Annotated in this window: 54 protein-coding genes (1 of these 54 running past the window's edge); 24 read left to right on the top strand and 30 right to left on the bottom strand. The window is 38.0% G+C overall.

Annotation, left to right across the window (positions count from 1 at the left end; translation table 11 throughout):
* The coding region (locus ACWIW0_RS04365; RefSeq protein ID WP_454452355.1) for a YadA-like family protein at positions 1–1,083 on the top strand (1,083 nt) is incomplete at its 5' end.
* Between the two features lie 148 nt (positions 1,084–1,231).
* Here ACWIW0_RS04365 and ACWIW0_RS04370 read toward each other — a convergent pair.
* Positions 1,232–2,122, bottom strand: coding sequence for a LysR family transcriptional regulator (locus ACWIW0_RS04370; protein WP_454452356.1), 891 nt, complete (start codon positions 2,120–2,122; stop codon positions 1,232–1,234).
* A 145-nt stretch (positions 2,123–2,267) separates the two neighbouring features.
* On the opposite strand from ACWIW0_RS04370, the gene ACWIW0_RS04375 reads away from it, so the two are divergent.
* From ACWIW0_RS04375 to ACWIW0_RS04405, 7 genes are all read left to right on the top strand, one after another.
* Positions 2,268–2,678: a DoxX family protein gene (locus ACWIW0_RS04375; protein WP_454452357.1), complete on the top strand. Its 411-nt coding sequence runs from the start codon at positions 2,268–2,270 to the stop codon at positions 2,676–2,678.
* A 165-nt stretch (positions 2,679–2,843) separates the two neighbouring features.
* Entirely contained in the window at positions 2,844–3,881 is a 1,038-nt protein-coding gene (gene rsgA, locus ACWIW0_RS04380; RefSeq protein ID WP_454445973.1) for a small ribosomal subunit biogenesis GTPase RsgA, read from the top strand.
* A gap of 102 nt (positions 3,882–3,983) precedes the next feature.
* Entirely contained in the window at positions 3,984–4,862 is an 879-nt protein-coding gene (locus ACWIW0_RS04385) for a metal ABC transporter substrate-binding protein (RefSeq protein WP_454452358.1), read from the top strand.
* Between the two features lie 13 nt (positions 4,863–4,875).
* Complete coding sequence (locus tag ACWIW0_RS04390) at positions 4,876–5,652, top strand: ATP-binding cassette domain-containing protein (RefSeq protein ID WP_454452359.1); 777 nt, start codon at positions 4,876–4,878, stop codon at positions 5,650–5,652.
* Complete coding sequence (locus tag ACWIW0_RS04395) at positions 5,652–6,530, top strand: metal ABC transporter permease (protein ID WP_157395410.1); 879 nt, start codon at positions 5,652–5,654, stop codon at positions 6,528–6,530. Before ACWIW0_RS04390 ends, ACWIW0_RS04395 begins: the two co-directional genes overlap by 1 nt.
* Positions 6,523–7,344 carry a metal ABC transporter permease gene (locus ACWIW0_RS04400; protein ID WP_454452360.1) on the top strand — a complete coding sequence of 274 codons (822 nt, stop codon included), beginning with the start codon at positions 6,523–6,525 and terminating at the stop codon, positions 7,342–7,344. The genes ACWIW0_RS04395 and ACWIW0_RS04400 overlap by 8 nt, the downstream gene beginning before the upstream one ends.
* 436 nt (positions 7,345–7,780) lie before the next feature.
* A complete protein-coding gene (locus tag ACWIW0_RS04405; RefSeq protein ID WP_454452361.1) occupies positions 7,781–9,229 on the top strand; it encodes a catalase in 1,449 nt (482 codons plus the stop codon).
* Positions 9,230–9,366: 137 nt separating this feature from the next.
* Here the strand turns inward: ACWIW0_RS04405 and ACWIW0_RS04410 are convergent, their stop codons facing one another.
* From ACWIW0_RS04410 to cysT, 13 genes are all read right to left on the bottom strand, one after another.
* A complete protein-coding gene (locus ACWIW0_RS04410) occupies positions 9,367–10,092 on the bottom strand; it encodes a glutathione peroxidase (RefSeq protein WP_454452362.1) in 726 nt (241 codons plus the stop codon).
* A gap of 154 nt (positions 10,093–10,246) precedes the next feature.
* Positions 10,247–10,756, bottom strand: a complete 510-nt coding sequence (gene msrA, locus ACWIW0_RS04415) for a peptide-methionine (S)-S-oxide reductase MsrA (protein WP_157393974.1) — start codon at positions 10,754–10,756, stop codon at positions 10,247–10,249.
* A 25-nt stretch (positions 10,757–10,781) separates the two neighbouring features.
* The gene (gene yczE, locus ACWIW0_RS04420; protein ID WP_454452363.1) at positions 10,782–11,438 is read right to left on the bottom strand and encodes a membrane protein YczE; all 657 of its coding nucleotides are present in this window, start codon (positions 11,436–11,438) and stop codon (positions 10,782–10,784) included.
* The gene (locus tag ACWIW0_RS04425) at positions 11,431–12,612 is read right to left on the bottom strand and encodes a lipoprotein-releasing ABC transporter permease subunit (protein WP_454452410.1); all 1,182 of its coding nucleotides are present in this window, start codon (positions 12,610–12,612) and stop codon (positions 11,431–11,433) included. The genes yczE and ACWIW0_RS04425 overlap by 8 nt, the downstream gene beginning before the upstream one ends.
* 77 nt (positions 12,613–12,689) lie before the next feature.
* Positions 12,690–13,235: a superoxide dismutase [Cu-Zn] SodC gene (gene sodC / locus ACWIW0_RS04430; protein WP_454452364.1), complete on the bottom strand. Its 546-nt coding sequence runs from the start codon at positions 13,233–13,235 to the stop codon at positions 12,690–12,692.
* A 9-nt stretch (positions 13,236–13,244) separates the two neighbouring features.
* Complete coding sequence (locus ACWIW0_RS04435; protein WP_454452365.1) at positions 13,245–14,192, bottom strand: 2-hydroxyacid dehydrogenase; 948 nt, start codon at positions 14,190–14,192, stop codon at positions 13,245–13,247.
* A 153-nt stretch (positions 14,193–14,345) separates the two neighbouring features.
* A complete protein-coding gene (gene frdD, locus ACWIW0_RS04440) occupies positions 14,346–14,690 on the bottom strand; it encodes a fumarate reductase subunit FrdD (protein ID WP_157395304.1) in 345 nt (114 codons plus the stop codon).
* A gap of 10 nt (positions 14,691–14,700) precedes the next feature.
* Complete coding sequence (gene frdC / locus ACWIW0_RS04445) at positions 14,701–15,093, bottom strand: fumarate reductase subunit FrdC (RefSeq protein ID WP_157395305.1); 393 nt, start codon at positions 15,091–15,093, stop codon at positions 14,701–14,703.
* 10 nt (positions 15,094–15,103) lie between these two features.
* Positions 15,104–15,874, bottom strand: coding sequence for a succinate dehydrogenase/fumarate reductase iron-sulfur subunit (locus ACWIW0_RS04450; protein WP_157395306.1), 771 nt, complete (start codon positions 15,872–15,874; stop codon positions 15,104–15,106).
* 6 nt (positions 15,875–15,880) lie between these two features.
* Complete coding sequence (gene frdA, locus ACWIW0_RS04455; protein ID WP_157395307.1) at positions 15,881–17,668, bottom strand: fumarate reductase (quinol) flavoprotein subunit; 1,788 nt, start codon at positions 17,666–17,668, stop codon at positions 15,881–15,883.
* A gap of 244 nt (positions 17,669–17,912) precedes the next feature.
* On the bottom strand, positions 17,913–18,983 hold the full coding sequence (locus ACWIW0_RS04460; RefSeq protein ID WP_454452366.1) for a sulfate/molybdate ABC transporter ATP-binding protein: 1,071 nt from the start codon (positions 18,981–18,983) through the stop codon (positions 17,913–17,915).
* A 1-nt stretch (position 18,984) separates the two neighbouring features.
* Entirely contained in the window at positions 18,985–19,851 is an 867-nt protein-coding gene (gene cysW, locus ACWIW0_RS04465) for a sulfate ABC transporter permease subunit CysW (RefSeq protein ID WP_454452367.1), read from the bottom strand.
* An 18-nt stretch (positions 19,852–19,869) separates the two neighbouring features.
* Entirely contained in the window at positions 19,870–20,700 is an 831-nt protein-coding gene (gene cysT, locus ACWIW0_RS04470; RefSeq protein WP_454452368.1) for a sulfate ABC transporter permease subunit CysT, read from the bottom strand.
* 287 nt (positions 20,701–20,987) lie between these two features.
* On the opposite strand from cysT, the gene ACWIW0_RS04475 reads away from it, so the two are divergent.
* Both ACWIW0_RS04475 and cysG read left to right on the top strand, forming a co-directional pair.
* Entirely contained in the window at positions 20,988–21,980 is a 993-nt protein-coding gene (locus ACWIW0_RS04475) for a sulfate ABC transporter substrate-binding protein (RefSeq protein WP_454452369.1), read from the top strand.
* Entirely contained in the window at positions 21,977–23,440 is a 1,464-nt protein-coding gene (cysG, locus tag ACWIW0_RS04480) for a siroheme synthase CysG (protein WP_454452370.1), read from the top strand. Before ACWIW0_RS04475 ends, cysG begins: the two co-directional genes overlap by 4 nt.
* 238 nt (positions 23,441–23,678) lie before the next feature.
* Here cysG and glgP read toward each other — a convergent pair whose 3' ends face one another.
* The 4 genes from glgP to ccmE form a co-directional block, all read right to left on the bottom strand.
* Positions 23,679–26,081: a glycogen/starch/alpha-glucan family phosphorylase gene (gene glgP, locus ACWIW0_RS04485; RefSeq protein WP_454452371.1), complete on the bottom strand. Its 2,403-nt coding sequence runs from the start codon at positions 26,079–26,081 to the stop codon at positions 23,679–23,681.
* A 401-nt stretch (positions 26,082–26,482) separates the two neighbouring features.
* Complete coding sequence (locus ACWIW0_RS04490; protein ID WP_454452372.1) at positions 26,483–26,653, bottom strand: DUF5363 domain-containing protein; 171 nt, start codon at positions 26,651–26,653, stop codon at positions 26,483–26,485.
* Between the two features lie 9 nt (positions 26,654–26,662).
* The gene (locus tag ACWIW0_RS04495; protein ID WP_454452373.1) at positions 26,663–28,606 is read right to left on the bottom strand and encodes a heme lyase CcmF/NrfE family subunit; all 1,944 of its coding nucleotides are present in this window, start codon (positions 28,604–28,606) and stop codon (positions 26,663–26,665) included.
* Complete coding sequence (ccmE, locus tag ACWIW0_RS04500) at positions 28,603–29,121, bottom strand: cytochrome c maturation protein CcmE (RefSeq protein ID WP_454452374.1); 519 nt, start codon at positions 29,119–29,121, stop codon at positions 28,603–28,605. Before ccmE ends, ACWIW0_RS04495 begins: the two co-directional genes overlap by 4 nt.
* A 234-nt stretch (positions 29,122–29,355) precedes the next feature.
* Here ccmE and ACWIW0_RS04505 point away from each other — a divergent pair, with 234 nt between their 5' ends.
* On the top strand, positions 29,356–30,423 hold the full coding sequence (locus ACWIW0_RS04505) for a PhoH family protein (protein WP_454452375.1): 1,068 nt from the start codon (positions 29,356–29,358) through the stop codon (positions 30,421–30,423).
* Positions 30,424–30,523: 100 nt separating this feature from the next.
* Here ACWIW0_RS04505 and malT read toward each other — a convergent pair whose 3' ends face one another.
* Positions 30,524–33,238 carry an HTH-type transcriptional regulator MalT gene (malT, locus tag ACWIW0_RS04510; RefSeq protein ID WP_454452376.1) on the bottom strand — a complete coding sequence of 905 codons (2,715 nt, stop codon included), beginning with the start codon at positions 33,236–33,238 and terminating at the stop codon, positions 30,524–30,526.
* A 196-nt stretch (positions 33,239–33,434) separates the two neighbouring features.
* On the opposite strand from malT, the gene ACWIW0_RS04515 reads away from it, so the two are divergent.
* The gene (locus ACWIW0_RS04515; protein ID WP_454452377.1) at positions 33,435–34,541 is read left to right on the top strand and encodes an ABC transporter substrate-binding protein; all 1,107 of its coding nucleotides are present in this window, start codon (positions 33,435–33,437) and stop codon (positions 34,539–34,541) included.
* A gap of 27 nt (positions 34,542–34,568) precedes the next feature.
* Here the strand turns inward: ACWIW0_RS04515 and ACWIW0_RS04520 are convergent, their stop codons facing one another.
* The 6 genes from ACWIW0_RS04520 to malK all read right to left on the bottom strand — a co-directional run bounded on the left by ACWIW0_RS04520 (position 34,569) and on the right by malK (position 40,311).
* Positions 34,569–35,423: an ATP-grasp domain-containing protein gene (locus ACWIW0_RS04520; protein WP_454452378.1), complete on the bottom strand. Its 855-nt coding sequence runs from the start codon at positions 35,421–35,423 to the stop codon at positions 34,569–34,571.
* Positions 35,424–35,661: 238 nt separating this feature from the next.
* Positions 35,662–36,093 carry a pseudoazurin gene (locus ACWIW0_RS04525; protein ID WP_157395200.1) on the bottom strand — a complete coding sequence of 144 codons (432 nt, stop codon included), beginning with the start codon at positions 36,091–36,093 and terminating at the stop codon, positions 35,662–35,664.
* Positions 36,093–36,893, bottom strand: coding sequence for an ABC transporter ATP-binding protein (locus ACWIW0_RS04530; protein WP_454452379.1), 801 nt, complete (start codon positions 36,891–36,893; stop codon positions 36,093–36,095). The genes ACWIW0_RS04525 and ACWIW0_RS04530 overlap by 1 nt, the downstream gene beginning before the upstream one ends.
* Complete coding sequence (locus ACWIW0_RS04535) at positions 36,894–37,934, bottom strand: FecCD family ABC transporter permease (RefSeq protein WP_157395198.1); 1,041 nt, start codon at positions 37,932–37,934, stop codon at positions 36,894–36,896.
* Positions 37,934–39,049 carry an ABC transporter substrate-binding protein gene (locus ACWIW0_RS04540; RefSeq protein WP_454452380.1) on the bottom strand — a complete coding sequence of 372 codons (1,116 nt, stop codon included), beginning with the start codon at positions 39,047–39,049 and terminating at the stop codon, positions 37,934–37,936. The genes ACWIW0_RS04535 and ACWIW0_RS04540 overlap by 1 nt, the downstream gene beginning before the upstream one ends.
* Positions 39,050–39,171: 122 nt before the next feature.
* Positions 39,172–40,311, bottom strand: coding sequence for a maltose/maltodextrin ABC transporter ATP-binding protein MalK (malK, locus tag ACWIW0_RS04545; RefSeq protein ID WP_454452381.1), 1,140 nt, complete (start codon positions 40,309–40,311; stop codon positions 39,172–39,174).
* Between the two features lie 323 nt (positions 40,312–40,634).
* Here malK and malE point away from each other — a divergent pair, with 323 nt between their 5' ends.
* The 4 genes from malE (at position 40,635) to malQ (ending at position 46,665) form a co-directional block, all read left to right on the top strand.
* A complete protein-coding gene (gene malE / locus ACWIW0_RS04550; protein WP_454452382.1) occupies positions 40,635–41,819 on the top strand; it encodes a maltose/maltodextrin ABC transporter substrate-binding protein MalE in 1,185 nt (394 codons plus the stop codon).
* 209 nt (positions 41,820–42,028) lie between these two features.
* A complete protein-coding gene (gene malF / locus ACWIW0_RS04555; protein ID WP_454452383.1) occupies positions 42,029–43,579 on the top strand; it encodes a maltose ABC transporter permease MalF in 1,551 nt (516 codons plus the stop codon).
* Between the two features lie 16 nt (positions 43,580–43,595).
* Positions 43,596–44,486 carry a maltose ABC transporter permease MalG gene (malG, locus tag ACWIW0_RS04560; RefSeq protein ID WP_454452384.1) on the top strand — a complete coding sequence of 297 codons (891 nt, stop codon included), beginning with the start codon at positions 43,596–43,598 and terminating at the stop codon, positions 44,484–44,486.
* Between the two features lie 166 nt (positions 44,487–44,652).
* The gene (gene malQ, locus ACWIW0_RS04565) at positions 44,653–46,665 is read left to right on the top strand and encodes a 4-alpha-glucanotransferase (RefSeq protein WP_454452385.1); all 2,013 of its coding nucleotides are present in this window, start codon (positions 44,653–44,655) and stop codon (positions 46,663–46,665) included.
* A gap of 72 nt (positions 46,666–46,737) precedes the next feature.
* Here malQ and lolE read toward each other — a convergent pair whose 3' ends face one another.
* Complete coding sequence (gene lolE, locus ACWIW0_RS04570; protein ID WP_454452386.1) at positions 46,738–47,988, bottom strand: lipoprotein-releasing ABC transporter permease subunit LolE; 1,251 nt, start codon at positions 47,986–47,988, stop codon at positions 46,738–46,740.
* Positions 47,988–48,674: a lipoprotein-releasing ABC transporter ATP-binding protein LolD gene (lolD, locus tag ACWIW0_RS04575; RefSeq protein WP_454452387.1), complete on the bottom strand. Its 687-nt coding sequence runs from the start codon at positions 48,672–48,674 to the stop codon at positions 47,988–47,990. The genes lolE and lolD overlap by 1 nt, the downstream gene beginning before the upstream one ends.
* A gap of 201 nt (positions 48,675–48,875) precedes the next feature.
* On the opposite strand from lolD, the gene eno reads away from it, so the two are divergent.
* Positions 48,876–50,186: a phosphopyruvate hydratase gene (eno, locus tag ACWIW0_RS04580; RefSeq protein ID WP_157395190.1), complete on the top strand. Its 1,311-nt coding sequence runs from the start codon at positions 48,876–48,878 to the stop codon at positions 50,184–50,186.
* Positions 50,187–50,260: 74 nt separating this feature from the next.
* Here the strand turns inward: eno and ACWIW0_RS04585 are convergent, their stop codons facing one another.
* On the bottom strand, positions 50,261–51,115 hold the full coding sequence (locus ACWIW0_RS04585; RefSeq protein WP_454452388.1) for a thymidylate synthase: 855 nt from the start codon (positions 51,113–51,115) through the stop codon (positions 50,261–50,263).
* A 65-nt stretch (positions 51,116–51,180) separates the two neighbouring features.
* Here ACWIW0_RS04585 and ACWIW0_RS04590 point away from each other — a divergent pair, with 65 nt between their 5' ends.
* From ACWIW0_RS04590 to ccmD, 6 genes are all read left to right on the top strand, one after another.
* The gene (locus ACWIW0_RS04590) at positions 51,181–51,729 is read left to right on the top strand and encodes a hypothetical protein (protein WP_454452389.1); all 549 of its coding nucleotides are present in this window, start codon (positions 51,181–51,183) and stop codon (positions 51,727–51,729) included.
* Positions 51,730–51,878: 149 nt separating this feature from the next.
* Positions 51,879–52,589, top strand: coding sequence for a DnaA regulatory inactivator Hda (gene hda, locus ACWIW0_RS04595; protein ID WP_454452390.1), 711 nt, complete (start codon positions 51,879–51,881; stop codon positions 52,587–52,589).
* Positions 52,590–52,601: 12 nt separating this feature from the next.
* Complete coding sequence (ccmA, locus tag ACWIW0_RS04600) at positions 52,602–53,237, top strand: cytochrome c biogenesis heme-transporting ATPase CcmA (RefSeq protein WP_454446446.1); 636 nt, start codon at positions 52,602–52,604, stop codon at positions 53,235–53,237.
* Positions 53,238–53,240: 3 nt separating this feature from the next.
* On the top strand, positions 53,241–53,903 hold the full coding sequence (ccmB, locus tag ACWIW0_RS04605) for a heme exporter protein CcmB (protein WP_454452391.1): 663 nt from the start codon (positions 53,241–53,243) through the stop codon (positions 53,901–53,903).
* Positions 53,904–53,949: 46 nt separating this feature from the next.
* Positions 53,950–54,690 carry a heme ABC transporter permease gene (locus tag ACWIW0_RS04610; RefSeq protein WP_454446448.1) on the top strand — a complete coding sequence of 247 codons (741 nt, stop codon included), beginning with the start codon at positions 53,950–53,952 and terminating at the stop codon, positions 54,688–54,690.
* A gap of 9 nt (positions 54,691–54,699) precedes the next feature.
* Entirely contained in the window at positions 54,700–54,882 is a 183-nt protein-coding gene (gene ccmD / locus ACWIW0_RS04615; RefSeq protein ID WP_454452392.1) for a heme exporter protein CcmD, read from the top strand.
* Between the two features lie 213 nt (positions 54,883–55,095).
* On the opposite strand, the gene ACWIW0_RS04620 is transcribed toward ccmD, so the two are convergent.
* Both ACWIW0_RS04620 and yghU read right to left on the bottom strand, forming a co-directional pair.
* Complete coding sequence (locus tag ACWIW0_RS04620) at positions 55,096–56,025, bottom strand: LysR family transcriptional regulator (protein WP_157393964.1); 930 nt, start codon at positions 56,023–56,025, stop codon at positions 55,096–55,098.
* Between the two features lie 137 nt (positions 56,026–56,162).
* Positions 56,163–56,951: a glutathione-dependent disulfide-bond oxidoreductase gene (gene yghU, locus ACWIW0_RS04625; RefSeq protein ID WP_454452393.1), complete on the bottom strand. Its 789-nt coding sequence runs from the start codon at positions 56,949–56,951 to the stop codon at positions 56,163–56,165.
* A gap of 164 nt (positions 56,952–57,115) precedes the next feature.
* Between yghU and prlC the strand changes: the two genes are divergently transcribed.
* On the top strand, positions 57,116–57,671 hold the beginning of the coding sequence (prlC, locus tag ACWIW0_RS04630) for an oligopeptidase A (protein ID WP_454452394.1). It continues 1,475 nt past the right edge of the window; the window shows 556 of its 2,031 coding nt (coding positions 1–556); it begins with the start codon at positions 57,116–57,118; its stop codon lies off the right edge, out of view.

Below are 57,671 nucleotides of genomic sequence, written 5' to 3' on the forward strand. Positions count from 1 at the left end.
GGCGACAAAGGTCCTACAGGTGACCAAGGTCCTACTGGTGACCAAGGTCCTACAGGCGACAAAGGTCCTACAGGTGACCAAGGTCCTGTAGGCGACAAAGGTCCTACTGGTGACCAAGGTCCTACTGGTGACCAAGGTCCTGCAGGTGAGCAAGGTCCTACAGGCGATAAAGGTCCTACCGGTGAAGCAGGTCCACAGGGCGACAAAGGCCCTACAGGTGAAGCAGGTCCACAGGGCGACAAAGGCCCTACAGGTGAAGCAGGTCCACAGGGCGACAAAGGCCCTACAGGTGAAGCAGGTCCACAAGGTGACAAAGGCCCAGATGGCGACAAAGGCCCACAAGGTGACAAAGGTCCACAAGGTGACAAAGGTCCTCAAGGTGAACAAGGCCCACAAGGTGAAAGTGGCGAAAATGGTAAAAAAGCAACTGCAGCCATTACCGATAATGGCGATGGAACTCATACAATTACCATCACAAATCCAGATGACACCACAACTACCACTACTGTAAAAGATGGTAAGAAAGGGGATAAAGGCGATAAAGGCGATCCAGCAAAAGTAATAGCAGGCAAAAATATGCTTATTAAAGATGCTGGTACTAGCGAACCGAATGCGGTTATCGTTGAGTCTACTCCTCACGTAGAGTACGAAAGTGTAACGGTAGGTGATGTTAATATTAATAAAGATGGTATCAGAGTAGGTGATGTGAAAATTGCCACTGACGGTATTAATGCAGGTAGTAAAAAAGTTACTAACGTTGCTCGTGGAACAGCTCCAACAGATGCTGTAAATGTAGCACAACTTAATGAAAGTGTTGGTGCAGTGAATAGCCGTATTAATAAAACGGATAAAAATTTGCGTGCTGGTGTTGCGGGTGCAATGGCTTCAGCTGGGTTATATCACGCTACATTACCAGGTAAATCAATGGTAGCTGCTGGTATGGGTACTTATAAAGGTGAAAGTGCAGTAGCAATAGGTTACTCTCGTTTATCTGCCAACGGAAAAGTAGGCATTAAAGCCTCTGTGAATGCAAATACTCGTGGCGACTTCGGTGCTGCGGCAAGTGTTGGATATCAATGGTAATGCTATTGCTTACTTAAATAGAGAGTAACTAACATAAATCTGTACCCCAAAAGTGAATATTCACTGAGTAGGGTGCAGATTTTTTTAGATACAATTCTTTAGAGATTTCAGGTGTGTGTAACAATGAAAAATAGACCAAACTATCAGGTCAGAGCTTCAATTTTGCGAAGTAGTCTATAATTAACTCACAAGCAAGACGGACTTTTTCTGATTGAATTCGTTGTAGCGTAACTAAATAAAGTGGAACAGATGGTAATTGCCAATCGCTAAATAGTTGGATTAACTCACCGCTTGTAATATCAGCTTGAACGTCATCAATTGGCTGGATTGAAATGCCTAGCCCACGCATTGTTAAACGGCGACTTGCATAGAGCGTATTGCAACTGATGCGATAGATTGGAGTAATAGTTTGTTTTTCATTACCATTATTAAATGTCAGTGAAGTAAAGTTAGGGTTTGAAAAATCGATCCAGTCTAACTTGGCTAATTCTACTAAACTGGTTGGGATAGCTTTATCTTGAAAGTATTGACGATGAGCAACAATAGCCCATTTAAAATCATAAATATGGCGTGCAATCATATTATTAGTTAAAACCCCTGTTCCTGAACGCAAGGCGATATCAACACGTTGTTCTAATAAATCAATTACTTTATCTTCAAATAATAGGTTTAAACGAAATTCAGGGTGGTTATCTAAAACCGATTTGAATGCACTCGTAAGTAGGCTATCTGTAAGCCCTGTTACACAAGCAATAGTTAATTGACCTATTGGTTGAGAACGCAAAATTTCCACACTTTTCATTGCATCTTCGGCACTTTGTTGCATTTTGGCTGCGTGCTGATAGAAAACCTCACCAGCTTCAGTCAGTGATAATTTGCGAGTGGTACGATTTAATAATTTAATATTTAGTTGAGTTTCAAGTTTTTGAATGGCTTGCGTAATAGCAGATGGTGTTAATGAAAGCTGATTGGCGGCAGCTTGCATTGAACCTTGTTCAACTACTGTAGTAAAAATAGTGATAGATTTATAATCGTACATAACACACCTTTGGCGAACTTTATTAAGTTATGCTTAATAGTGTATTTATAAAATTGATAATGATCAAATTTCTTTAATCATTATAATGCCATTCAAGAGCCTGACTTTTGTCAGGCTTATCATTTTTTTATAGAAGGAAAGTAAAATGAATCAATTATTAGACAAATTCAGCCCAGTGGTTTTCTTATTCGTGCGTATTGTTACAGGCTATATGTTTTTATTACACGGTACGGCGAAATTTTTTGAATTTCCAGTATCAATGACAGGCGGGAACGGTAGCGTAGAGCTATTTTCTTTATTCGGTCTTGCTGCTATTTTAGAAGTAGTTGGCGGTATCTTTATTATTTTAGGTTTGTTCACACGTCCAACAGCTTTTTTACTCTCTGGTCAAATGGCGTATGCGTATTTCATCGTGCACGCAACAGCGGAAAATGTATTACAGCCAATGCTTAACAAAGGGGAACTAGCTGCATTATATTCAGTTGTCTTCTTATTGTTTGTGGTAACGGGGGCTGGTAAATTATCGCTTGATCAGAAGTTTTTTGGTAAAAACTAATTCGCTACTCTATTAAGTCAAAATCATTATGAAGTCCCCTAATTAAAGGGGATTTTTATTTTCTCTCTACTTTAATTTACAAATTTCTGTAAGAATCTCACCGCTTGTTGCTGTTTTATAGTATCCTTTCTGCTTTAGTCATTCCTTTGTAAGAGAGTATTTCCTTTGAGTAAACGCCGATTAACCCAAAATCAACAACGTCGTATTCAATCTAATCATCATAAAAAAATCAGTAAAAAAGAATTTGAGTGGCAAGATGAAATGCTTGGCGATATTCAGCAAGGTATTGTCGTTACTCGCCACGCCAAACACGCTGATGTGGAAACGGAAAGCGGTGAGATTTTTCGTTGTAATTTACGCCGTACACTAAAGAATGTTGTTGTGGGAGATGTGGTTTCTTGGCGGTTAGGAAATGAGCAATTACAAGGAATAAGTGGTGTCATTGAAGCGATTTATCCACGCAAAAATGAATTAAGTCGCCCTGATTATTATGATGGTATCAAAGTAATGGCGGCAAATATTGATCAAATTATTATTGTGTCTGCGGTATTACCCCAACTGTCGTTGAATATTATTGATCGTTACTTGGTCATTTGTGAAAATGCGAATATTCCTGCTTTGATTGTGTTAAATAAAATTGATCTGCTTGATGCTCAAGCTCGTCAAGAAGTCGAAAAACAGTTGGCAATTTATCAAAAAATTGGGTATCAAACGCTCTGTTTATCGGCAGATAGTGGTGAAAATATGGCAACATTAGATGCTTATTTAGCACAAGGTACTTCTATTTTTGTTGGGCAATCAGGTGTTGGAAAATCAAGCTTAATTAACCGCTTATTACCTGAAGTGAATGCTCAAACAGGGGCTGTTAGTGATACTTCAGGGCTAGGGCAACATACTACTACTGCCTCTCGTTTATATCATCTACAACAAGGGGGGAATTTAATTGATTCACCCGGGATTCGTGAATTTGGATTATGGCATTTAGAACCTGAACAGATTACTCAAGGCTATCGTGAGTTCCAATCTGTATTGGGGACTTGCAAATTCCGAGATTGTAAGCATAAAGATGATCCGGGTTGTGCAGTGCGAGAAGCGGTTGAATTGGGTAAGATTGATTCTGTTCGCTTTGAAAACTATCATCGTTTAATTGAAAGTCGTGAGGAAACAAAAAGCCAGCGACATTTTCGTAAAGAGGATTTGTAAAATTGTAAATCTAAAATTTGCAAATCATTTTCATTTGCTTAATTTCCGAGAAAGTATATAATAGAAAGTGCGTAAGACCATAACTTTTTTAAGGAGATTAAAATGAAAAAAATAGTCGCGCTCTTAGGTACAATTTTACTTGCTGCTACACCGTTGTCAGCAAAACAATTTAAAGTTGTCACAACCTTTACTGTTATTCAAGACATCGCTCAAAACGTAGCGGGTGATAAAGCAGTGGTAGAATCTATCACTAAACCGGGTGCTGAAATCCACGATTATCAACCGACCCCACAAGATGTTGTAAAAGCACAATCTGCCGATTTAGTGCTTTGGAATGGAATGAATTTAGAACGTTGGTTTGAGCGTTTCTTCACTCAAGTGAAAGATAAACCAGCGGTAGTAGTAACAGAAGGTATTACCCCAATTTCAATTTATGAAGGCCCATACAAAGATATGCCAAACCCACACGCTTGGATGTCTACCAAAAATGCCTTAATTTATATTGAAAACATTCGTCAAGCATTGGTGAAGTATGACCCAGAGAATGCAGAAGCCTATAATAACAATGCAAAAGCTTATGTAGCAAAAATCACTGCGTTAGATGAGCCACTTCGTGCAAGACTAAATAATGTGCCTGAAGCACAGCGTTGGTTGGTAACTAGCGAAGGTGCATTCAGCTATTTAGCACAAGATTATGGCTTTAAAGAACTCTACTTATGGCCGATCAATGCAGATGCTCAAGGCACTCCGCAACAAATCAAAAATGTTATCAAGAAAGTACGTGAGCATAAAATTCCTGTCGTATTTAGCGAAAGTACAATTTCTGATAAACCTGCAAAACAAGTCGCAAAAGAAACAAAAGCGAAATACGGTGGCGTGCTTTATGTAGATTCTCTATCTACTAAAGAAGGTGCTGTACCAACCTATATCGATCTATTAAATGTTACTGTAAGTACCATTGTAAAAGGTTTCGAAAAATAATAGGTTGTAATCAATGAGAGATCACGTAAGTTCGCTTTCTGTTAAAGATGTTACTGTACGTTATAACAATGGGCACACAGCCATTCACGATATTAGCTTTGACCTAAATGGTGGCACTATTTGTGCATTACTTGGGGTCAATGGTAGTGGAAAATCAACTTTATTTAAGAGCATTATGGGGCTAGTAAGCCCCCAAGGGCAAATTCATATCTGTGGTATGCCTGTTAATCAGGCATTAAAGCAAAATTTGGTTGCCTATGTGCCGCAAAGTGAAGAAGTGGATTGGCAATTTCCTGTTTCAGTTTATGACGTAGTAATGATGGGACGCTATGGTTATATGAACTTCTTACGCTTGCCAACAGCGTTAGACAAGCAGAAAGTGCTTGATGCAATGGAGCGAGTCAATATTGCTCACTTGCGTGATCGCCAAATTGGTGAGCTTTCTGGCGGGCAAAAAAAGCGAGTTTTTCTTGCCCGAGCCTTAGCACAAGAAAGCCAAATTATTTTGCTAGATGAACCTTTTACAGGGGTTGATGTAACCACTGAAAACGCAATTATGGATCTATTGAAACAATTGCGAAATGAGGGGCATCTTATTCTTGTTTCCACACATAATCTAAGTTCTGTTCCCAGTTTTTGTGACCAAGCAGTAATGATTAACCGAACCGTTCTTGCAACAGGTGCGATTGAGACGACTTTCACGCCTGAAAATCTAGAACGAGTGTTTGGCGGAGTATTGCGTTATCAACATTTTCTTGCGGAGCAACCAGATCAACGCAAGGAATTGTAATGATTGAATGGTTACTTGAACCTTTCTCTTATGATTATATGTTTAAAGCCATAGTGGCAAGCGGTGCGATAGGGGCAGTCTGTGCTTTTCTTTCAGCTTATTTAATGTTAAAAGGCTGGTCGTTAATTGGTGATGCACTTTCTCACGCTGTCGTTCCGGGTGTTGCTTTGGCATACGCATTTTCATTACCTTATGCGATAGGGGCATTTTTTTCAGGCTTTATTGCAACTATTGCTATTTTAGCGATCAAATCTGTTACCAAATTAAAAGAAGATGCCATTATTGGTTTTATTTTCAGTACTTTTTTTGCTTTTGGGTTACTGATTATTTCTATCAATCCAACATCAGTAAATGTGCAGTCTATTATTCTTGGTAATATTTTAGGTATTGCCGATGAGGATATGTTACAGGTTGCTATCATTCTTGGGGTTTCACTCTTTTTTCTGATTATTTATTGGAAAGATTTATTACTTGTCTTTTTTGATGAAGTGCAAGCAAAAGCTGTCGGTATTTCACCTATTCGACTTAAAATTCTATTTTTCTCTCTACTCAGTGCTTGTATTGTAACTGCTCTACAAAGTGTGGGTGCAATTTTAGTCATTGCGATGGTGGTTACTCCTGGGGCAACTGCTTACTTACTGACGGATAGATTTGGAAAATTACTGATTATCTCAATTATTCTTGGTGGCGTAACTGGTTCCGTTGGAGCTTATTTAAGTTATTTTGCAGATGGTGCAACGGGTGGATTTATTGTTTCATTACAAACGCTGATTTTCCTAATCGCCTTTTTCTTTGCACCTAAATATGGATTATTACCCCGTAAATTTGCAAAAAAATCACCGAAAGTAACCGCTTACGGAGAGAACAATAATGTTTGATACCGTTATAAATTGGTTTGCTGAACCACTTTCATATCCTTTTATGCAACAAGCGTTAATTGTCGCTTTGGTTGTCGGTGTCGTTTGTGCAACCTTATCGTGCTATTTAGTCTTGAAAGGTTGGTCATTGATGGGCGATGCGATCTCTCACGCTGTATTACCTGGTATTGTAATCGCATACTTACTTGCTATTCCATTAGCGATAGGGGCGTTTGTCTCTGGGATATTTTGTGCTGTTGCCGTAGGTTATCTTAAAGAGAATAGCCGAATAAAAGAAGATACAGTAATGGGAATTGTATTTTCAGGAATGTTTGCATTTGGATTAGTTTTGTTTGCTAAAGTGCAGACTGATCAACATCTAATGCATATCTTATTTGGTGATTTACTTGGTATTACAGAGGAAGAATTTCGCCAATCGTTATGGATTGCATTTACTGTATTGCTTGTTATTTTAATAAAACGTAAAGATCTATTGCTTTATTGCTTTGATCCTAGTCACGCAAGAACAGTTGGACTAAATAATAAAGTATTGCATTATGGTTTATTAGTGCTACTTGCATTAGTTATCATCAGTGCAATGCAAGTAGTCGGTGTTATTTTAGTTGTTGCGATGTTAATTACTCCGGGGATTACAGGATATACCCTAGCAAAACGTTTTGACCGAATGTTACTCATTGCGGTTGGGACATCGTTGTTGAGTGCCTTTTGGGGTGTCTTCCTTAGTTTCCACTTTAATGTGGCGACAGGACCTACCATTATCTTGCTACAAGCGGGCTGTTTCTTGATTAGTTTTGCGATAAGTAAATTACGTTAAATTATTCAACCTATCTTAAAGTAGCTTCTACATTCATATTACTAGCCTTTATTTGAGGCTCAGATTATTGACAAAGTCTTTTTTCATTCGGACGCCAGCGTGGCGTCCCTACAAGGAAAGTTATAACTAATTGAAAAATAACAGATTTTATTTTGTTGTGTAGGGACGCCACGCTGGCGTCCGTTTATTGAATACAACAAATTGGGGTTTGTCATCAGTCTGAGTCTCTATTTGAGGCTTTTCATCTTTTTAGTACTTTTTGTTGTAACTACTACATTCGCTTAAAATTTCAATTGATTATTATTATCAATAAATCCTATTAAATTTATATTTTTAATAGTCATATATTATCAAATCAATAGATTGAGAAATTAAGGGGGCTACGTATAATCCACTTCGCAAATTACCTAACCCTATTTTTGAGGAGAATCTTATTATGTCAAAATGTCCTTTTGATCACGGATCAAAAACATTAACAACTGCTGCTGGTGCACCAGTAGTAGATAATGATAATACAATGTCTGCGGGTCCTCGTGGTCCATTATTATTACAAGACGTTTGGTTTCAAGAAAAATTAGCACACTTTGCTCGTGAGCGTATTCCTGAGCGTGTTGTTCACGCAAAAGGTTCTGCGGCTTACGGTACATTTAAAGTGACTGCAGATATTACCAAATACACTAAAGCAGCTGTATTCAAACCAGGTGCAGAAACTGAAGTTTTATTACGTTTTTCAACGGTAGCAGGTGAGCGTGGTGCGGCTGATGCTGAGCGTGATGTTCGTGGTTTCTCATTAAAATTCTATACAGAACAAGGGAACTGGGATTTAGTAGGTAACAACACACCTGTATTCTTTATTCGTGATCCATTAAAATTCCCTGATTTTATTCATACACAAAAACGTAATCCACAAACTAACTTGCGTGATGCAAATGCTGCGTGGGATTTCTGGTCACGTCACCCTGAGTCAATGCACCAAATTATGACATTATTCTCAGATCGTGGTATTCCAGCGACATTACGTCATATGAATGGTTATGGTAGCCACACATATAGTTTTGTAAACGAAGCAAATGAGCGTTTCTGGGTTAAATTCCACTTCAAAACACAACAAGGTCATAAATTCTTTACTAATGAAGAAGCGGCTAAAGTGGTGGGTGAAGATCGTGAATCAAGCCAAAAAGATTTATATGAGTCTATTGAGAAAGGGGATTTCCCACGTTGGACAGTTCAAGTGCAAATTATGCCAGAAGCTGATGCTCACAAACATAACTATGCATTTGACTTAACAAAAGTATGGCCACACGCAGATTACCCAGTTATTGAAGTGGGTGTATTGGAGTTAAACCGTAACCCAGTGAACTACTTTGCTGAAGTAGAGCAAGCTGCTTTTGCTCCATCTAACATCGTACCTGGAATTGGTTTCTCACCAGATCGTATGTTACAAGGTCGTTTGTTCTCTTATCAAGATGCACAACGTTACCGTTTAGGTGTAAACCATCACCAAATTCCTGTAAATGCACCAAAATGCCCATATCACACAACTCATCGTGATGGTGCAATGCGTGTAGATGCAAATGGTGGTAATAACCCTAACTATGCACCAAACCGTTTTGATACTTATGTACCAACGCACGATCAATTACCATTACAAATTGAACGTGAAGCAGCACATTTTAATTTCCGTGAGTATGATGAAGATTACTATTCACAACCAGCAGCACTTTATAATATCTTTACTGCTGAAGAGAAAGATCGCCTAGCTGGTAACTTTGCGGCAGGTTTATCAGGTGTAACTGTGCCTGAAATTGTAGAAAGACAATTAGCTCACTTTGAAAAAGTAAGCACCGAATTAGCGAATGCAATCCGTCAAAAACTTGCAAAATAGTTTAGACATATTTTCTCCTTAGCGTGCATTCGCTATCCTCTAAAACCCTACCGAAAGGTAGGGCTATACTAATAAAAAACTTAGTTCACTATAAAATGAACTAAGTTTTAGCATTAAGAAATTTTACTCTTTAAAAATTATGCAAAATACTTCTCAAGATCATCACTACCGCCAATGTATTGACCACCGATGAAAATTTGTGGCACGCTGGTTTTACCAGTAATTGCTCGAACAGAAGTGGTGCTAGCATCACGACCTAAAATGATTTCTTCATAAGTAAAGCCTTTCTCAGCTAATAACGTTTTAGCTTTAATGCAATAAGGGCAACCTGGCTTAGTAAAAATAGACACCGATGGTTTTGCCTTCCAATCAGGTTTGAGATATTGAATCATCGTATCTGCATCAGATACTTTGAATGGATCACCTGGTTCATTTGGCTCAATAAACATTTTCTCAACTACACCATTTTTAACTAGCATTGAATAACGCCAAGAACGTTTACCGAAACCAAGATCATTTTTATCAACCAACATTTCCATACCAGCGGTAAATTCGCCATTACCATCTGGTAATACAGTTACGTTTGCACATTCTTGATCTGCTTTCCAAGCGTTCATTACAAAGGTATCATTCACTGATACACAAATGATGTCATCAACACCCAGAGCTTTAAATTCTGCGGCTAATTCATTATAACGTGGTAAGTGCGTTGAAGAACAAGTTGGGGTAAATGCACCTGGCAATGAAAATAATACAACCGTTTTATTATCAAAAAGCTCTGAGCTGGTAACATCAACCCATTGATCGCCTTGACGAGTGTGGAATGTAACTTGAGGAACTTTTTTTCCTTCCATCATAGACATAATATTTTCTCCTATTTATTAAAAATCTAATAAACTAAATACTACAAAATGCAGTAGTAGCTTGTCGATTATAATGAAAATTGACTATGACTTCTAATAATTTACGCAATAAATTTGGTAAACTGCCCTTATACATTCCATCTACTCATCTATCTTAATCTTGGTTTTTTAAAATCTCATTCATTAACTGAATATCAATGTGGCAATAACCATTCGGGTTTTTATCCAAATAATCTTGATGATACTCTTCAGCTGGAAAATAGTGTTCTAACATCTCATTTTCTACTGCTAATGGCTGAGCATAGGCTTTTTGTAGTTCTGTAAGAGATTGAGTAATAATAGGGCTATCTTGCGGATCAACATAATAAATACCTGTACGATATTGAATACCTTTATCTGCACCTTGTTGATTGATACTAATCGGGTCAATCACTTTAAAGTAGTAATCCAATAATTTTGCTAGGCTGATTTTATTTACATCATAAGTCACTTTTACAACTTCTGCGTGTCCACTCCCATTGCAAACGTCTTTATAAGTTGGATTTAAACTACCGCCATTTGCATAGCCAGATTCAGCATCTATTACCCCATTGATGCGTTGCATAAAGGCTTCTGTTCCCCAAAAACAGCCGCCTGCTAAATAGATCTCTTTAATATTTGACATTGATAACTCCTTTGTAAAATGTTGATTAAATCTTACCGCTTGTTTGGTTTCCAAAACGTTGAAATGCCATTGCTGTAAATTGAATAATCCAACCTACACCTAATGCGAAAGCAATAGTACTGATGCCTAACGTACCACCTAATAATAGCCCTAGAATACCTACTGTCGCTTCAATGGTTGTACGAACAATTCCAACTTTCCAGCCATATTTTAAGCAGACACCTACCATCAACCCATCGCGAGGCCCTGCTCCCAGTTGGCAAGAAAGATAAAAGGTTGTACTAATACCGAATAATACAATGGCAAAAATCATCAAGAAAATACGCGCCATTGTACCTGATGGGGCAGGAATATAATTGACGGTGAGATCAATAAAAAGTGCGATAATGAATACGTTAAGCAAAGTACCTAAACCGATTCGTAATTTAAGTGGAATCCATAATAGTAATACAATTAAGCTAACAATGGCGATTACAACACCAATAGATAGTCCTGTTTGTAGTGCAACACCTTGAGCAAATATTGTCCAAGGTGTTGCCCCTAAATTAGCTAATACGAGTAAACCATCACCGATACCCATCAATGCCATTGCAATACAAATAACGCATAAAGGATAAGGTTTAAACTGCCATTGATGATCCGCAGCCCAAGGCATTTTAGGAATTGGCGATTTTCTACTCATAACGTAACGCCTCCGCAGGTTCAATTTTAGCGGCTCGATAAGCTGGGTAAAGGGTACATAATAACGATAGAGCCATTGAAGAAAGTAGTACAACCGTAATCTGAGAGTAAGCAACTTCTGTTGGTAACACTACGCCTAAAGGATTTACAAAATTAAGTATCACAGATAAATGTTGAGCAATTAACAGACCTAGTCCTCCCCCTAATAATGCACCAATAACACCCACTATCGCACCTTGTGCAACAAAAATTTGCATTACTTGCCCTTTTGTTAGTCCCTGTGTTTGTAAAATAGCAATTTCCCCTTGTTTATCAACCACCATTAAACTTAGGGACGTTACAATATTGGAAATGGCGACAATGATAATTAAGCTAACCAATAGGCTCATCATATTTTTTTCCATTCTAACCGCTTGGAAAAACTCGCCTTTTTGCTCACGCCAATCGTTAATTTGCCAATTATTATCAGAAAAGTATTTAGGCAGTTCAGTCACATCAAAAGGATCACTGAGGAATAGTCTTAACCCTTGTGCTGTAGTTACATCTAAACGTAATAAACGTCCAACATCCGTCAAATTAGCAAACAGGATATACTCACTTGCTTCATTTTGAGAATGATATATTTGAGAAATAGTAAATAGCCGTTGAACTGGTACTCGTCCAAATGGTGTGTATTGGCTATTTTCTGTAATCATTAGGCGGATTTTATCACCTAGATTTAAGTTTAATTCCTGTGCTAAACGAGAGCCAATAATGACATTAAACTGGTTAGTCGGCAGAAAATCAGAAAGATTAACAATATCCGTAAGTAATGGATCATCCGTATTTGACTGAACACCTATCAATTGTCCAGCATTTATACCCTGCTGACTCTGAATAACGACATTCGCTCGGTTAATAACCACCGCTTTTTCAACAAAGTTTGGGGCATTAAGAGACTTAGGTACATTCCAAGGGCGTTCACTAGGAGTAATAATTGCATGTGGCAAAGTTGAGAGTAAATTATGCTTTTGTGTAGTTTCTAAACCATTCATTACTGATAGCACAATAACTAACGCCATTACACCTAACACAATACCTAAACTGGCTAGATTAGTTACCAAACGACCAAATTTGTCGCCACTCTTAGAACGCCAGTAGCGTAATGCAATAAATAAAGGGATTTTAAAATTCATCATTTCATTCAAAAAAGATAAGCGGATAGAAATTGGTAAAATTCTACCAAAATCTATCCGCTTATTTGAGCTATTTTTTAGTTAATTACACCACAAGCTATTCTAGGTCCGCCGCCACCAAGTGGTGCAGGATGATCTGAATGATTATCCCCACCTGCGTGAATCATTAATGAGCGACCTTTTACTTCATCTAATTTTTTCAAGCGTGGAGCAAGTACAGGGTTAGTTGCATTACCATCGTGATCTACCGTTAATGCAGGTAAATCACCTAAATGAGCGTCATCGACCCAAGGGAAACCGTGTTTTTTCGTTCCTTTTGGATCCCAATGTCCGCCAGCACCTAAACCAGCAACTAGCTTTCCATCTTTCTCTTTAGGATCACAGCTTGGGTTTTCGTGAATATGAAAACCGTGTAATCCGTGAGAAAGTCCTGTTAGATTTGGCGTAAAGACCAAACCATAAGACGATTCCGTAATCGTAACAACGCCCACATCTTTATTACCATTTTGCGGGTCTAATTGTTGAACTTTAACTTCAATTTTTGCCATTTCATTTGCCATTGTTGGTGCTGAAAAAGCAAATAATGAGGCGAATGCTAATGCAACTGCTGTTTTTGTTTTCATCGGAGTCTCCTATTTTCCCGTTGTGACAAATTCTTCAATATTTTGAGCGACTTTATTGACTAAGGTGGTTACGGCGGAATCACTTGCCCACGCAATATGTGGAGTAATCAATAAATTAGGTAAACGTTTTGCTGCTTGGATAAGTGGGTTGTCTTTCTCAGGCGGTTCTTTCACTAATACATCTAATGCAGCTCCTGCAATCACACCATTCTCAAGGGCGTGTAATAAAGCAGTTTCATCAACTAAAGGGCCACGTCCAGTATTGATTAAATAAGCACTTGGTTTCATTAACGCTAATGTATCCGCATTGATTAAATTCTGTGTCGTTTCAGTTAATGGACAATGTAGCGTAACAATATCAGCTTGTTTTAAAACATCTTCAAATGCGGTATAGCCTTCACGAATGGTTGTAGCACCTTTATGTTCTGCATAAAGCACGTTCATTCCTAGTAGTTGTGCTAAACGCCCCACTTCTGTACCTAAGCACCCTTTACCAAAAACGCCCAATGTTGCCCCACGCACATCTGTAATCGGGTAATCGGTATAGCAGAATTGCCCACAGGTTGCCCAACGGTCTGAAGTGATTTGATCTCGATGATAGCCAACCAAACTATGTTTAAGGGCGAAGATCATTCCTAAAACGTGTTCAGGCACTGTCACCGATGAATATCCCGTTACATTTTTAACCGCAATACCCAGCTCTTTTGCGGCAACTAAATCAATATTGTTAGTTCCTGTTGCTGTTATCGCAATCAATTTTAATTTTGGTAATTTTGCTAAAAGCTCACGATTAAAAACCACTTTACTGGTAACCACAATATCTGCATCTTTAACTCGTTCGTAAGTTTCATCTGCTGAAGTGCGATCATATTCAACCCAATTATGTGGAAAACTTGGGCGTGGAATATCGTGGCTTGCTGGCACGCCAGTTCTATCTAAAAAAACAATGTTCAACATCATTAACTCCTTTGTTTATTATTGTATAAATTTGCTCGACTATATAACAAGTGGTTGCTTTTAACAAAAAATTTACAAAATACTTGTTGATTATAAAATAAAAGGCTATTCCCTACTAAAAGAATAGCCTTTTATATTCTATTTAATCAAAAGCTATAAGTTAATTACTGCAAAGAACACAAGCACGCTATAAAGGGCTGATAATCCATAGAAAATCCAAGCACCAGCAGGAACGTGTACTTTAAAATCGTGTAATCCTAAATGGATACGGTGCATACCACACCACATAGGGAAGATGAGAAATGCTAAGATAGCTAATTTTCCGATCCAAGTATGGGCAAATGCAATAATATTATCTGGTGTGATAATTCCAAACGGTAATAAAAAACCAAGAATTAACACTAATACAGGGAAAAAGATCGCACTAATTGCACCACCTGCACCGAATAATAACCACACTGCTGGTTCATTCGAACGTTTTGGGTTAAGTTTATCCATTGTATTCCCCTTATACTAAAATTAAAGCAAGTAAGCTCACAAATGCGGTAATTCCCCAAAAAGCTCGAGAAACTAGAGTAACATTTATACGTTCATTTTTCACAATAACGTTCATCATTTGTGGTGCCATACCAAAAAAAGTAAAGCTATTTAATAATACCGCCCCTAAGGTAATAATATTTAGAATAACTACTACTGGGTTTTGTAAAAAGCCTACGAAATCAGTTGCAAAAGTGCCTTTACCCAAAGAAACTAATCCATAGAGTAAAACTAAGCAGAACCAAACGGTTGGTACTGATGTGCTTTCACGCAAAACGTAGAATTTGTAAAAATCTAACTTCTTCCACCACGTTGGTTTAATTTCACGCACATATTTTTTGCGTTTACTGGCTGTTGTTGTCATCTTACTCTCCTTACTTCTGCGGTTTTAACATTGCAAATACATAGTCTTTCGCACTTTCAATCTTACCTTGGTTTACGGCAGATGCTGGGCCAACGTGTTTTGGACAAACTTCTGAACAGTAACCCACGAAAGTACAACTCCAAACACCATTTTTGCCATTTAGAATTTTCATACGTTCCGCTTTACCATTATCACGGTTATCTAAGTTATAACGGTGAGCAAGGGTTAATGCGGCAGGCCCAACAAATTCAGGATTTAGACCAAATTGTGGGCAAGCTGCATAACATAAACCACAGTTAATACACATTGAGAATGTACGATATTTCTCCAACTGTGCTGGTGTTTGTTTTGTACGACTTTTCGCTAATTCTGCTGATGGGTGCGGTTTACCATCTAACTCTGGAGCTTTATTATCAATGATATATGGCTTGATAGATTCCAGACTTTCAATAAAGTGGCTTAAATCAACCACTAAATCACGTTCAATCGGGAAGTTTGCAAGCGGTTCAATTCGCATATAACCACTGTAATCACGCAAGAATGTCTTACAAGCTAATTTGGGTTTACCGTTTACCATCATACCGCAAGAGCCACAGATCGCCATACGACAAGACCAACGATAAGATAGCTCTGGCTCTAATTCATCTTTAATATAACCAAGTGCATCAAGTAATGAAGTTTGGCTATCATAAGGTACTTCATATTTAGCTAAGAATGGTTCGTTATCTTGTTCAGGGTTATAACGAAGCACTTCGACTGTCATTTTACTTTGGTTAGTCATCTTCTGTTACTCCTTGTTTGCTGCCGCTTTTTCTTGTGCTTCTGCTTCCGCACCATACACACGTTTTGCAGGTTGTGATTTGGTAATTTTCACATCGCTATATTTGATCGTTGGTGCACCATCTGCATTGTAGAATGCTTGAGTGTGTTTTAAGTAATTTACATCATCACGTTCTACATAGTCTAAACGTTGGTGAGCACCACGAGATTCTTTACGTTCAACTGCTGATGATGAAATAGATTGAGCAACATCAAGAATATACCCTAACTCAATTTTATAGAGTAAATCGGTATTAAATACACTTGAAGTGTCTTTTACTTTAATACGTTTATAACGTTCTTTTAACTCTGCAATTTTAGCGACTGTTTTTTCCATACTCTCTTGTGTACGATAAATACCACAGCCTTCTTCCATTGAGTCACCCATTTCATTACGAATTTGTGACCAAGATTCTTCGCCTTCTTGACGAGCTAACGCATAAACACGTTCTAACACATCTTGAGCCTGTGCATCAATTACCGCTTGGTTGCGAGGGCTTGCTTCAACTGCACGTTGGGCTGCCATCTCACCTGCCACTTTACCGAACACGACTAATTCAGCTAATGAGTTTGAGCCTAAACGGTTTGCTCCGTGTAAGCCTGATGATGCACACTCACCCACCGCAAATAAGCCTTTAATGCAGGTTTCTGCTTGTTGATCAACTTCAATACCACCCATTGTGTAGTGAACAACAGGACGAACAGGGATTGGAGCTTTAGCTGGATCTACACCTTCATAAGCTTTTGCTAATTCACAAATGAATGGTAAACGCTCGTGTAAGTATTTTTCACCTAAATGACGTAAATCTAAATGTACAACATCAACACCTTTTGCTGTTTTTAATGTGTTGCCTTTACGCCATTCTTGCCAGAATGCTTGAGAAACTTTGTCACGTGGACCTAATTCCATATATTTATTTTCTGGTTTACCAATTGGTGTTTCTGGTCCTAGACCATAATCTTGTAAATAACGATAACCATCTTTATTCACTAAGATACCGCCTTCACCACGACAACCTTCTGTCATCAAAATACCTGTATTTGGTAAGCCTGTTGGGTGATACTGTACAAATTCCATATCACGCAATGGTACACCGTGGCGATAAGCCATTGATAAGCCATCACCCGTTACGATACCACCATTGGTGTTAAAGCGATATGCTCGACAACCACCACCAGTGGCAATTACAACCGCATTTGCATTGATTTGGACGAAAGTTCCTTCCATCATATTCATTGCAACACAGCCACGAGCGTGACCATCATCAACTAAAATATCTACCACAAAATGCTCATCAAAACGGATAATTTGTGGGTATTTAATTGAAGTTTGGAAAAGGGTATGTAATAAGTGGAAACCTGTTTTGTCGGCTGCAAACCAAGTACGCTCGATTTTCATTCCACCGAAACGGCGAACATTTACATCACCGTCTTCTTTACGACTCCAAGGGCAACCCCAACGCTCAAGTTGGGTCATTTCAACTGGAGAATGCTCTACAAAGTACTCTACAACATCTTGCTCGCATAACCAATCTCCCCCACCTACGGTATCGTGGAAATGTTTATCATAAGAGTCAGTTTCTTTAACTACTGCAGCCGCTCCCCCTTCTGCCGCAACAGTATGGCTACGCATAGGATAAACTTTTGAAATTAAAGCTATTTTTAGATTTGGATTCGCTTCCGCAGCTGCAATTGCAGCACGTAAACCGCCACCACCAGCGCCCACAATGGCAACATCAACATTGATAGTTTGCACAATTTCCTCCTTGGGAATATAAATACATCAACTAAAATTTGCAGATATTTTGCCATTATTTTTTATGGTTTATAACCACTTTTTACAATTTATTAACATAAAAAAAGCAGTTTTGTGATCTACCTCAAAAAACAGATTAAACCATTCTAATGTATTGATAATCGCTCTTATTAAGTGTGTGATTTTATAAGGAATTTTATTAAATCAACGATACTTTTCATTCTTTTGCCCACACTATCTTTAGTTACATATTCAAATGTTGGAATAAACTTAGGTTATCAGGAATTAAAAAGACTTCTTCGTTAATCTGATAATTACCACGTTGAAAAGCATCTTTAGTTAAAAGCACTTCAATGGGCTCTTCTGATTGCTCACTATAAATTTCAATGCGAGTCAAAAAGCCGATAGCGTGAATATGGCTGATTTTCCCTTTTGCTAACGCATTTTCAGCTGAACGTGATAATGTAAGTTCATAAGGTCTTACATAAGCAGTGATATTGCCATTATTTGCTTTTTCAGTAGAATGTTCTGCTAATTTATGTGCGAATTCCCCTACCACTAAATTATTTTCTTCAACATATCCTTGGAATTTATTGGTATCACCAACAAAACCGCTGACAAATTCAGTTTGAGGTGCATAATAAATATTCTGTGGTATATCAACTTGCTCTATTTTACCGTGATTGATTACGACAATTCGATCAGATACTTCTAATGCTTCTTCCTGATCGTGAGTAACAAAAATTGAAGTAATATTTAGCTCTTTATGTAGTGTTTTCAGCCAACGGCGTAAAGTTTTACGCACTTGTGCATCTAAAGCACCAAAGGGTTCATCTAATAGTAATACTTCTGGCTTAACAGCTAAGGCTCGAGCAAGAGCAACACGCTGTCTTTGTCCTCCTGATAGCTGGTCAGGAAAAGAGTGAGCGAGGTGTTCTAACTTAACTAGTTTTAATAATTCCATTACTCGTTGCAAAATTTCTTGCTTATTTAACCGCTTACTACGAGGCTGCACATTTAATCCAAAGGCAACATTATCAAAAATGGTCATATGACGAAAGAGTGCATAATGCTGAAATACAAACCCCACTTTTCGTTCAGCAGCATTCAAATGAGTAACATCTTTACCAGAGAAAAAGATCTTTCCAGTATCACTGGTATCTAAACCAGCAATTATCCGTAATAGTGATGTTTTTCCACAGCCACTAGGGCCTAATAAAGAAATTAGCTCACCTTTTTCTAATGATAAATTGATGTTATGTAGGGCTTGATATTTTCCGAAATGTTTATTTAAGTTTTCAATAACAACAGACATCTTAAACTCCTTCATTTATATAATCACTTTGCGGTTGAATATTCTTCTGTTTTTGTTTCTGCATATATTCAATTAGGTTTTGTAATAACAATGTTGAAATAGCAATTAAAGCAAGCAAGCTGGCACAAGCAAAAGCTGCGGTAAATTGGTATTCGTTATATAAAATCTCAACGTGGAGCGGAATAGTATTGGTTTGGTTTCGAATATGTCCCGAAACAACACTCACCGCACCAAATTCTCCGATTGTTCGAGCATTTGCTAAAATAATGCCGTATAAAAGCGGCCATTTTATTTTAGGCAATGTAACTTTAAATAGAATATGCCAGAAATTAGCCCCTAAAGTTAATGCCACTTGTTCCTCGCTATTGCCTAAGTTTTTCATTGCGGGTAATAATGATTTCACTACAATCGGGAAGGTAACAAATAAGGTAGCGATAATAATTCCAGGTAGTGCAAATATAACTTCTAAATTAAGCGCATCGAGTAAATCACCAAATAATCCATTAATACCGAACAATAAAATTAACATTAACCCTGCAACAACTGGGGAAACTGTCAAAGGTAAATCAATAAAGGTGAGAATAATCTTTTTACCTTTAAAGTCAAAATTAGCTAATAACCACGCCATCATTACACCAAAAAATAAATTTAATGGTAGAGAAATAATAGCAACAATTAACGTTAATTTAATCGCATTTATCGCTTCTGTTTGATACAGTGCATTGGAAAAATTATCCCAACCAGATTTTAGCGCCTCATAAAAAATTGCACCTAATGGAATAATCAATAATATTGTTAAGAAAACAACTGTAATAGAAATCAATAGATATTTAGCCAAATAATGATTAGATCGATTTATAGCATTCATTTTATTCTCCTTTGCTTATTATTTTGTAATATGACGGCTAAAATAACCTTCAATGAAGTTAATCGCTAACAATACTAAAAATGAGAGCAACAACATTAAAAAAGCAATGGCAGAAGCTCCTTGAATATCATAAATATCTAATTTAGACATAATAATCAGCGGCGTAATTTCAGATACAAGGGGAATATTACCGGCAATAAAAATAACTGAACCATACTCACTTAATGATCTAGCAAACCCCATTCCTGCTCCACTAATAATAGCTGGATATAAAGTAGGTAAAATAACTTTATATAAAATGGTAAATTTACTAGCACCTAAGATTGAAGCTGCTTCTTCTAAAGATGGGTCAAGATCTTTTAATACAGGTTGAATAGCTCTCACTGTAAAAGGAAAACTCACAAAAATTAATGCAATGAGAATACCCACTGGTGTGAAGGCAATTTTTATATCAAATTGATGAAAAAACTGCCCAAATAATCCATTAGGTGCATATAACGTAGCAAGAACAATCCCTGCTACTGCTGTTGGTAAAGCAAAAGGTAAATCAATTAAAGCATTAAGAATATTTTTTCCTTTAAATTCATATCGCACTAACACCCAAGCAGTAATTGTGCCGAAAATGATGTTAATGAGAGCTGAAATAAATGCGAGTTTAAAAGATAATAAAATAGAATAAATAACCCTTTTATTCGTAACTGTTTCCCAAATACTCTGCCATTCTAATTGTATTGTTGTTAGAAATAACATAATAAATGGTAGAATAACCATTGAAATAATCCAAAAAGATGTGATCCCTAAACTTAACCTAAATGCAGGTAAGGTTTTTCTTGTGGAAAATAACCCCATTTTTCCCCCTTATAATGTTTCATTCAACTCATAATAAATAAAAGTGTTCTAATTACACTATCGCTAAATTTATTTTATAGAGAAAGAACAGAATTATTTCAGATATAACTTAAAGATCTAAAAACACAAGATTGTTGATAATAATTATCATCTTGCCATTTCAAAAGAAGATATAAGGCTTATCTTTAGGGCGTTATTCCAAAATTTTCTAACGTATATTCCCTTATTATTTTTCATCAAAATCATTCTTGCGTATAAATATTACGAAAAACATTCAGGGGGATAAAATGAAAAGGATATTATTGATATTTCTATTTGGTATATCGTCATTATCAATCGGTATAAAAAATGCAGAAGCAAAAGAACAAATGCTATTAGTTGCCTACGATGTTATTCGTGATTACTACAAACAATATTTACCGATTTATATTAACCAACACGGTAACTTAAATGTTGGACTCTCTTTTGGTGGAGCAAGTAAACAGGCAATAGCAGTTCAAAATGGATTACCTGCAGATGTTGTTATACTAAATCAACGTAATGATATTGAATTACTGGTTAAAAATGGTTGGGTTTCTCCTGATTGGCAACAAAAATATCCCAACAATGCAGTGCCTTTTTATACCACTATTGTGTTATTAGTCAGAAAAGGTAATCCAAAACAAATTCGAGATTGGGACGATCTTGCAAAAGATGGGGTCAAAGTCGTTTTCGCAAATCCAAAAACATCAGGAAATGGACGATATGCTTATCTCTCACTGTTTGGCTTTGCTCGTAAACACTATGCTGATGAACAACAAGGCAACGTATTTTTGCAAAAAGTTCTACAAAACGTACCGCTTTTCGATGCAGGAGCAAGAGCCGCAACCATTACATTTGTACAACGCGAAATAGGTGATGTGTTGATTGCACCTGAAAACGAAGCCAGTCTAGCTGCAAAAGCTTTAGGGGAAGACAAATTTGAAGTGATTTATCCCAGTTATAGTGCTGCAGCAGAAGTATTGGTTGCAGAAGTGAATAAGAATACTAAAAAACATAAAAGCCAGAGTTTAACTCAAGATTTTATTGCATCGCTGTGGCAAGAGCAGGCTCAACGTGTTGCTGCAGAAAATTATTTTAGACCCACTCACCCAACTATATTAAATGAATTTGCACAACGTTTTCCTAACGTTGAAACTTTTAATGTGAACGAATTATTCGGTGAGTGGAAGCAGATTACGAAACAGCATTTTGCTGATGGGGCATTATTCGATCAGTTGTATTTGGGAGAAAAACAATGAATTACCTACCTATTTTTGTGGATTTAAAACAGCGTCCTGTACTCGTTGTAGGTGGCGGACATATCGCATTGCGTAAAATCACCGCTTTATTAAAAGCTCAGGCTAAAGTTCGTATCGTTGCCGAAAAATTACATAAAGAATTACAACAGTTATTAGCAGAAGAAAAAGTGGAATGGATTGCAAAACAATTTGAGCCATCGCAAGTTAATCAAGCCTATTTAATTATTGCTGCAACCGATGATGCAGAATTAAATCAATTCGTGTTTAACAGTGCTGAAGCTCAACAGCGTTTAGTGAATGTAGTAGATGATCAGCCCCATTGTAGCTATATTTTTCCATCTATTGTTGATCGTTCACCTATCCAAATTGCGATCTCTAGTGGTGGTGCATCGCCTGTATTAATTCGCTTACTAAGAGAAAAATTAGAAGCCTTAATTCCACACAATATCGGTGCTATGTCAGATATTGCAGCTCGTTGGCGTAATGTCGTAAAAGAAAAATTTGCCGATTTAACGCAACGTCGCCGTTTTTGGGAAAAACTATTTACACATCAGACCTTTCAGCGTCTAACTGAAAATCATCAAATTGAACAGGCTGAATTATTTTTACATCGAGAACTTGAACAAGATAACCCAATTATTGGTGAAGTATCATTAGTCGGAGCAGGGCCAGGTGACGCAGGTTTATTGACATTAAAAGGCTTACAATCTATCCAACAAGCTGATGTGGTGTTATACGATGCCCTAGTATCCGATGCTATTTTAGAATTAGTCCGCCGTGATGCAGATAAAGTTTTTGTTGGTAAAAGAGCTGGGAATCATAGTGTCTTGCAAGAAGAAACTAACCAGTTATTAGTTAAGTACGCTAAACAAGGAAAACGAGTTGTACGTTTGAAAGGCGGTGATCCATTTGTATTTGGACGTGGTGGCGAAGAATTGGAAGTTTTAAAATCGGAGAATATTCCTTATTCCGTTGTCCCTGGGATTACTGCTGCATTAGGTGCAACCGCCTACGCAGGTATTCCTTTAACTCATCGAGATCATTCCCAAACGGCTCTCTTTATCACAGGACATCAGAAACCTGATGGAAATAAACTCAAATGGGAAACCCTAGCCCAAGGTAATCAAACTTTGGTGGTATATATGGGAACAATTAAAGCTCGTGAATTAAGCGAACAGCTACAACGTTATGGACGAGCAAAAGACACACCAGTCGCTGTCGTGAGTAATGGAACACTACCAAATCAAACAGTCAGAACAGGGACATTAGAAAATCTTGCTGAACTGGCTGAACAAGCAGAAACACCAGCTCTCATCGTAATTGGTGAAGTAGTTAAACTACACAATAAACTTACTTGGTTTGGCAAACAAGAAGGACAGTTTATTTCCACACACGATACGTTATGGAAACAACATTCCCAATATATAGCCCCCGTTGAAGAACTACAATTAGCATCGTAAGTTAAATATTTAATATTGTGAGCTAAAGTGTTCCTATAAATTTTATGTTATGTCGAGGTTTGTTGTGCTTAATAAACAGATACTAAGGGTTTCATTCCCTCATAACAAATATGAAATAATTAATTTTTAAACTAGTTATAATTTATTTTGTAGACACCACGCTTAGTATCCGAGTGAAAAAATGTTGTCAATAATCTGATAGGGCGTTTAAAACGCCCTATTATTTTTTGACTAAAGATTAGTCTTTGTGCCAAATACGTGTTTGATAATCACGAATTGAACGGTCAGAACTGAACGTACCTAAACGAGCGGTATTGAGAATGGTCGATTCTACCCAAGCGGTCTGATTTTGGTAGCGTTTTGCAATTTCTTGTTGAGCTTGACGATAGCTTGCAAAATCAGCTAATACGCAGAAATAATCGTGATTAAGCATATCATTCACTAATGCTTCAAAGCGTTCTGTATCGCCTTCGGAGAAAGTGCCGTCTGCAAGGGCATCAATCGCCTTACGCAAGGTTTCATCTTGCTCATAATAACGTTTAGAGACATATCCTTCTGTGCGTAATTGGCGAACAGAATCCACCGTATGTCCGAAAATAACCACATTTTCTTCCCCCGCATATTCTGCAATTTCTACATTAGCACCGTCTAACGTCCCCAATGTAATTGCACCGTTTAGTGCCAATTTCATATTTCCTGTACCTGATGCTTCTTTACCTGCAAGGGAAATTTGCTCGGAAACATCTGCGGCTGGGATAATTTTTTCTGCCAAGCTCACTCGGTAATCAGGTAAGAAAGCAACTTGTAGTTTATTCTGCATATCAGGATCACTATTGATAACCTTAGCAACACCGTTTATCGCTTGGATAATCTGTTTTGCCATAAAATAGCCCGGTGCTGCTTTTCCTGCAAAAATAAAGACTCTCGGTACGCATTCTTGAGTAGGATTTGCCTTTAACTCTTGATAAGTCGCAATAATATTGAGTAAGTTTAAATGCTGACGTTTATATTCGTGGAAACGTTTAATTTGAACATCAAATATCGCATTTTCATTCACTTTTAAGCCGATAGTTTCTTGAATAACTTGAGCCAATTCCTGTTTATTTTGCTGTTTAATTTGGCGATAAGCGGTCTGGAATTGCGGATCTTTTGCAAGAGGCTCAATTTGGCGTATTAATTCAAGATCTTTTGTCCAATCCCCTTGAATATGTTGATCTAATAACTGACTTAACGCAGGATTAGATTGACGAATCCAACGGCGAGGGGTAATACCGTTTGTTACATTATGGAAACGCCCTTTAAATAAACGAGCATAGGCAGGGAAAAGATCGCTTACCACCAAATCAGAGTGAATTTGTGCCACACCATTTACCGCAAAAGAGCCAACAACACATAAATTTGCCATTCTGACTTTATTATTCATTAAAACGGCGGTTTCTTGCCACGCTTGGCTAAATTCATCTTCGCTAAATTCGGCTTTAACCTGTTGATAAAGCTCATTATTGATGCGTTCAATGATAATTAAATGACGTGGTAGCATTTTGGCTAATAAAGGCTGATCCCATTGCTCAAGGGCTTCAGGCAATAATGTGTGGTTGGTATAGGCAAAGGTTTTTGAGCAGATCGCCCACGCTTCTTCCCAATGAAGTTGATGTTGATCGAGTAATATACGCATTAACTCAGGAATTGCGATCGCAGGGTGCGTATCATTAAGCTGAATGACTTCAAATTCAGGGAGTTGTTGTAAGGTGCGACCTTTGGCTAAATGCTCTCGTAAAATATCAGCAATAGAACAAGCACAATGGAAATATTGTTGCATTAAACGGAGTTCTTTGCCTTCTTGGTGGTTATCGTTCGGATAGAGCACTTTAGTTAATTTAGACGCATCAATGACTTTGCTTTCTGATTGCAAATAGTCACCATCATTAAAGAGTGCTAAGTCGAAAGCGGTTTCACTGTAACCTTGCCATAAGCGTAAAGGTTGTTGTACCCCTTTATAGCCCACCACAGGTAAATCAAAGGCTTCACCGAAAATCGTCCACGCAGGTTGCCACTCATAGCGATCATCTCCACAATACCTAACTTCCCCTGCAAATCCAACCATTTGCTGTAATTCAGGGCGGTGATGTTGTTGTAAATAGAAATCTCGATGCCACGCATCACCTGTTTCTTGTTGTTCACCAGCCCAACCAAAACTCTGTTTAAATAGACCGTATTGATAATGTAAACCGTAGCCGACCGCAGGTTGAGCAAGACTTGCCATTGAATCTAAATAACAAGCGGCTAAACGTCCTAGTCCACCATTACCTAATGAGGGATCTCGTTCTTGTTCTAGTACGTCCACCAAATTTTTACCATATTTTGCTAATAAGCGATCAGTATCTTGATAAACGCCCAAGCTCATTAAGTTATTACCCAGTAGGCGACCAATTAAAAACTCCATTGAGAGATAATTAACCTTACGAGTATTTGTAAGCGGTGCGTTTTTGGGGAAATTTTGCAAAATAGCTTGTTGGCTAAGTTGTGCAATAAACTGATACCACATCGTTGTGGAAAGATCTTTAGGCTGTAAAGAAAGGCGTTCACAATATTCGTGTAATGCTTGTTCTGCCATTGTTTGAAAGGAAGTTAAGTTCGTCATTTCAGATCTCCAAATAAAATTATTTTCACTATTATTCTTTACTCTCCACTGAGATAAATCATCCTTTTTACTGCTACTGGAGTATGAAATTAGAGTAGGAAAAAGCACATTATGCAGTATTTGTAAAACATAAAAAGATACTCTCGCCCGTTTACGGGAGAGAGACAGCTCAAAAATGCGTTCAGCAATTTTGAGCAGAGAGAGGGAAAACAAACGGTAACTTTTTATCACTTTTTCACAAATTTACCACCCTTTGCCCTCTCCCTAATTTGTCGTTCTTAGCGAACGCCAAATTTTTCCCTCTCCCGCAAGCGGGCGAGGGGAATGTTTAACTGTAATACAGTACAGAAAAAACCATAGCCCCGTTGAATAATTGCGATGCTATGGTTTTATATTTTTGCCTATTTATCTTCCTTTATCTCTTCAGGCTTTGTCTTTTTTTCAGGCTCAGGGTCAAATTTGACAACAGGTACACAACCACGACAAGCTCCTGCATCAACCCCTAAATCTTTACAAAGTTGGTTATATTGATCGAGTAATTTCCGAAAAAAGCTTTTGTTGTCTGTTGCCATTTTTTGCTCCTAATTAGTTTTAATTTTTAAACGATAACGCTTATCCATCATACAGAGTAATCCGCCTAATGCCATAAACAGACCGCCAAACCAAATCCAACGGATAAAAGGTTTATAGTATAAACGTAGCCCCCAAGAGCCATCTTCTAAACGCTCACCTAAAGCGGCGTATAAATCTCGAGTAAAACCCCAATCAATAGCGGCTTCTGTCATTCCCATTTTACTAACGTTATAGAAACGTTTTTCTGCGTGAAGAGTTGCTTCATATTGACCATTTTGGGTAATCTCAATATCTGCTGTACCACCGATATAGTTTGCACCATTACTATCACGAATGCCCTTGAACGTAAAATTATAGTCTAAAATTTGGACAGTGTCGCCCACATTCATTCTGACATTTTTCTCAATACTGAAATTTTGGCTAAAGGCAATACCAAAAACCGTCATTGCCACACCTAAATGTGCCAATACCATTCCCCAATGTGAACGGGAAAGTTTGAAAATACCAGTGAGGAATCTATTACGATGCGTTGCTCGTTGATGGAGTTCATATAAACTTAATAGCACAATAAATATCGACATCATTGTGCCAAGTACCGCACTTACTGTAATACGATTATCAAAAAGATAAGGCAATGCAAACCCTAAAATAGCCATTAACAGCAACGCAATGAGTACAGGGGTACGGATTGCAGAGATTTGATCTCTACGCCATTTTACTAATGGGCCTACACCCAATAAAAAGGCAAACGGTACCATTAAAATCATAAACATTTGGTCGAAAAATGGTGCACCAATTGAGATTGTACCTAAGCCAATTTGTTTATGAATAAGCGGTAAGATAGTGCCTAAAAATACCACCGATAAAAATGCCATTAACAATACGTTATTTAGCAACAAGATTGATTCACGAGAATAACGCTCGGAGTTATCTAGGCTTTTAATTTTACTTCCCTGATAGGCATAAAGTAGCAGTGAGCCACCGATCACAATAACCAGATATGCCAAAATATATAAGCCTCGAGTTGGATCTGATGCAAAAGCGTGTACTGAAACTAAAATGCCTGAACGTACAAGGAATGTACCAAGTAAGCAGAGCGAGAAGGCAAGAATAGCCAGTAACACTGTCCATGCTTTAAAGGTACTGCGTTTTTCCGTTACCGCTAATGAGTGAATTAAGGCTGTGCCTGCAATCCAAGGCATTAAAGAGGCATTTTCGACAGGATCCCAGAACCACCAACCTCCCCAGCCTAATTCGTAATATGCCCACCAAGAGCCAAGCACAATACCGAGTGTCAAAAAGACCCAAGCAGCCATTGTCCAAGGGCGAGACCATCTCGCCCACGCGGTATCTAAACGCCCTGTCATTAAAGACGCAATAGCAAAGGCAAATGCCACAGAAAAACCAACATAGCCCATATAAAGTAATGGTGGGTGGAAAATTAAACCAACATCTTGCAACATTGGGTTGAGTTCTCGACCATCTGCAGGGAAATCAGGGAATGTACGATCAAACGGATTAGACGTAAAAATAATAAAAATAAGAAAGCCAATGCTGATTAAGCCCATAATACCAAGTACACGAGCAACTGCTTCATCTGGCATTTGGCGACTAAAAGTCGCAACAGCCACACTCCACAATGAGAGTAGCCAAATCCACAACAATAATGAACCTTCGTGAGATCCCCAAACGGCAGACAAACGATATTCTAGTGGCAATAAGCTATTTGAATTATTAACCACATATTGCACACTAAAATCGTTTACGGCAAATAGATAAAACAGTGAGCCAAAAGAAATACTTAGAGCTAAAAATGTCGCCCACGTCATTGGGCGAGCTAAACTCATTAAGGTAATGTTGCCTTTCTCAGCACCAACAAGCGGTAAGATTGCTAATAAAATTGACAACGCTAAACTTAGTGCTAGGGCATAGTTGCCTAATTCTGCAATCATTTTCCACCTGCTTGGTTACGATCTCTTTCAGATTCGCCTTTCAGATCCGCTTCTGAAATCCCCATTGGTTGATGCTGTTTTTTCATCTGATCATTTAATTCTGGTGGCATATAATTTTCATCGTGTTTGGCTAACACTTCCGTTGCTTTCAGGGTTGTAGGTTCAATCAACACCCCTTGTGCTACAATGCCTTGCCCTTCTCGGAATAAATCAGGCAAAATACCTTCATATTCCACTTGAATGGCAGGCCCAATATCATTTAAGTCAAAAACTACTTTCAGGCTTTTATCATCACGTTTTACTGATCCTTCTACAACCATTCCGCCAACACGAATACGCTGCCCAACTTCGGGTTTAGTTTTTGGATCGTCATTTTTACCGTAGATAATTTCTGACGGAGTATAAAATAGATCAATATTTTTACTTAAGGCATACAGCATTAGCCCTGCTGCAACAGACACACCGATTAAAATAGATAACACAACTTTTAATCTTGATTTACGTCTTGGGTTCATACATCACTCCACATAATAAAAGTCTCAAAATCCAAGAGACCAAAAACAGTTAAAGTGTATCAAAAAAGTCCTAAGTTATCGTCTATTCTTCTTATAAATCTACTCTAAATAACAACTATTTAACATTAGTTTGATTATTTTCAAATTTTTGTATTTAGAACAACGGTTGCGGTAACAATGCAGACGTTGTACCATACAAAAAAACAGCAAATAACAATAACTAAAGGAAACATTTTGAACGAATTGATCTTTACCTTAGAACCCGAAGATAACGCCCGCTTACAATCACTCTGCGGTGCTTTTGATGAAAATCTAGCCCTAATCGAAAAAAGTTTTAATCTCATTATTGCTCGCCACGCATTTACCTTTACCTTGCAACCACAAGAAGAAAACCACTATTCTCCTTCTCTACTACAAAATAGTGCCAAACTTATTCAGCAGCTCTATGCAGAAACCGCACCACTAAAAGGGAAAATTAAAGAACTAGACTTAGAAGATGTGCATATGGCAATTCAAGAAAGCCGAATGCTGTTACAAGGTCAATGGCAATCATCGGGTTATGAAATTGCGATTAAAACCAAAAGGGGAGTAATTAAACCTAGGGGAGAGCACCAACAAGCCTATTTACGCAATATTTTAAGCCACGATATTAGCTTTGGAATTGGGCCTGCTGGAACGGGGAAAACATTTTTAGCAGTTGCGGCTGCAGTAGAATCGTTAGAACGCCAAGAAATCCGCCGTATTCTGCTCACTCGCCCAGCGGTTGAAGCAGGTGAAAAACTTGGCTTTTTACCGGGCGATCTCGGACAAAAAATTGAGCCTTATTTACGCCCACTGTACGATGCCCTATTTGAAATGCTTGGCTTTGAACGTGCTCAAAAACTAATGGAGCGAAATGTTATCGAAATCGCACCGCTTGCCTATATGCGTGGTCGAACGCTCAACGATGCCTTTATCATTTTAGATGAAAGCCAAAATACCACCATTGAACAGATGAAAATGTTCTTAACCCGTATCGGTTTTAATTCTAAAGCAGTGATCACAGGGGACGTAACTCAGGTGGATTTACCCCGTAGCCAAAAATCAGGCTTAAAGCACGCAATGGAAGTGCTTGGCAAGGTTGAAGAGTTAAGTTTTAACTATTTTGATAGCCACGATATTGTTCGTCACCCTGTTGTCGCCAAAATTGTCCAAGCCTACGACAAATGGGAGGCGGAAGATGAACTTCGCAAAGAAGAAAAACGCCAAGCGAAGTTGGCGTTAGAACAACAGAAAATTTTAGAACAGGCGGAGTTGCTGTAAATCCGATATTATGTAGTCATTGCACAAAATAAAAGATACTTTCTCCCGCAAGCGGGCGAGGGGGATTGTGTAACGGTTACATAATTCTGAAAATTCCGTCCTAATACCCCATCATTCGCAACAAACTACGGGTGTATTCAATCGCTTCACTGCGATTACTCACGCCAATTTTTTGGTATAAATTGCGAATATGGGTTTTAATGGTTGTGATCGCCACCACTAATTCTTGGCAAATTTGCTCATTGCTATATCCCGAATAAATCAGCCCTAAAACTTGCCATTCTCGTTGTGTAAGTGGGCTGATTTTTAATAGCTCTGGCACTTGCGGATTTTCCAACAAGCTCTTCACAAAGGCTTCATCAAAATGAGCCGTTTTGTGGCGATTATGTTGATTGATACTGCGTAAAATAAATTGTGCTTTATGGGTAGAAAGCTCATCAAGAACATTAAGCTGTAATAATTGACGAATTTGTTGAGCAACTAAATCCCCTTCAATCACAAAAGCACTAATAAAGTTAGTCTGCTGACTTAAATTGAGAGCTTGAATTAAATCTCGTTGGGCTAAATCAGGCTTACCTTGCAAGTAATACAAACGGTTACGCAAAATTAACGCACGTTGGCTATCGCTGACTAAATTAAAAATCGCTGTTGTTTTTAACAAACTATTCAGAATTTTCAGTGCTTGTTCATAATCTTCTCGCAATAAATAGCAACGAGCAATGTTGCGCCATTGACGTTGAGTAAAGTGATTATGCTCTTGGGCAGGGAAATGTGCTTGAGCCAACCAACTTTCTAAATGTTGTGTATTGCCTTTCATCTGCCAACAAATGAGCTGTACTTCATCAATGGCTGTAACCCAATCTTTATGGGGAGAACTTCGGGCAAGCAAACTACGACAGCGTTCGATTAAACGTTCTGCATTATTGAGATCACCTTTAGTTAAAGAACTTTTGGCTAAAAGTGCCAAACATTGAATTTGTTCTTCTTCGTTTTCAAGTAACTCAATACCTGCATTTGCCATCGCCTCCGTTTGATCTAAATGGTGCCATTCCCACAAAATTTGCCCTTTTAAACGGAGCAAAAATTCATTCATCGGAATTTGATGAAAATCGTTAGTCTGTTGTGTAGTTTCTTTCAATAAATCATAAGCAGATTGCCAAAAACCTTGTGCCGATAGAATTTCAGATTGTTGCAATCTCGACCACAGCCAGTGATGATAAGCTCGTTGCTGAGTGGCTAATTTTTCTACCTGTTGCATTATTTGCAAACCATCTTTTAAATAGCCCCGACAATGTTGTGCCTCACCAATCACCGATTTCGCTACAATTTGTGCATAGTTAAACTCTGATGGCAAATTATTTAATGCTTGAGTTGCCAACAAATAGGCCTGCTCTTCATCACCATTATTGATAGCAACTTGAGCCCGCAACGCATCAAAACGCCCTTGTAGGCTTTCAGTAAGCGGTGTTTTTGGCTGAAATTTTTGCAAAATACCTAATACGTCCTGATAACGATGCTGACTTTGTGCTAACCAAGCCTTCAATAACACCAAATTTTCATCACGCCATAAAAATTCCGACGGTAAATGGGTCAAACAGTCTTCTAATAATTTTAATTGTCCTTGATGAAATAGTGACCAACCATTTTCTTGCAAAATATGGTAAAGCGTTTCAGGATTATCCAACATTTGAGCGTGATATAAGGCTTCCGAGCCATAGCCCAACTTTAACCAAACCATTGATGCCGTTTGATGCAGCTGTTGCCATTCATTCGGCAATTCCAAACGGCAACTCTGGGCTAAATAAGAGGCTAAAATCGGGTGAAATTTCCACCAAATTTCGCCATCATCTTGGATTAAACGCTGAATAAATAGCCCTTGTTTCTCCAAATCATCGAGTTTTTTAACACCGTTCTCATCTTCCGTTAGTGCTAACACCAATTTTTCATTCATTGAACGCAAAATGGCACAGCGTTGCATAAATTGCTTTACTTCTGGTTCAACATAGTGAAACACTTCTTCATTTAAATAATCTGCAATATGTAACTGATTAAGTTTACTCAATAATTTTTCAGGAAAGTGGATTAACTCGCTATTCTGTTTAATCGCTAAAATCATCAACTGTAATGCGGTTGCCCAACCTTCTACACGTTCACATAGTGAAAATACAATCTCATCACTTAAGGTTTCATTTAATTTTTGTTCAAAAAACTGACGAGTTTCATTGGGTGAGAAGGCGAGCTGGTGTACATCAATTTCTAATAATTTATCGTGAATACGCAAATTAGTAATGCTCAATGGCGGTGTCAGGCGGGAAAGCAACACAAGGCTCATTGTATTTGGTTGGTGTTTCAACCAAAAACGTAACGCATCGTGGATTTCACTATTTTCGATCAAGTGATAGTCATCAATAATCAAGTAAAAATGCGATTGAACCTGATCTAACTGAGCTAACAATTGCCCGAAATAATCAATCAGGCTGTTTTGATAGCCAATATCTTGCAAAGAAATTCCTGTTGCCTTTGCTAAAGCAGATGCAAAATAATGAGAGAATTGCTCCGCTTTGTTATCACTTTCGTCTAAAGTCAGCCACGCCAACGGAATATGTTTGGCTAATAGGCGATTTTTCCATTGCGAAAGTAAAGTAGTTTTCCCGTAGCCTGCTGGAGCAGTAATTAACGTGAGTGGATAGGATTTCGCTTGTTCCAATAAACGCAACAACGCCACCCGTTCAACCCCTTGTGATTGAGATTGTAAGATCGGGGGCGATTGACTTGATATTAGTTTTGTTGGAATTAACTTAGTAACAATTTGCATACTATTCTCCTATCCATAAGCGGTAGGATTTTAGCAAAGTTTTGTATTTTAAGGGTAATAATTAGAGTAATCCATAAGTGCTCTTTTATTATTGTGAGCAGACGAACTCTGACCAGTGTTATTTTTATATTTTTTGATTTTAAGAATTATTTTTATTTGTAAAATATCGAGCGTAATAACTTACTCGGAGAAATTTATGAAAAACACTTACTTTCGCTCTTTATTAGCAACATCATTACTAGCTATTTCTAGCTTCACTTCAGCAGAGATAGTTACTATCAAGGATATTCTTGATCGTGAGGTAAAAGTAGATGTTCCCGCAAAACGAGTTATTCTTTCATTCTATTACCCCGATTATATCGCGGTAACAGGTACTGAAAATTTCAAGAATGTCGTTGGGATCTCTAGAGAATTTTGGGAAAAATTTAATCCTGGTAGTTGGTCTTTATTTGCTGAAAAAATTCCAAATCTAAAAGATATTGCCGATATTGGTAATATCAATACAGGCACGTTCTCTACTGAAAAAACTTTAGCACTCAAACCAGATGTTATTATTTTAGCTGATTGGCAATATCAAACTATTGCAAGTGAAATTCCACGTTTAGAACAAGCTGGCATTCCAGTAGTAGTTGTTGATTTTAATGCTCAATCTGTAGAGAAACATACAAAGAGTGCAAAAATTTTCGGTAAAATTGCAGGAACAGAAGAAAGAGCAGAAAATATTGCTAATGAATATCAGCTAGGTATTGAAGAAATACAGAAACGTGTTAAACAAGCTAATCTAGCAAAACCTAAAATTTATGTTGAATTTGGTAATAAAGGCCCCAAAGAACACAGCTTTACTTTTGGTAACAATATGTGGGGGGCAATAGCTAATACAGTTGGTGGAGATAACATTAGTGCACCATTTATTGAAAATTGGGGACCAATAAATCCTGAACAAGTTCTCGCTTCAAAACCAGATGTTATTATGATCTCAGGTACTGAGATGGAAAATAAAACTAATACTGAAATTATGTCAATGGGAATTGATATTGAAAATGAAGATGCTCAGAAACGCCTTAAAGGATTTACTCAACGTACAGGTTGGTCTGAGCTACCAGCAGTAAAAACAGGGCGAGTTTATGGAATTTATCATACGGCATCACGCTCTTTAATTGATCTAGCGAGTGCTCAGTTTATGGCAAAGTCACTATATCCCACCCTCTTCGCAGACATTGAGCCTCAAAAAACCTATGATGATTTTTATAGAAAATATTTGCCTGTTACACCAAAAGGGACATTCTTTATTCAACTAAAATAATTACACCAGTAGCAACTATTTTGTCTATTAAATCAAATGGTTGCTACTTATTTTTCCAGCTATCTCTGACAAAATTTCCGCAAAGGTTTCCGTAGCATTTTCCGTTGTATGTAAATAAAGAGCTGGCTCAATTAACTCTAATTCATTTAATAGCAACTCACTGTTGATAATGGTTCCATCAACTCTTGCATATACTGGAATTTCAGGTAGAACATCTAAGACTTGACGAGCTTGTTGTATAATTTTCTCTGAAGTAGAAATTGGGATAATAGATACACCATAAGCCGAATTTGCTCTAAAGTCCCCTTGTTTTGGCTGTCTTTTAACTGAGTGGCTGAAGTTTCCATTAAAAAAAATGAGGCTTATTTCACCATTGCTTGCAACTTCTGCAATATAAGGCTGCAAAATAATGCCCGATGAATAGAGAGATAAATCAGGTAAAGGATCATTTGGGTTATATTTCAAAACGAATTGTCCACTTTGCCCAATAGCTGGTTTAATCACAACTTCTTGCCATTGCTGCTGTTTAATCGTGGGCAAAATATCGTTGGGATCGATTAGATACTCAGTGGGAATAACGTTAATCCCTTTCTGTTGTAAATCAATCAGATAGCTTTTGTGCATATTCCATAACATCAATTCGGGTGAATTAATAAAATGACTACCTTGTTGATAGCTTTGATTGATCCAATCTCTAAACTCATTTGGATATATTGAATAATCCCACGCACAAAGCGGTAAGATAATCCGCTTTTTTTGCACATCTTGCCAAGGTTGGAAAAGACAGGGAATAGCTTTCCGATTTAATACGTTCGCCAGTGGTAATAAGTTATCTGGCGGAATGGGATAAGTTTTACAGGTGGTAATAACGAATTTATTCATTGTTTCGTGAAAGAAAGATCCCCTTTTACAAAGGGGATCAGATTATTGACAAAGTCTTTTTTCATTCGGACGCCAGCGTGGCGTCCCTACAAAGAAAGTTATAACCAATTGAAAAATAACATATTTTATTTTGTTATGTAGGGACGCCACGCTGGCGTCCGTTAATTGGATACAACAAATTGGGGTTTGTCATCAGTCTGGATCCCCTTTTACAAAGGGGATATTGTTTATGATAGATTTATTTTACTTGTGCCATATATTCAGCTAAACGCCCCTTATTTTGGGTTGCTCGTTTTTCTAATTTATCCACTTCGGCTTGTGCTGCTTCTTTATTGACAGGGTTTCCGACTTGAATAACACCACTCATATTCATCATTCGATGTGGTGGGCAAACATAAACATATACACCCTCTTGTGTTAGGGTTAAAGTAAGCTCTTCATTCTCTTTAGATAAGAATTTTTCCGCACCTTCTGGTATAGCTCGACTTTGCACCCAATGCCCTTTATTAGTTGCTTTAAAGGTTATGGTATCACCCACTTCTACTTTTAGATAACCAGGTTCAAACACCATTCCACCTTCTTTACCCGTATCTAACATTTTCACTTCGTGATGAGCCGAAAAAGCTGAACTTGAAATTGCCATTAGAGTAGTAATTAAGATTTTTTTCATTATTCATTCTCCGAATATAAACAACATTGTGCTGACAAACATTTACGTAAAGGGCGAATAACAGGCGAACCTGTGCTATCGTATAAAATCTCTATATTAACTTTATACAAACGGCTAATAATATCCGCCTGTAATACTTGTTGAGCATTTCCTAAACCTTGAACTTTACCTTCACCAAGTAAAATAACACAATCGGAAAATTGTGCGGCAAGGCTTAGATCGTGTAATACCATTAAGGTAATTAGATTATTCTCTCGAGTATAATTGCAAACGTGTTCCAATAAATTGATTTGATGATGCATATCTAATGCACTGACAGGCTCATCTAGCATTAAAATTTCAGGGTTTCGCAATAATACTTGTGCAAACATTACCATTTGGCGTTGTCCGCCACTCAAACGCATTACATCTTTATGAGCAAGATGAGCAATACCTAATTTATCCATTAGCTGTGCAACTTCCTGAAGAAGCTCATCACCAATGTGCATATGTAAAGCATCTAATCGACCAAGCAGAATCACTTCCAAGGCGGTAAGAGACGCTTCTACCTGAGTATCTTGAGGCATATAGCCAATTCGTTTACGCCAATTTAATAAATTACGTTTACATAATAATTCATTATCATAACGAATAGCACCCTGATAAGTTACTTCGCCAAAAATAGTTTTAATAATTGACGATTTACCTGCCCCGTTTGGGCCAAGTACAGTATAAACTTTACCTTTTTCAAGGGTTAAGTTGATATTATTCGCAACGTATTGTACTCCTCGTTGGATTGTTAAATTTTCTAATTGCAACATTTAACCACCACGCTTAGTTAAGACAATCCAAAAGAAGAATGGTACTCCCACAAAAGATGTGATAATCCCAACTGGGAATAATGCTCCGGGAATGATCACTTTAGAAAGAACCGATGCAATGGATAAAAAGGCTGCTCCAACAAGCATTGCTCCGGGTAAGAAGAAACGTTGATCTTCTCCTAGTAGCATTCTTGCAACGTGTGGTGCAACTAAGCCAATAAATCCGATAATTCCTACAAAACTAATTGCTGTTGCGGTCATTACTGCCACAATAATTAAGGTTTTTAAGCGTAGCATCTGTAAATTGATACCCAAACTTAATGCCCTTTCTTCCCCTAAACGTAAAGCGGTTAGTTTCCATACATCTTTTGAAAGTAATATTACACTAATAAAGGTTACTACAGTTGCAATGCCTAAATTCTCCCAAGTCGCTTTGGTTAAGCTACCAAATAGCCAAAATAAGATTTGCTGGGAAATTTCTGGGGCAGAAATAAATTGAATTAACGAAAGTAATGATTGGAATAAAAATAGTAATGCAATCCCAACTAAAACAAGCATCGCTGAACTAAAACGACGTAAAGATGCAAAAATAAAAAGAATACCTGATGCAACCATTGTCATTATAAATGCCCCAACAGGTACAGCAAATCCAAGAGGTAAACCAAAACCACCAAAAGCAATGACGGTTGATGCCCCCAATCCTGCTGCTGCAGCTAAGCCTAAAGTATAGGGACTTGCCATTGGGTTATTTAACAGTGTTTGGATTTCAGCTCCACCAACACCAAGTGCAGCACCTACGACTAATGCCATCAATGCCATTGGTAAGCGGAGATCATAGACAATAACACTTGTTGTGGTTTCAACATTATCTAAACGCAATAATGCTTTAACCACGTCTTCAATAGGGAGCATTGAAGGACCTGTTACAATATCGAATACAAGCCCAATAAAGCTAATAACAAGAAAAGTAATAATAACGAGCCAACGTTTACGCTCTAACGCACGTTGGCTCTGAATAATCTGTTCAACAGTATTGCTCATTATTTGCTCTCTGGATAGAGATAAAATGTGCCTTGTGGAACAATTGGAAGATTTTTACGATAAAACTCTAAATAAGTCTTAGTTGGATCTAGATCCGCAAATAGCTCTGGATAAACAGCTTTTGCTACGAATTGGATTGAAGCACTATCTGAAAGCGTACGAGAGTTTGCGTGGTAAGCTCCATATAAACGATTAGATTTAATTGCAGGTAGCTCGCTCCAACCTGAACGATCTTTAAAGCCGTTTAAACGTTTTCTTGCTTCACTTTCCTCAATACTAAAGCCCATTACCATTGCTTCAGGATTTTTCTTCAACTCGGTTTCACGACCACTGATAATAACTACATCTGGTTTTGCGGCTAACACTAATTCAGGGTTAATCGGGCTATAAAATTCTACTGCTTCTTTAGCAATATTATCAGCCCCCACTAAGTTAAGCATTGCACCCCACATACTTTTTCCGAAAGTAAAACTATGTTCTTTAGGGCCTTTATTACCAAATTCAACATACACTTTTGGCTTAGCTGGGTTTGCTTTAGCAATACGATCTTGAATATCTTTTACAACGGCTTTGTATTCCTCATTCAGCTCTTTTGCCTTTGTTTCGTTGCCTGTCACTAAACCAATAATTTCAGTAGATTTAACATGTTTCTCGACAGTTTGGGCTAAATAATCAATAACAACTACAGGAATACCCGCTTTTTCTAATGGTTCTAGGTCAGAATCTAGGGCTTTATATTGCCAATCTGCCATCACTACTACATCAGGCTTTAATGCCAGGATTTTTTCAACAGAAAATGTACCGACTTCAACTTCGCCTACATCTTCCAATTCATTCAAACGTGGTACGGCTTTACTAAATTCAGCCCAACTTGCAGGAGCCCAATCCGTCCATACAGCTTTAGAAAAACCAACCACATTATCAAATGATTTTACACCTGCTACAGCCATATAATCTTGATAGTTAAAGGCAAGAACAACTCGTTTAGCTGGTACATCAACCGTTACTTTACGGTCTAAAATATCAGTAAACTCTACAGGTGCCGCATAAGCTGTTGAGCTAAATGCGAGTAAAGATGAAAGTGCAATTGCTCCGAGTTTAAAAGTTTTTAACATACAAAAGTTTCCTTTATATTTAAATGATAATAAAACTCATCCATAATATAAAGACAATTATGGTTTTGCAAATTATTTTAATTTATAGATTAAGTCATTAGACCACTTTATCTCGTGCCACACTATACACCCAATTCTTTAAATAACCGCTTGCACGCTGTGCCATCTTCTTTGAATAGATGACAGCGATTTGGATTGATGCCGATGGACATTTGATCTCCTTCTTCCACAAGCACAATATCATTTTGGCGGTAAACTAGGCTTTGTTTGATTGGTGGCATTTCAACGTGAACTTGGGTTTCATTGCCAAGTTGTTCCACTACTTTTACGGTGCCTGTGATACAAACTTCACTTTGATCACAAGGTAAAAGATGCTCTGGGCGAATACCAAGAGAAAGGTTATCGCCTACTTTCACACCTGTACTATCCACAGGAATCCAGAAATTCAGGTGTGTTGAATCTGGTAACTCGATTTTTACGCCATCTGCTTTTGTATCAATGACTTTTACAGGTAAGAAATTCATTTTTGGTGAACCGATAAAGCCTGCAACAAAGCGGTTGGCTGGGTAGTGATAGAGTTCTAAAGGTTTACCAATTTGAGCCACATTGGTGGTAATTTGAGTGTTGTTTCCTAACGCTTGTAATACCACGATTTTATCGGCAAGTGTCATTGCTTCAACTTGGTCGTGGGTAACGTAGATCATTGTTCTACCTAGCTTTTTATGTAACTTAGAAATCTCTACTCGCATTTGTACACGCAAGGCGGCATCTAAGTTAGAAAGCGGTTCATCAAGTAAAAAAACTTCTGGCTGAGAAACTAAGGTTCGACCAATCGCAACACGTTGGCGTTGTCCACCAGAGAGTTCTTTCGGTTTACGTTGCAATAAGTGTGCAAGTTGTAAGATTTCTGCCACTTGATTCACACGTTGTTCAATTTCTGCTTTCTGTTTACCTGCTAACTTCAAACCGAACGACATATTTTCAGCCACATTTAAATGTGGATAAAGGGCATAAGATTGGAACACCATACCTATATTGCGTTTGGCAGGCGGGACATCATTCATTCGTGTTTCGCCAATATAGAGATCGCCCGTTGTAATATCTTCTAAACCAGCAATCATTCTTAATAAAGTGGATTTTCCGCAGCCTGAAGGGCCAACAAAAACAACAAATTCGCCTTCTTTAATATCAAGATTTACATCTTTTGAGATATGTACATCGCCATAGGATTTTCCGACACTCACTAATCTTACATTTGCCATTTTATTTATCCTTCATTTGCTATTATTTCAACGTTGCTAAGATTACTCATTCTTTGCACAGTTGAAATCATACTTAGCAAAAATTTTTTGCTTGAATTTAAAAAATCTTTTTGGGTTCAAAATACGAAATTCTGTGAGGTTGCTCACATTTTTAAGTAATATTTTTGTGATATATTTCACGCTTTTTTTATTTTGATATAAAAATGTGAAATAGATCACTAAATAAACTGATGGGGTTGAGAGAGGGGGATGATGAACTCCAATCTCAAATCTTTCATTATGCAACCGTCAAATTTCATTTAACCTAAAATGAGGAAAAAGCGATGAAAAACTTAACCAAAACAGCATTAGCCGTATTTGCAGGATTATGTTTAGCACAAGGCGTGCAGGCGAAATTAGTTGAAGGTCAATTAAACATTTGGATTAACGCCGATAAAGGTTATAACGGCTTAGCCGAAGTGGGTAAAAAATTTGAACAAGAAACAGGAGTAAAAGTTGTTGTAGAACACCCAAGCAAATTAGAAGAATTATTCCCACAGGTAGCATCAACTGGCGATGGCCCTGATATTATTATTTTCGCTCACGACCGTATGGGCGGTTATGCACAATCAGGTTTATTAGCTGAAGTTCACCCAAGTGCAGACTTTAAAGCAAAACTTTCTGATATTGGTTGGAATGCAACCAAATATAATGGTAAACAGATTGCGTATCCGATTGCGGTTGAATCTCTCTCATTGATTTACAATAAAGATTTAGTACCAACTCCGCCGAAAACGTGGGAAGAAATTGAGAAATTAGATAAAGAACTCAAAGCAAAAGGCAAAAATGCAATTATGTGGAACTTAGCAGAGCCATATTTCACTTGGCCGATTATTTCTTCACAAGGTGCTTATGCCTTTAAAGTAACGCCTGAAGGCTATGATGTGAAAGACATTGGTGTAAATAATGATGCTGCTCAAAAAGGCTTACAATTTGTCGTTGATCTTGTTAAAAATAAAGTAATCAATGCGGATACAGACTATTCTGTGGCTGAGGCTTCATTTAATAAGGGTGAAACTGCAATGACTATCAATGGCCCTTGGGCGTGGTCAAACATTGAGAAAAGCAAAATCAATTATGGTGTTGCGGTATTACCAACTTTAAACGGCAAAGCGGGTAAACCATTTGTAGGCGTTTTAAGTGCTGCAGTTAATGCCTCAAGCCCGAACCAAGATCTTGCTAAAGAGTTCTTAGAGAATCATCTCTTAACGGATAATGGCTTAGATACTGTAAACAAAGATACGCCACTTGGTGCAGTAGCATTAAAGAGTTTCCAAGCAAAATTAGCCTCAGATTCTCGTATTGCTGCAACAATGGCGAATGCTGAAAATGGTGAAATTATGCCGAATGTTCCGCAAATGAGCCGTTTCTGGTACGCTGAAAAAGCCGCTATCGACAGTGCAGTAAATGGTCGTCAATCTGTTAAAGCTGCTCTTGATGAAGCTCAAGCAAAAATTGAGAAAGAGTAAATAAAAAACTCCCCTCTTTGGAAAAGAGAGGCAGGGGGAGATTTGATATAGGTAATTAACGAAGAAAGTAAGTGATAAGAAAAACCATCTTATTTTTCTACAAATCTCCCCTAACCCCTCTTTACTAAAGAGGGGAATAAAATTACAAGCGGTTACTTTCTATCAATTTCTTGCAATTTCCTACTCGCCGTCAAAACAAGGAAAATAAAATGCTAACTTCCACTCACACTTCCACTACTCAATTTTGGGGCAAACGCATTTTCATTGCGTTACTGTATCTGATTGCTTTTTATTTAGTGTTTACCATTTATCTACAAGGCGAAATCCTTTTTGCACTTTTAACCTTGGTTGTCGTGGCATCAGGTATTTTTGTATTTAGCTCAGAACGAGCATATCGCTGGCGTTATCTTTTCCCTGGTGTTTCTGCGGTAGGTATTTTTGTGGTATTTCCACTTGTTTGCACTGTTGTCATTGCATTCACCAATTATAGTGGGACTAACCAACTTAATTTTGAAAGAGTGGTCAGCCAGCTACAAGCTCAACGCTATTTTTCAGGAGAACGCTATAATTTCAAATTACTTGAAGCAGAAAGCGATAAATTTCAAATCTTATTAGAAAACAGTGCATTGCAAAAAAATTATCTTTCCGCACCGCTTGCACTAACCGAATTAAAAGGAGATGTGAAATTAGACGAAGTGGCTCTTTTGCCTGAAAGCAAAGTTGCACCATTAAGAACCATTACGCAAAATCGCCAACAATTACAAACAGTCAATGCGATTTTGCCTAACGATGAAATGCTGACAATGAGTTCACTTCGTCAATTTTCACAACAAAGCCACCGCTTTAGCTTCGATAGTGACAGTCAAATTTTAACCAATAATGAAACAGGCGAACGCTATAAACCGAATAATGATATTGGTTTCTTTCAACAAATTGATGAACAAGGGAATTTTAGCGGAAAACGTTTAGAGCCAGGTTATACGGTGGGTATCGGTTGGCAAAATTTTGTTAAAATTTTAACCGATGAAGGCGTACAAAAACCATTTATTCAAATCTTTATTTGGACTGTTACTTTCGCTTTTCTTACGGTCATTTTCACTACGCTGTTAGGAATGATCTTCGCATCTTTAGTACAGTGGGAGCTGTTAAAAGGTAAAGCAGTTTATCGTCTATTATTGATTTTGCCTTATGCAGTACCAGGCTTTATTTCCATTTTGGTATTTAAAGGCTTATTCAACCAAAGTTTCGGGGAAATTAACCTTATTTTAAATAATCTATTTGGCATTCGCCCTGAATGGTTTAATGATCCGTTCTTGGCTAAAGTGATGATTTTGATCGTCAATACTTGGTTAGGTTACCCTTATATGATGATCGTCTGTATGGGATTATTAAAAGCTATCCCAAATGATCTTTATGAAGCCTCTGCGATTGACGGTGCAACGGTATGGCAGAATTTTACCCGTATCACAATGCCGTTATTGATTAAACCATTGATGCCGTTGATGATTGCTAGTTTCGCCTTTAACTTTAATAATTTTGTGTTAATTCAACTACTTACACAAGGTCGTCCATCAATGATCGGCACAAGTACGCCAGCAGGACATACTGATTTATTAGTCAGCTATACTTATCGTATTGCCTTTGAAGGTAGTGGAACTCAAGATTTTGGCTTAGCAGCTGCGATTGCGGTGATCATCTTCTTACTTGTGAGCGGTTTAGCATTATTCCAAATTCGCTTAACTAAATTACAGCAAGATTAACAGGGAGGGAAATACTATGGCTATTGTTCAACCTAAATCAATGAAAGCACGCTTATTTGCAACGCACTTTTTTCTCATCGCTTTTTGTGCATTGATTATGTTCCCATTATTGATGATTTTAGGGATCTCGCTTCGTCCAGGTAACTTAGCCCTTGGCGAAATAATCCCAAGCCAAATTTCTCTGGAACACTGGAAATTAGCATTAGGTTTTAGTGTTACCAATGCAGATGGTACAGTAACACCACCGCCATTTCCTGTATTACTTTGGCTATGGAACTCCGTAAAAGTCGCTGGCATTACGGCAATTATTACCCTTGCTCTTTCAACAACTGCTGCTTATGCCTTTGCTCGCTTACGTTTTGCAGGGAAATCAATGCTGTTACAAAGTATGCTGATTTTCCAAATGTTCCCTGCTGTACTTTCTCTCGTTGCGTTATATGCACTATTTGATCGCTTAGGCAATTATGTGCCGTTCTTAGGGCTAAATACTCACGGTGGGGTTATTTTTGCTTATCTCGGTGGTATTGCAATGCACGTTTGGACAATCAAAGGCTATTTTGAAACGATTGATAAATCACTGGAAGAGGCAGCAGCTCTTGATGGTGCGACACCTTGGCAAACCTTCCGCCTAATTTTATTACCTTTATCCGTACCAATTTTAGCGGTGGTATTTATTCTATCTTTTATTTCATCAATTATTGAAGTACCTGTCGCCTCTTTACTCTTGCGTGATGTAGAAAACTATACTCTTGCAGTTGGTATGCAGCAGTATTTACACCCACAAAACTATCTATGGGGAGATTTTGCGGCTGCGGCAATTCTATCCGCTATCCCAATTACGTTAGTATTTATTATTGCACAACGTTGGCTAGTTGGTGGATTAACTGCAGGCGGTGTGAAAGGTTAAGGATTCGCAAAATAATATTCTTTGGTTATGAATAGGACACACGCAGTGTGTCCCTACAAAGAGAATTGTAACCAATTGAAAAATAACTAATTTTCTTCTACTTGTAGGGATACACTGCGTGTGTCCGAATGAAAAAATAGAAGTAAAAAAGACTTGGAGTAATAAAATGAAACAATCTCACCCATTTTTAAACCGTTATTTTATTGATGAACACGGTCGCCGTTGCTACGCAGAGCCAAGCGTATATAGCAAAGTGGCTAAATTACTCGGTAAACCCAAAAGCCGGAAAATATTACCCTTTGTGAAAGTATTCAAACAAGGCGAGCCCATTTCTATTGCCCTATTTGTGGCGGATAAAACTCAAAAAATCCATCAAACGTGGCAATTAACCTTAGAAAGCGGTGAGATTTTAGCGGGAAAATGCAAACGCAATACCATTCATTTACCGAATAACCTACCCCTTGGCTATCACCAACTCAGTCTTAACGGTATCAAGGCAAATTGCCGTATTATTATTACCCCTGAACGAGCATTTCAGCCAACAGAACTAGCCGAGAATAAGAAACTCTGGGGAGCTATTTTGCAGCTCTACACGCTACGTTCTGAACAGAACTGGGGTATTGGTGATTTCGGCGACTTAGCTGAATTTCTCACGAGATTAGCGGAAAAAGGTGGACATTTTGTTGGTTTAAACCCAATTCATTCACTGTTCCCTGCAAATCCTGAAGGAGCAAGCCCTTATAGCCCATCTTCTCGTTTATGGCAGAATATTCTTTATATTAACGTTGGAGCGATTGATGCTTTTCAGAAAAGTGAAGAAGCACAAGCGTGGTTTCACTCCGCAGAGATCCAACGCCAATTAAATGAAGCTCGCCAAAAAGAATATGTGGATTATTCACAAGTAACTTGGCTGAAATTAGAAGGATTACGCTTAGCCTATCGCTATTTTTGCCAACAAGATCAATCCCAATTTGAACAATTTATTGCCGAAAATGGCGAGCCATTAAAAGTACAAGGAACATTCGATGCGTTACACCAATGGCTCTCATCACAATTTAGTGAACAATGGGGCTGGAATAGTTGGGACGTAAAATATCAAGACTATCGCACCGCTTCCGTACAACAATTCCAAACGGAACACGCTGATCTTGTGCGTTTCTATATGTGGTTACAATTTATCGCTCAACAGCAGTTACAAGCCTGTAACCAACTTGCTAAACAATTAGGAATGCCAATCGGTTTTTATCGAGATCTTGCCGTTGGTGTGGCAGATAACGGAGCAGAAACTTGGGCTGATAACGATCTTTATGTTCTTGGTGCATCTGTCGGGGCTCCGCCTGATATTATGGCGCCACAGGGGCAAAACTGGGGATTATCGCCGATGCACCCTGAAGTGCTACAAGAGCGTGGCTATCAACCATTTATTGATCTATTACGAGCCAATATGAAAGATTGTGGAGCATTGCGGATCGACCATATTCTTGGCTTTGCTCGTTTATGGTGGGTGTCAAAAGGCGATAGTGCTAAAAATGGAGCTTATGTGAAATATCCTTTAGAAGATCTTCTCTCTATCTTAGCCCTTGAAAGCCAACGACATCAATGTTTAATCATTGCTGAAGCCTTAGGCACAGTGCCGAAAGGAATGTTGGAAACCCTTGAGAATAAAGGTATTTTGGCATACAACATTTTCTACTTTGAATATGATCATCAAGGTAGTAAGCCATTAGCAAACTATCCATATCAAGCAATGACAACACTCAGTACCCACGATTTACCAACAGTACAAGGCTACTGGAAGGGTTACGATTTTGAACTTGGACAGAAATATGGCGTTTACCCAAATGAGAAAGTATTGAATATCTTACGCAATGCTCGCCATTCCAATAAAGAAGCCATTCGTAGAGCTGTTGAAGCAGTTCAAGAATTAGAGCCTGATAGTGCAGGAATAACCGAAGTTTTCAATCATCAGCTACAAAGCTATGTGGCTGATACGAATAGTGTGCTGTTTGGTACACAACCTGAAGATTGGTTGAATATGTTAGAGCCTGTTAATATACCTGGTACAAGCACAGAATATCCAAACTGGCGTAGAAAACTCTCTCAAACCACTCAAACTATTTTTGCAGATGAAAAGATACAGGTATTACTTGATACGATTTGTCAGAAACGGAAAGGATAAATTAACTTAGCAATAAACAAGCGGTAGGATTTACGAAAAATTTTACAAATCCTACCGCTTGTTTTTTTGTTTCTAATGTCCGCTTAATACCTTGGCTGGTTCTAATTTAGAAGCTCGAATAGCAGGGTATAAACTTGCAAGCAAGCTTAAAATAATTGTAGCTAACAGAACCCAAACAATATCTAGCCAGTGAATTTCACTCGGTAGGAAATCAATAAAATAGATACCGTCAGAGAGCAATTTTGAGCCGAGAAGACTTTCAATTCCCTTGATGATAGCGGTCAGATTTAACGCAACAATAACACCTAAGATAACGCCAAATAATGCCCCTTTCATTCCTGAAATTAAGCCATACCAAAGAAAAATATGCTGAATAAAGCGGTTATTTGCCCCTAGTGTGCGTTGAATAGCAATATCTCCCTGCTTATCTTTCACTGCCATTACCAACGTAGAAATGATGTTAAAACAAGCCACGCCGATCACTAGCACCATTGCAATATACATTACAGTACGGATCAGCTGAATATCGTTATACATATAACCAAATTTGTCTATCCAAGTATGTAGGTAAAGTGGCTGTGGATAGCTGGCAAGCTCAGGAAAAACTAAATCTCTTACCGCAAAAGGCTGTTTTACTGCCATCTCAATACCAGAGAATTGATCTGTTTCGAGTTCGAGTAACTCTTGGGCTTTGCTTAATGGGAGTAAAGCATAACTGTGATCTAATTGTCCGTCTAAACGTAAAATACCACTTACATCAAGGCTAAAGCGGAGTGGTTGGGATAACTTTCCATCTTCCGTTGGCTGAGGTAAAAGTAAGGTTACTTCATCACCGACTTCAACACCAAGATCTCGAGCGATACCCGCACCGATAACTAACCCACCTTGTTGATGAAATTGTTGCCACTGTTCTTTTGGGATAAATTGCCCTAATGCACTTACCTGATCTTGTTTAACTGGATCAACACCACGCACTTGTGCAATTTTTAGCTGTGAGCCATTTTCAATTAAGCCCGTAAAACTCACAAAAGGTGATGTAGCGGTAACATTCGGGTTATCTTTTACAATTTTTTCTAAAGCAAAACCATTGTTTAATAAGTTAGCCCCATCTCTAGTTATGGTTTTAAGTTCAGCGTGTGGTACAACAGAAAGAACCCGTTGATTAAGTTCTCTCTCAAAACCATTCATCGCACTTAACCCGATGATTAAAACTGCAACGCCGAGAGCAATGCCAATACTTGAGAATAAGGAAATTAGTGATACTAAGCGGTTTTTTTGTTTGCCACGTTGATAACGCCAGCTAATAAAAAATGGAGTACTCATTATTCCGCCTCTCGCAATACACCATCTTGCATAATCAAACGGCGGTTAAGTTTATTTGCTAGGCTTAGGTCGTGGGTAACTAATAAGAAAGCGATCTGTTGTTCTTGATTGAGCTGTTTAATTAACTCAAAAATACTTTCAGTGGTTTTCTGATCTAAATTGCCTGTCGGCTCATCAGCAAGGACTAGCGATGGGTTATTAACTAACGCACGAGCGATAGCAACACGTTGGCGTTCACCGCCTGATAATGCAGATGGGCGATGCGTAATTCGATGAGATAATCCTACCGCTTGTAGCATTTTTTCTGCACGATCTTTTGCTTCATTTTTATTTTGCTGACCGATTAACATCGGCATCATTACATTTTCTAAAGCAGTAAAATCAGCCATTAAATGATGAAACTGGTAAACGAAACCTAAATGCTGATTGCGTAATTTTGCTAATGCATTGCTACTAAGTTGTTGCAATGATAGCCCTTTAATAAATACTTCCCCTTCACTTGGCTGATCTAAGCCGCCAAGTGTGTGGAGCAACGTACTTTTTCCTGAGCCTGAACTACCAACAATAGCAACTAGCTCACCACTGTTCATTGAAAATGAAACATTTTTTAGCACTTGGGTTGCATTATCGCCTTCTTGATAGAACTTATTGATATTTACACATTGTAATAATAGTTGTTGATTCATATTCTTGTTTTCTCTAAAACGCTGATTCTCTTTTTTATAAAATGGAATATCGCTATTTTGCCTAAAATTACCTATTCGGATCAAATTACTTTTACTTTTTGTGAAGTATGTCACTTTTTTGCAAGACAAAATAGTAAAATCCCATTACTATATACAAGTTTTTCATATTAACTATTAACTCTTACATTGAGGATATTAACAATGGCAAAAATCGTTAAAGTAATCGGTCGTGAAATCATCGACTCTCGTGGTAATCCAACTGTTGAAGCTGAAGTTCATCTTGAAGGTGGTTTCGTAGGTCTTGCTGCTGCGCCATCTGGTGCATCAACAGGTTCTCGTGAAGCGTTAGAATTGCGTGATGGCGACAAAGCACGTTTCTTAGGTAAAGGTGTGTTAAAAGCTGTTTCAGCAGTAAATAACGAAATTGCACAAGCAATCGTAGGTAAAGATGCTTCTAACCAAGCTGAAATTGACCAAATTATGATTGACTTAGACGGTACAGAAAACAAATCTAAATTTGGTGCAAACGCAATCTTAGCGGTTTCATTAGCAAACGCAAAAGCAGCAGCTGCATCAAAAGGTTTACCACTTTATGCTCATATCGCAGAATTAAACGGTACTCCAGGCGTTTACTCTATGCCATTACCAATGATGAACATCATCAACGGCGGTGAGCACGCAGATAACAACGTTGATATCCAAGAATTTATGATTCAACCAGTTGGTGCGAAAACATTAAAAGAAGCACTTCGTATTGGTGCTGAAGTATTCCACAACCTTGCTAAAGTATTAAAAGCGAAAGGCTTAAATACAGCAGTAGGTGATGAAGGCGGTTTCGCTCCAAACTTAGCATCAAACGCTGACGCATTAGCGTGTATCAAAGAAGCGGTAGAAAAAGCAGGTTATGTATTAGGCAAAGATGTAACTTTAGCGATGGACTGTGCATCTTCTGAATTCTACGACAAAGAGCGTAATGTGTACGATATGAAAGGTGAAGGTAAAACATTCACTTCTCAAGAATTTACTCACTACTTAGAAGGTTTATGTAAAGAGTACCCAATCGTATCTATCGAAGATGGTCAAGATGAATCAGACTGGGAAGGTTTCGCATACCAAACTAAAGTTTTAGGCGACAAAGTTCAATTAGTGGGTGACGATTTATTTGTAACAAATACTAAGATTTTAAGTCGCGGTATCGAAAACGGTATTGCAAACTCAATCTTAATCAAATTCAACCAAATCGGTTCATTAACTGAAACTTTAGCAGCAATCAAAATGGCTAAAGATGCAGGTTATACAGCAGTTATTTCTCACCGTTCTGGTGAAACTGAAGATGCAACAATTGCAGATTTAGCAGTTGGTACAGCAGCAGGTCAAATCAAAACTGGTTCTATGAGCCGTTCAGACCGTGTTGCGAAATACAACCAATTAATTCGTATCGAAGAAGCATTAGCTGCAGCAGGTACACCAGCACCATTTAACGGTTTAAAAGAAGTTAAAGGTCAAGCGTAATTAGCTAATATATAATTTAACGCCCCTACACTTCGTTCGGAAGTATAGGGGCGTTGTTCTATGCTCAATAATAACTAAACCGAAAATGGATATTGAATACTTGGGTGGTATTCATAACCTTCTACTTCGAAATCATTTAGCGTTACCCACGTTTCTAAATCTTCAAGAGTCTTAATATCAGGGTTGATTTTTAATTTAGGTGACGCAAAAGGTGTACGAGTTAATTGTACATTCTTCATTAAATCAAGTTGATCTTCGTAGATATGCGCATTCACAATTTTATGAAAGGCTTGACCTGCTTGATGCCCTGTAATCTGAGCCATCAATGCAAGGAATGTGTAGCATTGGATCATATTCCAGTTTAACCCTAAAGGTACATCAGCGGAACGTTGAGTGCTATTTAGGTAAAGTACACCATCAAGTAAAGAAAAATGGTGGCTGTGTAAACAAGGTCTTAAACACCCCATATGGAAAGCACCAGGGTGATAGAATGTATAAATTTCACCACGATTATCAATACCACGCTTTAGGTCATCAACAATTTGACGAAGTAAATCAACAGAGCCTGTTCCATCGGCTTTTGGAAAATTACGCCCAACCGCACCATAAACTAAGCCCATATCATCTTTACCTTTTCGATAAGGATTTGCTAACCAAGCACTATTTTCATTGGCGTTTGCGTCCCACGATTTTGTTCCTAACTGACGGAAATCAGCAGCGTTATCATACCCCCGTATGTAGCCTAATAATTCAGCAATAGCAGCTTTCCAAAAACTTCTGCGAGTAGTTACAAGTGGAAATTCTCCATTGGCTACATCATAGGTCAGATCAGCATTGATAACGGTTAAACAACGCTTACCCGTACGCTCATTCTCAACCCATTTTCCTTGTTCAACAATACGTTGGCATAAATCTAAATACTGTTTCATATAGTAATCCCATCTGTTATTCGGTAGAATGGTTCTAGCCTTTATAAAATGATTAAGGAGTATATATGAAATCTTTATTAAAGTCTTTTTTCGTGATTTCGACTATTTTCGTGTTAGCTGCGTGTGGTTCAAGCAAAACAAGTGGTTGGAAACGTCTTTCAGAATCGGAAGTTGATCAAAAATCCTATGCAATTGCTTATGGTGCAACCGCTCAAACCTATTTAGATCGTGTAAACCAGAGCTATGATATTGACTCTTTTATGCACGGTGTAGATGATTGGTATAACAAAAAGGTAACTTTACCTATTGAGCAAATTCGAGCGAGTTTATTGAATAGAATGTTAGATCACAATGTTTATGCTTATTATAGTGGGGTGCTATATGCGTCTGAACTGCAAGCAAATTCAAACCGTTTAAGCCCTAAATGTTGGTCTTTTGTTGAACCGAAAAGTATTACACAAGGTATTCACGATGCAATGTTAGATTTGCAAAAAGGTTCTGTGCGTGATGATGAATATATCAAAAAAGGAGCAGAGCAGATTTTACACTTATGTGTAGAACAGGTTGAAGCTGATCAACAGCAGAAAAATAAAACTAAAGCATCGAAGAAATAACCTACTCTTTTTACGGCAATAACAATTATATTTATAATCATTATTGCCGTAGATTATGATACTAATCTTATCTAATACTAAAGTTAATACTTCTCAATTTTGGCTTTTTCCGCTATGCTTTACGCTCTTTTTCTAACTGAATTTATACATTGCAATTACCACTACCTATTCATCAGATTGATGATGAAACACTCGAAAATTTCTACTCAGAAAATAGCTTACTGCTGTTAGATTCACTACATCAAAATTTTATAGATGTACAACAGCCATTTTTCTATATTTGGGGTGGGCGTAGTAGTGGTAAAAGCCATCTGTTAAAGGCAGTGAGTAATCATTATTTATTGAATAACCTGTCATCTAGTTATATTCCCCTTGAAAAATCACACTATTTCTCGCCTAGTGTATTAGATAATGCCGATCAGCTCGATGTGATTTGTTTAGATGATCTTCAAGTAATTGCAGGTAATGAAGAGTGGGAATTAGCAATTTTTGATTTATTTAATCAAATTCGTGAACAACAGGGGCTATTTAGTCAAGGTAAAAAAACACTTTTACTCATCAGTGCAGACCAGCCACCAAGCCATTTGGCAATCAAATTACCTGATTTACGCTCTCGTCTAAATTGGGGGGAAGTATATCGACTTGATGATTTAACGGATGAACAAAAACAAACTATTTTACAGCGTAGTGCACACCGTAAGGGGCTAGAATTACCTGATGAAGTCGCCAGCTACTTATTAAAACGAATAGATCGAGATTTGCAAGTATTACTCAATAAACTTGAGATTTTAGATAAAGCGTCGTTGCAAGCACAGCGTAAACTAACGATCCCTTTTATTAAAAGTATTTTAGAGCTTTAATGGGCTTAAACAATGAACCATAAAAATCAACTCATACTGAACAATATAGCCTGTGAACGTGGCGAAACACGCTTATTTGAACATTGCCAACTGACGATTAAAAGTGGTGAATGGTGGCAAATTGAAGGACATAATGGTATTGGTAAAACCAGTTTATTGCGTATTTTAGCAGGGCTCTCAGTTGCAGCTGAAGGGGACGTAAGTTGGAATGGTACACCTATTCAGCGACAAAGAGATGAATATTATTCAAACCTTTTTTACTTAGGGCATTTTGCAGGAATTAAGCCAGAACTGACCGCTTGGGAAAATTTACGTTTTTATCAGAAAATTCAACATTTACCACTCAGCGATGATGCCTTGTGGAATGCACTACAAAAAGTTTCACTCATTGGCAAAGAAGATTTACCTTGTTCGCACCTTTCTGCAGGACAACAACGGCGTGTTGCACTAGCTAAATTATGGCTTACTCAAGCAACCTTATGGATTTTAGATGAACCATTTACCGCTATTGATAAAAAAGGGGTAAGTGAGCTAATTACACATATTGAGCAACACTGTGAACAAGGCGGTATCACTATATTTACTAGCCATCAAACAGCCCAAAGCGATAAAGTAAAAATCTTATCCCTTGATCAATTTAAGGTATAAACAATGACCATTCTGACTATTATTCAACGAGAACTGACAATTGCTTTTCGTAAACCTGCGGAAATTTTAAACCCATTGTGGTTTTTCTTGATTATTATCACAATGTTTCCACTCTTAATGGGGCCAAATCCCGAATTACTCGGTAAAATTGCATCGGGTGTTGCGTGGGTAGCGGCAGTATTATCAGCCTTGCTCTCTTTTGAACGGCTATTTCGAGATGATTATTTAGATGGTTCATTAGAACAATTACTCCTTTTACCAACAGGCTTAGCTCAAGTTGCTCTCGCAAAAGTGATGGCTCATTGGTTATTAACAGGTTTGCCACTCATTCTACTCTCGCCCATTACGGCAATTTTACTGTCATTGGAAATAGAAGTTTGGTGGGCGTTAGTTCTTACCTTGTTACTGGGTACACCTATCTTAAGCTGTTTAGGAGCAATTGGTGTCGCTTTAACCGTAGGGTTACGCAAAGGCGGTACATTACTAAGTTTGCTCATTTTACCGCTTTTTTTGCCAGTCTTGATCTTTGCTGCTTCAGTGCTAGAAGCCTCTACACTAAATTTAGGTTATTCAGGACAATTAGCAATTATGGGAGCAATGTTAGTACTAGCCTTAACACTCTCTCCCTATGCAATAGCGGGAGCATTACGCATTAGCTTGCAGTAACAAGCGGTTAGTTTTACACAATTTTTTACATTTTATTGGAGTCTTTATGTGGAAATGGTTACACCCTTATGCGAAATCAGAAACACAATATCGCATACTTGGTAAAGTTCAACCAATTTTAGGTTTTTTAAGCTTTATCTTATTAGCAAGTGCATTTATTTGGGGATTAGCTTTCGCCCCGAAAGATTATCAACAAGGCGACAGCTATCGTATTATCTTTATTCACGTCCCTGCAGCAATTTGGTCTATGGGAGTATATGGCTCAATGGCAATTGCTGCTCTTGTTGCTTTAGTTTGGCAAATACGTCAAGCCAGTCTTGCAATGATTTCAATGGCACCAATTGGTGCAGTATTAGCCTTTATCTCACTAGTAACAGGAGCCATCTGGGGTAAACCGATGTGGGGAACTTGGTGGGTATGGGACGCTCGCTTAACATCGGCATTAGTGCTGTTCTTTTTATATCTTGGCGTAATGGCACTGTATAGTGCATTCCAAGACCGTAATGTCGGTGCAAAAGCAGCAGGGATACTCTCTATTGTTGGCGTAATCAATTTACCGATTATTCACTTCTCAGTAGAGTGGTGGAACACGCTACATCAAGGAGCAACCATTACTAAATTTGATAAACCATCAATGGCAGTCGAAATGCTCATACCACTATTATTAGCAATTTTTGGCACAATGATTTTTATGATTTGGCTAAGTATCTTACGTTATCGTAGTGCATTATTGCAAGATGAACGTAAACGCCCTTGGGTAAATGAATTAGCAAACCAAATGAAGTAGGAGAGTAAAATGACATTTCAATTTAGTTCAATTAGCGATTTTTTCGCAATGGGTGGATATGGTTTCTATGTTTGGCTCGCCTATGGCATTACATTTTTTTCGGTAGGGTTACTCATTTGGCAAAGCAAACGTGAAATTAAACAAACATTAAAATGGGCAAAAAAAGAGCAAATCAAGAATACCCAAAGATAAAAAAACGGTAGGGAAACCTACCGTTTCAGATTATTGACAAAGTGTTTTCATTCGGACGCCAAGCGTGGCGTCCCTACAAAGAATAAGTATAACTAATTGAAAAATAAATATTTTATTTTTGTTATGTAGGGACGCCACGCTTGGCGTCCACTCATTAAATCAACAAATTAAGGTTTGTCATCAGTCTGAAACGGTAGGTTTCCCTACCGTTTTTTATCTTTCCAAAACCAACAAATCAGGTAAAGTAGCGAAACTTTCTGCTCTAACGGTGTTATGGAAATCAATGATATAAGCCATTTCAGCATCCGATTCACGAATTGCACCGTACAAATTACTATAAAGCCCTTTCTGAGTAATTTTACGAGCCACCACATAGCCACGTTCTAAATAAGGTTTTACTGCCCAATAAGGTAAAGCGGCAACCCCCCGTTTACTCGCTACAAGTTGAATAATAGCAATGGTAAGCTCACTAGTGCGTCTTGTCGGGTTAATTCCTTTTGGGTGTAATACTTTACGCAAAAGGTCTAACATATCATCAGGCACAGGGTAAGTAATTAAAGTTTCATCAGCAAAATCTTCAGCATCCCAAATTTCTTTACTTGCCAAATGATGATCTTTAGAACAAATTGCCACCATTTCATAAGAAAATAGCGGTTTATAGCTCACGCCTGCGACATCTTCCATCTCCGATACCACAGCCCAATCGGCACGATGAGAAAGCAATAGCCCAACAGTGTCTGTATGGAAACCAGATACAATATCCAGCTCAACTAATGACCAACTTTGACGAAATCTATCCATTGCAGGCATCAGCCAATCAAAACAAGTATGACATTCCACCGCTATGCGTAATTCACCAACCTCCCCTTGCTTTACGCGGGCAAGATCTAATTCAGCCTCAACCACTTGTGGTAAAATCTTATAAGCCAACTGAATTAAACGCTCACCTGCTGGAGTGAAATGAATAGGCTGAGTTTTACGCTCAAATAAAGTTAATTCATATTGATCTTCTAATAATTTGATTTGATGTGATAACGCTGATTGGGTGAGATGAATGCGTTTTGCAGCTAAAGACACACTACCACTTTCTTTTAAGGCAAGTAGCGTTTTCAAATGGCGAAGCTCAAGGAAGATCGGTTTCATTATTAAAATTTTTATTCATAAAGGCAATTTTGAATGAAAATTATAACAATATAAAAGCAATAACAGAACAGATAAGGGTGATATTTACATAAGCGGAGCCTTTTGCAAAAAATATTGCAAATCTCTCCGCTTATGATTTAGCGAACAGGTTGATATTCAGCTTGTAAGCCTTTTTGCACTGCTGGGCGATGATAAATAACATTTGCCCAGCGTAGTAAATTTGGGTAACTCTCTATCGCTAAAAACTCCCTAGCGTCATAAACTAAGCCAAGAGCAAGCTGCCCATACCAGCTCCAAATGGCAATATCGGCAATCGTGTATTCCCCACCGCAAATATATTCCTGTTTGGCTAAATGTTTATCCAGCAAATCTAATTGACGCTTTGTTTCCATTGTAAAACGGTTGATTGGGTACTCAAATTTCTCTGGGGCATATTTATAAAAATGTCCAAATCCACCGCCAACATAAGGGGCACTTGCCATTTGCCAAAATAGCCAAGAAAGGCATTCTGTACGTTTTGAAAAATCACTTGGGATAAAAGCCTGAAATTTTTCAGCTAAATAGAGCAAAATAGCCCCAGATTCAAAGACTTTTTGTGGCTCTTCAGCGGTTAAATCAAGTAGTGCAGGTATTTTAGAATTTGGGTTAATTTCAACAAAGCCACTGCCAAATTGGTCGCCTTGGCGAATATCTATTTTAAATAGATCATAATCAGCTTGAGTGATACCTTTAGCCAATAATTCTTCTAGCATTATGGTAATTTTTACCCCATTCGGCGTTCCCAATGAGTAAAGCTGTAAGCCTTTATTTCCTTGTGGGAGTGTTAAATCAAAGGTTGCCCCTGATGTAGGTCGGTTGATTGCTGCAAAAGCTCCGCCATTTTGCTCTTCCCAACGCCATACTTTCGGTGGAATATAATTTGTCATTGTTGCTCCTTAGTTTTGATAAACCATTGAATGTGAATAGAAGCGGTAAGATGTGTAAGATTTTTTGCAAATCATACCGCTTTTTGTAAATTTTCCTTGATATTTCGTGAAATATCCCCAAACTATCTGGCACTTTTACTTCATTATGATTAAAGGAAATAAGTATGTCGAATCCACTTTTAAATGCAACAGGTTTACCACAATTTTCAGCAATTAAACCTGAGCATATTCAACCTGCTATTGAGCAGCTCATTCAACAGTGTCGAGAAACCATTGAGCAAGTTTCTCAAATAGTACAACCAACTTGGGAAAACTTCTATATGCCACAAGCGATGACGGGGGATAAATTATCTCGTGCTTGGTCGCCAGTGGGGCATTTAAACTCAGTCAAAAACAGTCCTGAATTGCGTGATGCTTACCAAGCTTGTTTACCATTATTATCTGAATACAGCACTTGGGTTGGGCAACATCAAGGGTTATATCAAGGCTATTTAAAATTAAAAAATAGCCCTGAATTTGCGAATTACTCTTTAGCACAGAAAAAAGCGATCGAAAATAGCTTGCGTGATTTTGAACTATCAGGCATTTCATTACCTGCGGAACAACAAAAACGCTACGGTGAGATCTCAATGCGTTTATCAGAACTCAGTTCAAAATTTAGCAATAACGTGTTAGATGCGACAATGGGTTGGGAAGTTTTAATCGAAAGTGAGGCTGAAT

The sequence above is a fragment of the Ursidibacter sp. B-7004-1 genome, from assembly GCF_053654055.1.

What these genes read in the sequence shown, in the direction of transcription:
- ACWIW0_RS04370 (WP_454452356.1), bottom strand. Translation starts at nt 2,122, where the DNA reads ATGTACGATTATAAATCTATCACTATTTTTACTACAGTAGTTGAACAA.
- ACWIW0_RS04375 (WP_454452357.1), top strand. Translation starts at nt 2,268, where the DNA reads ATGAATCAATTATTAGACAAATTCAGCCCAGTGGTTTTCTTATTCGTG.
- ACWIW0_RS04385 (WP_454452358.1), top strand. Translation starts at nt 3,984, where the DNA reads ATGAAAAAAATAGTCGCGCTCTTAGGTACAATTTTACTTGCTGCTACA.
- ACWIW0_RS04390 (WP_454452359.1), top strand. Translation starts at nt 4,876, where the DNA reads ATGAGAGATCACGTAAGTTCGCTTTCTGTTAAAGATGTTACTGTACGT.
- ACWIW0_RS04395 (WP_157395410.1), top strand. Translation starts at nt 5,652, where the DNA reads ATGATTGAATGGTTACTTGAACCTTTCTCTTATGATTATATGTTTAAA.
- ACWIW0_RS04400 (WP_454452360.1), top strand. Translation starts at nt 6,523, where the DNA reads ATGTTTGATACCGTTATAAATTGGTTTGCTGAACCACTTTCATATCCT.
- ACWIW0_RS04405 (WP_454452361.1), top strand. Translation starts at nt 7,781, where the DNA reads ATGTCAAAATGTCCTTTTGATCACGGATCAAAAACATTAACAACTGCT.
- ACWIW0_RS04410 (WP_454452362.1), bottom strand. Translation starts at nt 10,092, where the DNA reads ATGTCTATGATGGAAGGAAAAAAAGTTCCTCAAGTTACATTCCACACT.
- msrA (WP_157393974.1), bottom strand. Translation starts at nt 10,756, where the DNA reads ATGTCAAATATTAAAGAGATCTATTTAGCAGGCGGCTGTTTTTGGGGA.
- yczE (WP_454452363.1), bottom strand. Translation starts at nt 11,438, where the DNA reads ATGAGTAGAAAATCGCCAATTCCTAAAATGCCTTGGGCTGCGGATCAT.
- ACWIW0_RS04425 (WP_454452410.1), bottom strand. Translation starts at nt 12,612, where the DNA reads ATGAATTTTAAAATCCCTTTATTTATTGCATTACGCTACTGGCGTTCT.
- sodC (WP_454452364.1), bottom strand. Translation starts at nt 13,235, where the DNA reads ATGAAAACAAAAACAGCAGTTGCATTAGCATTCGCCTCATTATTTGCT.
- ACWIW0_RS04435 (WP_454452365.1), bottom strand. Translation starts at nt 14,192, where the DNA reads ATGTTGAACATTGTTTTTTTAGATAGAACTGGCGTGCCAGCAAGCCAC.
- frdD (WP_157395304.1), bottom strand. Translation starts at nt 14,690, where the DNA reads ATGGATAAACTTAACCCAAAACGTTCGAATGAACCAGCAGTGTGGTTA.
- frdC (WP_157395305.1), bottom strand. Translation starts at nt 15,093, where the DNA reads ATGACAACAACAGCCAGTAAACGCAAAAAATATGTGCGTGAAATTAAA.
- ACWIW0_RS04450 (WP_157395306.1), bottom strand. Translation starts at nt 15,874, where the DNA reads ATGACTAACCAAAGTAAAATGACAGTCGAAGTGCTTCGTTATAACCCT.
- ACWIW0_RS04460 (WP_454452366.1), bottom strand. Translation starts at nt 18,983, where the DNA reads ATGTCTGTTGTTATTGAAAACTTAAATAAACATTTCGGAAAATATCAA.
- cysW (WP_454452367.1), bottom strand. Translation starts at nt 19,851, where the DNA reads ATGAATGCTATAAATCGATCTAATCATTATTTGGCTAAATATCTATTG.
- cysT (WP_454452368.1), bottom strand. Translation starts at nt 20,700, where the DNA reads ATGGGGTTATTTTCCACAAGAAAAACCTTACCTGCATTTAGGTTAAGT.
- ACWIW0_RS04475 (WP_454452369.1), top strand. Translation starts at nt 20,988, where the DNA reads ATGAAAAGGATATTATTGATATTTCTATTTGGTATATCGTCATTATCA.
- cysG (WP_454452370.1), top strand. Translation starts at nt 21,977, where the DNA reads ATGAATTACCTACCTATTTTTGTGGATTTAAAACAGCGTCCTGTACTC.
- glgP (WP_454452371.1), bottom strand. Translation starts at nt 26,081, where the DNA reads ATGACGAACTTAACTTCCTTTCAAACAATGGCAGAACAAGCATTACAC.
- ACWIW0_RS04490 (WP_454452372.1), bottom strand. Translation starts at nt 26,653, where the DNA reads ATGGCAACAGACAACAAAAGCTTTTTTCGGAAATTACTCGATCAATAT.
- ACWIW0_RS04495 (WP_454452373.1), bottom strand. Translation starts at nt 28,606, where the DNA reads ATGATTGCAGAATTAGGCAACTATGCCCTAGCACTAAGTTTAGCGTTG.
- ccmE (WP_454452374.1), bottom strand. Translation starts at nt 29,121, where the DNA reads ATGAACCCAAGACGTAAATCAAGATTAAAAGTTGTGTTATCTATTTTA.
- malT (WP_454452376.1), bottom strand. Translation starts at nt 33,238, where the DNA reads ATGCAAATTGTTACTAAGTTAATTCCAACAAAACTAATATCAAGTCAA.
- ACWIW0_RS04515 (WP_454452377.1), top strand. Translation starts at nt 33,435, where the DNA reads ATGAAAAACACTTACTTTCGCTCTTTATTAGCAACATCATTACTAGCT.
- ACWIW0_RS04520 (WP_454452378.1), bottom strand. Translation starts at nt 35,423, where the DNA reads ATGAATAAATTCGTTATTACCACCTGTAAAACTTATCCCATTCCGCCA.
- ACWIW0_RS04525 (WP_157395200.1), bottom strand. Translation starts at nt 36,093, where the DNA reads ATGAAAAAAATCTTAATTACTACTCTAATGGCAATTTCAAGTTCAGCT.
- ACWIW0_RS04530 (WP_454452379.1), bottom strand. Translation starts at nt 36,893, where the DNA reads ATGTTGCAATTAGAAAATTTAACAATCCAACGAGGAGTACAATACGTT.
- ACWIW0_RS04535 (WP_157395198.1), bottom strand. Translation starts at nt 37,934, where the DNA reads ATGAGCAATACTGTTGAACAGATTATTCAGAGCCAACGTGCGTTAGAG.
- ACWIW0_RS04540 (WP_454452380.1), bottom strand. Translation starts at nt 39,049, where the DNA reads ATGTTAAAAACTTTTAAACTCGGAGCAATTGCACTTTCATCTTTACTC.
- malK (WP_454452381.1), bottom strand. Translation starts at nt 40,311, where the DNA reads ATGGCAAATGTAAGATTAGTGAGTGTCGGAAAATCCTATGGCGATGTA.
- malE (WP_454452382.1), top strand. Translation starts at nt 40,635, where the DNA reads ATGAAAAACTTAACCAAAACAGCATTAGCCGTATTTGCAGGATTATGT.
- malF (WP_454452383.1), top strand. Translation starts at nt 42,029, where the DNA reads ATGCTAACTTCCACTCACACTTCCACTACTCAATTTTGGGGCAAACGC.
- malG (WP_454452384.1), top strand. Translation starts at nt 43,596, where the DNA reads ATGGCTATTGTTCAACCTAAATCAATGAAAGCACGCTTATTTGCAACG.
- malQ (WP_454452385.1), top strand. Translation starts at nt 44,653, where the DNA reads ATGAAACAATCTCACCCATTTTTAAACCGTTATTTTATTGATGAACAC.
- lolE (WP_454452386.1), bottom strand. Translation starts at nt 47,988, where the DNA reads ATGAGTACTCCATTTTTTATTAGCTGGCGTTATCAACGTGGCAAACAA.
- lolD (WP_454452387.1), bottom strand. Translation starts at nt 48,674, where the DNA reads ATGAATCAACAACTATTATTACAATGTGTAAATATCAATAAGTTCTAT.
- eno (WP_157395190.1), top strand. Translation starts at nt 48,876, where the DNA reads ATGGCAAAAATCGTTAAAGTAATCGGTCGTGAAATCATCGACTCTCGT.
- ACWIW0_RS04585 (WP_454452388.1), bottom strand. Translation starts at nt 51,115, where the DNA reads ATGAAACAGTATTTAGATTTATGCCAACGTATTGTTGAACAAGGAAAA.
- ACWIW0_RS04590 (WP_454452389.1), top strand. Translation starts at nt 51,181, where the DNA reads ATGAAATCTTTATTAAAGTCTTTTTTCGTGATTTCGACTATTTTCGTG.
- ccmA (WP_454446446.1), top strand. Translation starts at nt 52,602, where the DNA reads ATGAACCATAAAAATCAACTCATACTGAACAATATAGCCTGTGAACGT.
- ccmB (WP_454452391.1), top strand. Translation starts at nt 53,241, where the DNA reads ATGACCATTCTGACTATTATTCAACGAGAACTGACAATTGCTTTTCGT.
- ACWIW0_RS04610 (WP_454446448.1), top strand. Translation starts at nt 53,950, where the DNA reads ATGTGGAAATGGTTACACCCTTATGCGAAATCAGAAACACAATATCGC.
- ccmD (WP_454452392.1), top strand. Translation starts at nt 54,700, where the DNA reads ATGACATTTCAATTTAGTTCAATTAGCGATTTTTTCGCAATGGGTGGA.
- ACWIW0_RS04620 (WP_157393964.1), bottom strand. Translation starts at nt 56,025, where the DNA reads ATGAAACCGATCTTCCTTGAGCTTCGCCATTTGAAAACGCTACTTGCC.
- yghU (WP_454452393.1), bottom strand. Translation starts at nt 56,951, where the DNA reads ATGACAAATTATATTCCACCGAAAGTATGGCGTTGGGAAGAGCAAAAT.